Origin of the sequence: Paraburkholderia sp. BCC1886, assembly GCF_900996245.1 — a bacterium.
Lineage (GTDB): Bacteria > Pseudomonadota > Gammaproteobacteria > Burkholderiales > Burkholderiaceae > Paraburkholderia.
The window spans coordinates 115,344-173,014 of sequence record NZ_CAAJGK010000118.1 but is presented as its reverse complement, the minus strand read 5'-3'; the positions used below and the strand labels follow the sequence as shown (position 1 = coordinate 173,014).

General features: G+C 61.2%; 46 protein-coding genes and 1 pseudogene (1 of these 47 only partly in view). 22 read left to right on the top strand and 25 right to left on the bottom strand.

Translation table 11 applies throughout. From position 1 onward, the window contains the following. The 8 genes from FQ746_RS32740 to FQ746_RS35435 all read right to left on the bottom strand — a co-directional run. Positions 1 to 396: the 5' portion of a xanthine dehydrogenase family protein molybdopterin-binding subunit gene (locus tag FQ746_RS32740; protein ID WP_144113937.1), read on the bottom strand. 1,869 nt of this gene lie to the left of the window's left edge; only the first 396 of its 2,265 coding nucleotides appear in the window; it begins with the start codon at positions 394 to 396; its stop codon lies beyond the left edge, outside the window. Beyond that, on the bottom strand, positions 393 to 905 hold the full coding sequence (locus FQ746_RS32735) for a (2Fe-2S)-binding protein (RefSeq protein ID WP_144113936.1): 513 nt from the start codon (positions 903 to 905) through the stop codon (positions 393 to 395). Before FQ746_RS32735 ends, FQ746_RS32740 begins: the two co-directional genes overlap by 4 nt. Further along, positions 902 to 2,185: a c-type cytochrome gene (locus FQ746_RS32730; protein ID WP_144113935.1), complete on the bottom strand. Its 1,284-nt coding sequence runs from the start codon at positions 2,183 to 2,185 to the stop codon at positions 902 to 904. The genes FQ746_RS32735 and FQ746_RS32730 overlap by 4 nt, the downstream gene beginning before the upstream one ends. Before the next feature lie 75 nt (positions 2,186 to 2,260). Beyond that, on the bottom strand, positions 2,261 to 3,403 hold the full coding sequence (locus FQ746_RS32725) for an alkene reductase (RefSeq protein ID WP_144113934.1): 1,143 nt from the start codon (positions 3,401 to 3,403) through the stop codon (positions 2,261 to 2,263). A gap of 149 nt (positions 3,404 to 3,552) precedes the next feature. Then, positions 3,553 to 4,767 (bottom strand): MFS transporter, encoded by a 1,215-nt coding sequence (locus FQ746_RS32720; protein WP_144113933.1) that lies wholly within the window; start codon positions 4,765 to 4,767, stop codon positions 3,553 to 3,555. Between the two features lie 37 nt (positions 4,768 to 4,804). Continuing rightward, on the bottom strand, positions 4,805 to 5,953 hold the full coding sequence (locus FQ746_RS32715) for an FAD binding domain-containing protein (RefSeq protein WP_144113932.1): 1,149 nt from the start codon (positions 5,951 to 5,953) through the stop codon (positions 4,805 to 4,807). Continuing rightward, positions 5,950 to 6,603, bottom strand: coding sequence for a DsbA family oxidoreductase (locus FQ746_RS32710; RefSeq protein ID WP_144113931.1), 654 nt, complete (start codon positions 6,601 to 6,603; stop codon positions 5,950 to 5,952). Before FQ746_RS32710 ends, FQ746_RS32715 begins: the two co-directional genes overlap by 4 nt. A gap of 49 nt (positions 6,604 to 6,652) precedes the next feature. Continuing rightward, on the bottom strand, positions 6,653 to 6,781 hold the full coding sequence (locus FQ746_RS35435; protein ID WP_260854248.1) for a hypothetical protein: 129 nt from the start codon (positions 6,779 to 6,781) through the stop codon (positions 6,653 to 6,655). 485 nt (positions 6,782 to 7,266) lie between these two features. Here FQ746_RS35435 and FQ746_RS32705 point away from each other — a divergent pair, with 485 nt between their 5' ends. Both FQ746_RS32705 and FQ746_RS32700 read left to right on the top strand, forming a co-directional pair. Then, positions 7,267 to 7,908 (top strand): phosphohydrolase, encoded by a 642-nt coding sequence (locus FQ746_RS32705; RefSeq protein WP_144113930.1) that lies wholly within the window; start codon positions 7,267 to 7,269, stop codon positions 7,906 to 7,908. 3 nt (positions 7,909 to 7,911) lie between these two features. Next, a pseudogene (locus FQ746_RS32700) lies at positions 7,912 to 8,148 on the top strand (XapX domain-containing protein); the annotation flags it as partial. Between the two features lie 14 nt (positions 8,149 to 8,162). On the opposite strand, the gene FQ746_RS32695 reads toward FQ746_RS32700, so the two are convergent. After that, a complete protein-coding gene (locus FQ746_RS32695) occupies positions 8,163 to 8,705 on the bottom strand; it encodes a DUF1003 domain-containing protein (protein ID WP_144113928.1) in 543 nt (180 codons plus the stop codon). Between the two features lie 31 nt (positions 8,706 to 8,736). Next, positions 8,737 to 9,789, bottom strand: a complete 1,053-nt coding sequence (moaA, locus tag FQ746_RS32690) for a GTP 3',8-cyclase MoaA (protein WP_144114038.1) — start codon at positions 9,787 to 9,789, stop codon at positions 8,737 to 8,739. 336 nt (positions 9,790 to 10,125) lie between these two features. Between moaA and FQ746_RS32685 the strand changes: the two genes are divergently transcribed. The 5 genes from FQ746_RS32685 to FQ746_RS32665 all read left to right on the top strand — a co-directional run bounded on the left by FQ746_RS32685 (position 10,126) and on the right by FQ746_RS32665 (position 19,899). Continuing rightward, positions 10,126 to 10,500, top strand: coding sequence for a response regulator transcription factor (locus tag FQ746_RS32685; protein WP_144113927.1), 375 nt, complete (start codon positions 10,126 to 10,128; stop codon positions 10,498 to 10,500). Next, complete coding sequence (locus tag FQ746_RS32680; protein WP_186310892.1) at positions 10,497 to 16,082, top strand: ATP-binding sensor histidine kinase; 5,586 nt, start codon at positions 10,497 to 10,499, stop codon at positions 16,080 to 16,082. Before FQ746_RS32685 ends, FQ746_RS32680 begins: the two co-directional genes overlap by 4 nt. A gap of 296 nt (positions 16,083 to 16,378) precedes the next feature. Beyond that, a complete protein-coding gene (locus FQ746_RS32675; protein WP_144113925.1) occupies positions 16,379 to 17,419 on the top strand; it encodes an alpha/beta hydrolase in 1,041 nt (346 codons plus the stop codon). A 12-nt stretch (positions 17,420 to 17,431) separates the two neighbouring features. After that, complete coding sequence (locus tag FQ746_RS32670; protein ID WP_144113924.1) at positions 17,432 to 18,751, top strand: chloride channel protein; 1,320 nt, start codon at positions 17,432 to 17,434, stop codon at positions 18,749 to 18,751. 326 nt (positions 18,752 to 19,077) lie between these two features. Continuing rightward, positions 19,078 to 19,899, top strand: coding sequence for an alpha/beta fold hydrolase (locus FQ746_RS32665; protein ID WP_144113923.1), 822 nt, complete (start codon positions 19,078 to 19,080; stop codon positions 19,897 to 19,899). Here the strand turns inward: FQ746_RS32665 and FQ746_RS32660 are convergent. From FQ746_RS32660 to FQ746_RS32620, 9 genes are all read right to left on the bottom strand, one after another. Next, a complete protein-coding gene (locus tag FQ746_RS32660; RefSeq protein WP_144113922.1) occupies positions 19,889 to 21,715 on the bottom strand; it encodes an ATP-binding protein in 1,827 nt (608 codons plus the stop codon). The two genes, FQ746_RS32665 and FQ746_RS32660, sit on opposite strands and share 11 nt — an antisense overlap. A 206-nt stretch (positions 21,716 to 21,921) precedes the next feature. Continuing rightward, positions 21,922 to 22,836, bottom strand: coding sequence for a helix-turn-helix domain-containing protein (locus FQ746_RS32655; RefSeq protein ID WP_144113921.1), 915 nt, complete (start codon positions 22,834 to 22,836; stop codon positions 21,922 to 21,924). Between the two features lie 187 nt (positions 22,837 to 23,023). Then, positions 23,024 to 23,968 (bottom strand): LysR family transcriptional regulator, encoded by a 945-nt coding sequence (locus FQ746_RS32650; RefSeq protein ID WP_260854256.1) that lies wholly within the window; start codon positions 23,966 to 23,968, stop codon positions 23,024 to 23,026. A 418-nt stretch (positions 23,969 to 24,386) separates the two neighbouring features. Next, positions 24,387 to 25,502, bottom strand: a complete 1,116-nt coding sequence (locus FQ746_RS32645) for an amidohydrolase family protein (RefSeq protein ID WP_144113919.1) — start codon at positions 25,500 to 25,502, stop codon at positions 24,387 to 24,389. Positions 25,503 to 25,551: 49 nt separating this feature from the next. Then, positions 25,552 to 27,231, bottom strand: coding sequence for a cation acetate symporter (locus FQ746_RS32640; RefSeq protein WP_409932457.1), 1,680 nt, complete (start codon positions 27,229 to 27,231; stop codon positions 25,552 to 25,554). Further along, the gene (locus FQ746_RS32635) at positions 27,228 to 27,563 is read right to left on the bottom strand and encodes a DUF485 domain-containing protein (protein ID WP_186310899.1); all 336 of its coding nucleotides are present in this window, start codon (positions 27,561 to 27,563) and stop codon (positions 27,228 to 27,230) included. The genes FQ746_RS32640 and FQ746_RS32635 overlap by 4 nt, the downstream gene beginning before the upstream one ends. Before the next feature lie 114 nt (positions 27,564 to 27,677). After that, positions 27,678 to 28,901: an FAD binding domain-containing protein gene (locus FQ746_RS32630; RefSeq protein WP_144113917.1), complete on the bottom strand. Its 1,224-nt coding sequence runs from the start codon at positions 28,899 to 28,901 to the stop codon at positions 27,678 to 27,680. Then, positions 28,898 to 29,389, bottom strand: coding sequence for a VOC family protein (locus tag FQ746_RS32625; protein WP_144113916.1), 492 nt, complete (start codon positions 29,387 to 29,389; stop codon positions 28,898 to 28,900). The genes FQ746_RS32630 and FQ746_RS32625 overlap by 4 nt, the downstream gene beginning before the upstream one ends. A 246-nt stretch (positions 29,390 to 29,635) precedes the next feature. Further along, positions 29,636 to 30,355 carry a TetR/AcrR family transcriptional regulator gene (locus FQ746_RS32620; RefSeq protein WP_144113915.1) on the bottom strand — a complete coding sequence of 240 codons (720 nt, stop codon included), beginning with the start codon at positions 30,353 to 30,355 and terminating at the stop codon, positions 29,636 to 29,638. A gap of 320 nt (positions 30,356 to 30,675) precedes the next feature. Between FQ746_RS32620 and FQ746_RS32615 the strand changes: the two genes are divergently transcribed. The 11 genes from FQ746_RS32615 (at position 30,676) to FQ746_RS32565 (ending at position 46,188) form a co-directional block, all read left to right on the top strand. Then, positions 30,676 to 33,693, top strand: coding sequence for a winged helix-turn-helix domain-containing protein (locus tag FQ746_RS32615; RefSeq protein ID WP_144113914.1), 3,018 nt, complete (start codon positions 30,676 to 30,678; stop codon positions 33,691 to 33,693). A 242-nt stretch (positions 33,694 to 33,935) separates the two neighbouring features. Further along, a complete protein-coding gene (gene poxB, locus FQ746_RS32610; protein ID WP_144113913.1) occupies positions 33,936 to 35,657 on the top strand; it encodes a ubiquinone-dependent pyruvate dehydrogenase in 1,722 nt (573 codons plus the stop codon). Between the two features lie 228 nt (positions 35,658 to 35,885). Continuing rightward, on the top strand, positions 35,886 to 38,063 hold the full coding sequence (locus tag FQ746_RS32605) for an FUSC family protein (protein ID WP_144113912.1): 2,178 nt from the start codon (positions 35,886 to 35,888) through the stop codon (positions 38,061 to 38,063). After that, positions 38,060 to 39,571 (top strand): efflux transporter outer membrane subunit, encoded by a 1,512-nt coding sequence (locus tag FQ746_RS32600; RefSeq protein ID WP_144113911.1) that lies wholly within the window; start codon positions 38,060 to 38,062, stop codon positions 39,569 to 39,571. The genes FQ746_RS32605 and FQ746_RS32600 overlap by 4 nt, the downstream gene beginning before the upstream one ends. Next, positions 39,555 to 39,755 (top strand): DUF1656 domain-containing protein, encoded by a 201-nt coding sequence (locus FQ746_RS32595; protein ID WP_144113910.1) that lies wholly within the window; start codon positions 39,555 to 39,557, stop codon positions 39,753 to 39,755. Before FQ746_RS32600 ends, FQ746_RS32595 begins: the two co-directional genes overlap by 17 nt. Before the next feature lie 63 nt (positions 39,756 to 39,818). Continuing rightward, entirely contained in the window at positions 39,819 to 40,778 is a 960-nt protein-coding gene (locus FQ746_RS32590) for an HlyD family secretion protein (protein ID WP_186310891.1), read from the top strand. A gap of 190 nt (positions 40,779 to 40,968) precedes the next feature. Further along, positions 40,969 to 41,406, top strand: coding sequence for a PRC-barrel domain-containing protein (locus tag FQ746_RS32585; protein ID WP_144113908.1), 438 nt, complete (start codon positions 40,969 to 40,971; stop codon positions 41,404 to 41,406). Positions 41,407 to 41,696: 290 nt separating this feature from the next. Next, a complete protein-coding gene (locus FQ746_RS32580; protein ID WP_144113907.1) occupies positions 41,697 to 43,520 on the top strand; it encodes a PAS domain S-box protein in 1,824 nt (607 codons plus the stop codon). Next, positions 43,510 to 44,208: a response regulator transcription factor gene (locus tag FQ746_RS32575; protein ID WP_144113906.1), complete on the top strand. Its 699-nt coding sequence runs from the start codon at positions 43,510 to 43,512 to the stop codon at positions 44,206 to 44,208. Before FQ746_RS32580 ends, FQ746_RS32575 begins: the two co-directional genes overlap by 11 nt. A 346-nt stretch (positions 44,209 to 44,554) precedes the next feature. Then, positions 44,555 to 45,511, top strand: coding sequence for a helix-turn-helix domain-containing protein (locus FQ746_RS32570; protein WP_144113905.1), 957 nt, complete (start codon positions 44,555 to 44,557; stop codon positions 45,509 to 45,511). 263 nt (positions 45,512 to 45,774) lie between these two features. After that, the gene (locus FQ746_RS32565) at positions 45,775 to 46,188 is read left to right on the top strand and encodes a DUF3331 domain-containing protein (protein WP_144113904.1); all 414 of its coding nucleotides are present in this window, start codon (positions 45,775 to 45,777) and stop codon (positions 46,186 to 46,188) included. A 418-nt stretch (positions 46,189 to 46,606) separates the two neighbouring features. Here the strand turns inward: FQ746_RS32565 and FQ746_RS32560 are convergent, their stop codons facing one another. The 3 genes from FQ746_RS32560 to FQ746_RS32550 are packed head-to-tail and all read right to left on the bottom strand — an operon-like array spanning position 46,607 to position 51,357. Further along, positions 46,607 to 47,596 carry a cytochrome d ubiquinol oxidase subunit II gene (locus FQ746_RS32560; protein WP_144113903.1) on the bottom strand — a complete coding sequence of 330 codons (990 nt, stop codon included), beginning with the start codon at positions 47,594 to 47,596 and terminating at the stop codon, positions 46,607 to 46,609. 25 nt (positions 47,597 to 47,621) lie between these two features. Then, positions 47,622 to 49,019, bottom strand: a complete 1,398-nt coding sequence (locus tag FQ746_RS32555; protein ID WP_144113902.1) for a cytochrome ubiquinol oxidase subunit I — start codon at positions 49,017 to 49,019, stop codon at positions 47,622 to 47,624. Further along, a complete protein-coding gene (locus tag FQ746_RS32550) occupies positions 49,006 to 51,357 on the bottom strand; it encodes an FdhF/YdeP family oxidoreductase (protein WP_144113901.1) in 2,352 nt (783 codons plus the stop codon). Before FQ746_RS32550 ends, FQ746_RS32555 begins: the two co-directional genes overlap by 14 nt. Before the next feature lie 337 nt (positions 51,358 to 51,694). Here FQ746_RS32550 and FQ746_RS32545 point away from each other — a divergent pair, with 337 nt between their 5' ends. Then, positions 51,695 to 52,162, top strand: a complete 468-nt coding sequence (locus tag FQ746_RS32545; RefSeq protein ID WP_260854247.1) for a hypothetical protein — start codon at positions 51,695 to 51,697, stop codon at positions 52,160 to 52,162. 97 nt (positions 52,163 to 52,259) lie between these two features. On the opposite strand, the gene FQ746_RS32540 is transcribed toward FQ746_RS32545, so the two are convergent. Together FQ746_RS32540 and FQ746_RS32535 are read right to left on the bottom strand one after the other, a co-directional pair. Further along, the gene (locus FQ746_RS32540) at positions 52,260 to 52,535 is read right to left on the bottom strand and encodes a hypothetical protein (RefSeq protein ID WP_144113899.1); all 276 of its coding nucleotides are present in this window, start codon (positions 52,533 to 52,535) and stop codon (positions 52,260 to 52,262) included. A gap of 52 nt (positions 52,536 to 52,587) precedes the next feature. After that, positions 52,588 to 53,067 (bottom strand): hypothetical protein, encoded by a 480-nt coding sequence (locus FQ746_RS32535; RefSeq protein WP_144113898.1) that lies wholly within the window; start codon positions 53,065 to 53,067, stop codon positions 52,588 to 52,590. Positions 53,068 to 53,437: 370 nt separating this feature from the next. Here FQ746_RS32535 and FQ746_RS32530 point away from each other — a divergent pair, with 370 nt between their 5' ends. From FQ746_RS32530 to FQ746_RS32520, 3 genes are all read left to right on the top strand, one after another. After that, the gene (locus FQ746_RS32530; protein ID WP_144113897.1) at positions 53,438 to 54,943 is read left to right on the top strand and encodes an ATP-binding protein; all 1,506 of its coding nucleotides are present in this window, start codon (positions 53,438 to 53,440) and stop codon (positions 54,941 to 54,943) included. Positions 54,944 to 55,040: 97 nt separating this feature from the next. Next, positions 55,041 to 55,667, top strand: a complete 627-nt coding sequence (locus FQ746_RS32525) for a response regulator transcription factor (protein ID WP_144113896.1) — start codon at positions 55,041 to 55,043, stop codon at positions 55,665 to 55,667. Positions 55,668 to 55,743: 76 nt separating this feature from the next. Further along, the gene (locus FQ746_RS32520; protein ID WP_144114036.1) at positions 55,744 to 56,118 is read left to right on the top strand and encodes a response regulator transcription factor; all 375 of its coding nucleotides are present in this window, start codon (positions 55,744 to 55,746) and stop codon (positions 56,116 to 56,118) included. Positions 56,119 to 56,403: 285 nt separating this feature from the next. On the opposite strand, the gene FQ746_RS32515 is transcribed toward FQ746_RS32520, so the two are convergent. Further along, positions 56,404 to 57,519, bottom strand: a complete 1,116-nt coding sequence (locus FQ746_RS32515) for a porin (protein WP_260854246.1) — start codon at positions 57,517 to 57,519, stop codon at positions 56,404 to 56,406. Between the last annotated feature and the right edge of the window lie 152 nt (positions 57,520 to 57,671).

Sequence of the window (57,671 nt, the reverse complement as noted above, 5' to 3'; positions counted from 1 at the left end):
GGCGATGGTATGGCTGCCCGCCGTGAGACCTTCGTCCGGCGAGGCGCCTGTGTCGGCGGTCAGGAACGTAATCAGCGAGGGCGCCATATCCAGCTCTTCGGCGGCGATCTGCAGCAGCGCTGTCCGCACACCCGTGCCGAGTTCCACCTTGCCGGTGTACACGGTCACCTTGCCCGCGCGATCGATCTTGATCCACGAATCGAGGAATGGGTTGGTTTTGAGACTGCCTGCGAGTGCCTGAGTCGCTTTGCCGATATGGACGGCGGCCCCTTCGTCCGCGATCACTTCCTGCGCCATCGCGCTGACCCCGGGCAACATGCTGAAACTTACTACGAGCGCGCCGGACAGCAGGAAGCGTCGACGTCCGTCGTTGATTTCCTTGTCCTCGCCGCTCATCGCGCGTCTCCGTGATTTGCCGCGTTCGGGGTACTGGCCGCGATTGCAGCTTTCGTCGGTAAATGGGCAACCTCGCGAATCGCCGCGAGAATGCGCATGTGCGTGCCGCATCGGCAAAGGTTCGGTTCCATGTGTTCGAGCAATTCGCTTTCGGTGGGCTGCGGATTGCGATCGAGAAGCGCCTGCGCGCGCATGATCATTCCCGCAATGCAGTACCCGCACTGCGCGGCCTGATGCTCGATGAACGACTTCTGGAGTGGACCGGGGTGCTCGATCGTGCCGAGACTTTCGATCGTGCGCACGGGCTTTTTACCAATCGATGAAACCGGAATCAGACACGAGAACACCGGCTCGCCGTCGACGATCACGGTGCAAGCGCCGCATTGTCCAAGGCCGCAGCCGAACTTCGCTCCATGCAGGTGCAGGTCGTTGCGCAGCACGTAGAGCAGAGGGGTCGACGAATCGATATCGAGGGCGTGCTGCACGCCATTCACGGTGAGCGTGATCATCGCGCGTTGTTCTCCTTTCTGAGTCTGGCCGCCATTTCCCCAACATCTGTCCACGGTCCGCGCTGCGAATAGGTCGCGCGAACATAGGACGCGAGATCGGCGATCTGCTGGTCGTCATAGATATGGCTGAAGGCGGGCATGTAGTTCATGCTGTCTTCCCCGTGCCAGCCGTTGCCGCTCAACATCATCTGGATGGCGTTGCGCGGCGTCGCGGCATTCACCGCAGTGCTGAAGGCGAGCGTGGGGCGCTCGCCGATCGACTGCATCGGCGCCTTGGGCCCATGGCATTGCGCACAGGAAGCCGCGAACAGAATCGCCCCGCGCTGCGCTTCGGGCGACGTCGGGCCCGGAGCGTTAGCAGAGACCTCGGCGGCGGCGGGCCGCGGTTTCTGGATCGAAAGAATATAGGCGGCGATCGCTTGCACATCTTCTTCGGGCACGGTGGCCAGATCGCGCGTGACGGGCAGCATCGGACCCGCTGCGGCGCCATGCTCGCTGGCGCGCCCCGAACGCAGGTAGATGACCAGCTGTTCCTGCGTCCACGGCCTCGGCGCCGCGCCGAGCGCGTTGAGCGCGGGCGCTTCCCAACCATCGACGACCCCGCCGTCGAACGCCTGTCCCGACTTCTCCCCGCCGATCAGATTGAGCGGCGAATGACACGATGCGCAGTGACCGAGGCCGTTCACGAGCAACTTGCCGCGATTCCATCGCGCATCTTTCGACGCGTCCGGCTGTTGCGCACCGGGATGGAGGAACAGCAGGTTCCAGAAGGCCAGCAAGGGGCGGAAATTCAGAGGGAAAATCAGGGCGTTCGCGGGGCTGGTGGCGCTGACCGGTTCACGTGTCATCAGATATGCATACGCCGCCGAGATATCGGCGTCAGACATGCGCGTGAAGTGGATATACGGAAACGCCGGATACAACAGATGCCCGTCGCGAGCGACGCCATGACGCACGGCGCGCGTGAAGGCGTCGCGCGACCAGGTGCCGATCCCGGTTCCGGCATCCGGCGTGATGTTGGTTGCGTAGATGGTGCCAAACGGCGTAGCGAGCGGCAGGCCGCCAGCGAACGGTTTGCCGCCCCTGGCCGTATGGCACACGATGCAGTCGCCCAACGCCACGACGCGCGCGCCCGCGAGCCTCGTCTGTGCGTCGAACGAGGCGGGTGCAGGTGGCGCGACCGGCGCGATTGCGGGTTGCCACATCAGAAGAAAGGCGACGATCAGGCCGGCCACCACCAACACACCACCCATCGTCAACATCCTCGACTTGCGAGTCATACGCTCACCTGGCACAGAAGTCTTGTGTGGCAAAAAGCGCAAGCAACGTGCAGTGCGCGTCGACCAGGGAATGGCTCATGGTTGTGCAACCCCTGACTGAACGCTATTGCCGACACTGATTTCGAACGGATAGTCGCTGTAGCCCGCGGAGCCGCCGCCATACCAGCCGGTCGGCTTCGGCACCGCGAGCGGCGCATCGGCCGCAATGCGCCCGACGAGATCGGGATTCGCGATATAAGCCCGAGCAAAGGCCACCAGATCGGCCTGACCGTCGCGAACGAGGGTTTCGGCAGCCTCGACAGAGATGCCGCCGTTGACCATCAGGGTGCCGGAATACACACGGCGCATCCTGTCGACGATGCGCGGCAGGTCCGGTTGGCCGCTCCAACCGTTCGTATCCGCCGCATGAATGTAGGCAACCCCGAATTCGTCAAGCATCTTGCCGACGTAGTCATACGTGCGGTCTGGATCGGCGTCACGCACGTTGTTATAGTGCGCATACGGCGAGACGCGCACGCCGACCCGGTCGAGCGAAATCACCGTGCCGATCTCCGTCAGAATGTCGCGCAGGAAGTTGGCGCGATTCGCTACCGATCCGCCATAACGGTCGTCGCGCGTGTTGGTCGTCGAGGAGAGAAATTGATGCGGCAGATAGCCGTTGGCGGCGTGGATTTCCACACCGTCGAAGCCTGCGTCGATGGCGTTGGCCGCGGCCTGCCGGAAGGCGTCGATGGTGAGCTTCACTTCGCCTGGCGACATGGCGCGCGATGGCGTCGCATGTATCCTGGTGTACTGGCCGTTCAGCAATTGCGCCCATACCTGCAATTGTTCGAGGTCGTCGTTCACGCCAGAAGGCGAAAGCGGTGCCTCGCCGCCGAGCAGCGCAAACGAACTGACCCGCCCGCTGTGCCACAACTGCATGAATATACGGCCACCGGCTGCATGCACCTGGTTCGTGATAAAACGCCAGCCGTCGATCTGTTGGGCCGTGAAGATACCCGGCGTCAGATCGAAAGCGGCCGAGACCGGGCTCACGTTGGTCGCCTCGGTGACGATGAGTCCGGCGGATGCGCGCTGCACGTAGTACTCGGCCATCATCTCGGTTGGACGGCCGTGCAACGGCGCGCGTGAGCGCGTCATGGGCGCCATCACCACACGGTTCGGCAGGCGCAGTTCCGACAGGTCGTAGCCGTCGAGTAGGGGCGATAGTGAGGACATGGTATTTCCTTGGCGAGCTAGTGAGCGTCGTACAGATGAATGACTCTGCTGGCTAGCGTATCGACAAGCCCGCGAGAATTCCTGAAGCCACGCTGAAATATTGTTAAAGCGGACACCCAGCCGTCCGCTGTCCGGTTTATCTGCGTAGGTCAGGCGTTGCGCGCTGCGTGCGGACGGCCGATCGCGAGGTAGTGTGCCAGCGCGATCAGCGGAAACGCAGTAGCAACCGCGGCGACGAGCGGCCAGCCGCCGCGCTCATAGAGCGGGCTTGCGAGCGCCGAACCGAACGCGCCGCCGACGAAAATGCTCGTCATATACAGCGCGTTCAAACGGTTGCGGCTCGCCGCATGCAACGCATAGATCTCGCGTTGACCCAGCACCATGTTCATCTGCACCGCGAAGTCGAGCACGACGCCAGTCGCGACCAGACCAAACACCCCCCACGCCGGATGTATCAGTGCCGGCGCATAAGCGAGCGCACCCACCACTAGCGCAATCAGCGTGGCGCGCACCGTATGGCCAGCGTCGGCAAGACGACCCGCTACCGGCGCCGACGTTGCGCCAATTGCACCGACCAGCGCGAAGATGCCAATCTCGGTTTGCGTGAGTCCGAACTGACGGGTCAGTTCGACAGGAATTGCCGTCCAGAAGAGGCTGAAAGACGCGAACATCAAGCCCTGATAAAACGAGCGATGGCGCAGCACCGGCATCGTGCGGAGCAGGTGGCGCAGCGAGCCGATCAATTGGAAATACGTCGCCTGATGATCCGGTTGACGCTGCGGAATGGTCAGCGCGAGCACCGTGGTGACGATTGCCATCAATACGGCGGCCGCCGCGAACACCGCACGCCAGCCGAAGTGACCGGCCACGACGCTCGAGATCGGACGCGACAACAGAATGCCAAGAAGCAGGCCGCTCATGATGGTGCCGACCACCTTGCCGCGCGATTCGTCCGGTGCGAGGTGAGCAGCAAGCGGAATCAGAATCTGCACCGCGACAGAACTGAAGCCCACCAGCAACGAGATGCCGAGGAACAGGCCCGGTTGATGCACGAACGCCGCGGCCGCGAGACTCGCGATCGACACCAGCGCGGTAGTGATCATCAGCTTGCGGTTTTCCAGCAGGTCGCCGAGCGGCACGAGAAAGAACAGGCCGATCGCGTAGCCGATCTGCGTGAGCGAGACGATCAGGCTCGCCATGCCGCCGGACATGTGAATGTCCGGTGCAATGAGTTCGGTAATCGGTTGGGCGTAGTACAGATTCGCGACGATGGCGCCGCAACAGAACGCGAACAGCGCGATCAGCCCGCGGGTCAGCTTGACGGGACTGCTACCGCCCGTCACGGTGGATGTCAGGATTGACATGACAACTCCGAGAAGTAAATAGAAGGAAACTGAGGACTCAACGTACGATTTTCATCAGGCGGTCGCCGAGTGAAATGCCCAGCTCGGCCATCAGTTTGCCGCGCTGCAACTGCTGGCTTTCCCAGCGCTTGAGGGCTGAATCGATCGTGACTCCGCTTTGCCATGTCGACGACAAAGCGAGCGCCAGTGCATGAGCATTGGCAGCCGCTTTCGCGGTGCTGCCCGCCGTATGAGGGCGCGGTACCGATGCGGCGTCGCCGAGCAGCACTGCGCGGCCGAAAACCATCTTCGGCGAGAGCAGATCCACGATCGGCTGCATGAAGGGGTCGTCGGTCGAATCGACCAGCGCGCGAAACGTTGGGCCGAGCCACTTCGGCGCATCCTCGCGAAGATGATCGATGTCCGCGCCCTTGGTCGAGCCGGGCGGCAGCGAAAACGCGCGTTTCACCCCGTGACGGTCCACCAGCAACTCGTCGAGTCTTGCGGCGCTGTACTTGCGATACCAGACCCAGTTGAAGCGGCGTTGGCCGGATATCGTCGAATCGTTTTCGCCAGGAATCAGATAGCACAGTCCTGAATAGCCTTCGCCGTGCTGAAAGGCGAAACGGTTGCGCAGCCTGTCGGCCGCGACGCCCGCCAGGTCGGGCTCGTCGACAAGTCCGCGCCATGCCACATAGCCCGCGTATTGCGGCACGACTTCAGGCAGCAGGCGTCGCCTGAGCGTCGAACGAATGCCGTCGGCGCCAATCAGCAGATCGGCTTGTTCGCTGCGGCCGCTTTCGAATTGCGCGACGATCTGTTCGCCTTCCATGTGGAAATCGACGAAAGTCTCGCCCGCGTGCAGAGCATAGGCGGGCAGCGCGCTCTTCATCGCGCGGTAGAGCAGGCTCCAGGACGTCTGCATCTGCGGCATGGACAACTGTTCGATGATGTGGTCGTCGCGATCCAGATAGATGCGATCGTACGATTGCACGCCGGGCGGGTTCGGCAATTCAACGCCGGCGTAGGCCAGCGCGTCCAGCACATCGGGCTGAAGCACGACGCCGCCGCCGCGGCTGTCGAGCTGATCCGGCGAAGTCTCGAACACATCGACGTCCCAGCCGGCGGCGCGCAAGGTGTTCGCCGTCAGCAGGCCGCCGAGCGATCCGCCGATCACGACGGCACGCGGTTTTTCGCGAGATTTCATGCTGCTTTCCTTTGCGCGGCCGAGCGCAGTGCATGGGTGAAGACCTCCGGCGGCTGCGCGCCGCTGATGACATCGCCGTCGATCAGGATGGTCGGCACTGCCAGAACGCCACGCCGTTCGGCCCGTGCACGTGCTGCTTCGATCGCGTGAACGCCGGCGTCTGAAAGCAGATAACCGCGCACCTCGTCGTTGTCGAACGCGTGCTCACCGGCGATCCCGACGAGAAGCTCGAGCGAGCCGATGTCGCGGCCTTCGCAGAAGTAGGCCGAGTATAGGGTTTGATACAGCGCAGTCGTCATGTCCGGTTCGTTGCGTTGCTGCGCGAACTGCATAAAACGGTGCGCGAGCCGCGTGTTCGGCGTGCGCAGCACCTTGTCGTAGTTGAATTGCGCGCCGCTCGCGAGACCGGCGGCCGTCACCTGCGCATCCATGGTCTGTGAACGGGCCCAGCTACCAAACTTCTGGCTGCGGTAGGTACGCCGGTCCATTCCTTCCGCGGGCATCGCCGGATTCAATTCGAACGGCAGATAGCAGATCGAAACGGCCGCGCTGCCATCGATTTTCTGCAACGCTGCGGCGAAATTCCGCTGCCCGATCCAGCACCACGGACAAATGAAGTCGTAGTAGACCTCGACCTGAATAGCCTGCATGTCGCACCTCTCGCCAGATAACGTATGCAGCTTATACGTTGCGGTTTGTTCATAGAATGGTCATGAGATGCAACCTCGCGTTGCTTTTTTTGCAACCAACCACTACGCGGCTGCGCGCATCGTTTGAAGGTTCAGCGTTGGGGGCTTCGACAGCGCGGGCATCAAGTACGTTTTCCATGGCCAGATCCTTTGTCCCGATCGATCAGCGTTTCATGAGCGTCGATACAGGCTGACCGTAGTGTAGAAAGGCCTCGCGCACAAAGTCCTGCAGAAAACATGAAACGTTCTGAGCCGGCGCGAGAAATCTTTTTGCGCTGGGCTCGCGCGGGTTCGTGACAAGCTGTTCCGCACGCACTTCAGGACCATGGTTTTTAAGAACTATTAAGGGCTGTCGCCACCGACTCGGCAAACTTCCGTAGATAGAATGAACTCCAGTTTTTCCTATCAGACGAACTCGGCACGTCTTTTCAAACTGCTCATTCAATCGGTACGGGAATCGGTTTAACGGCTTTTAAGAATTCGCCAAAGTCTTTACAGGTTTAGTTCGATACGCTGCGGTGGATAGTCCCGTGCGCTGCCATCGGCTCCCTAGGCCGACCGGCCCGACATCTGGTCGGCATGTAGGTTAGCGCGCTGGTCAAGGGACTGCCACGGAGAATTCAGATGAAGAAGACCATTGCCGGCGTTGAGATTCCTGACGGTGTCATGTCTCAGGCAGCCACCGACCTGATTCGCAGCACGGAGTCCGAATTGATGTATCACCACGCGTTGCGGGCTTTCCTGTTCGGCTCCCTCACGGGCCAGCGCGAGAACGTTCCATTCGACGCCGAACTGCTGTACGTTGGCGCGATGTTTCACAACGTCGGGCTGAACGCACAGTACTGGCGCTCGCCATACCGGTTCGAGGTGGACGGCGCCAACGCGGCGCGCGACTTTCTGCGGCAGTACGGAATCAGCGAGCGCGAGATCGAGGAGGTCTGGATGGGAATCGCGCTGCACACTACACCGGGCATTTCCGAACACCTGTCGGCGCTTGTCGCGCTCATCAGCGCAGGCGTGCAAATGGACGTGCGCGGCGAGCGCTACGACGAATTTACCGCGCACCAGATCGACGAAATCGTACAGATTTATCCGCGCGAATCGGGCTTCAAGAAGAAGCTGATCGACGCCTACGCGCGCGGCATGGAGCAGCGTCCTGAGACGACGTTTGGAACGGTCAACGCCGACGTGCTGGACCGGTCGGACCCGAACTATCGCCGGCTGAATTTTTGCGGACTGGTTCTGGGATCTGACTGGCCGAATTAATGGATGTTTGCAAATACAAACAGTCAGGATGGGCTACCTCATTTCATTGAGGGCGGCTACGGCGCCGGGCTCCTTCACGGGCTGCTCAGGGTGCAGTCGCCAGCGCCGCCGTTGATCGCAGGCATCGCGTCAACCGATGCCGAGACGCTCGTAATCGAACCGGAGCGCTTGAGTGCGTCGATCGCCGCCGATGCGCAACTCGGCGAGCACATCATGCGCGCGTTGATTCTGCTCCGGCTCGTGAAAGCGGCCGCCTAAGACGGCCTGATGTGAGTCAGATTCTCGTGAAGATCGCGCGTCAGGGTCTCGATGCGCTCGGCCAACTGGCGCGTCAGTTCGGTGAGGTCGGTGTTCTGTTTCAGGAGCGCGGCCATCTGTTCATTCTGATGGGCGAGCTCCGCCTCACGGGCCTGGCAGGCAAAGGCGATGTCTTCCCGATGATGCGCGTCGGCTTCGGCGAGCGCCTTGTCGCGATCGGCCTGCCTGGTTTGAGCCAGCAGGATTAGCGGCGCGGCGTAGGCCGCCTGCAGACTGAACGCCAGGTTGAGCAGAATGAACGGATAGGGATCGAAGTGCAAAATGTGCAGCAGATTCGCGGCAATCCAGCCGCCCACCAGTGCCGTTTGCACGACTAGAAAAGTGGGTGTGCCGAAGAAGCGCGCAAAGGCTTCCGCTTTCAGCGCGAACCAATCGTTGCCGAATACCCGTGACAGGTGGAGATGCGGCGTTTGAAAGCGAAGATGGTCGATTAGGCGAGGCTTCGCGCCAGCCGCTGGATACTCGATTCCGTTCGACATGTTCGTCTCGTCGATCATGGGTCGTCGCGGGTCAACCACCTACCAGCGACATACGTACAGTGGGATAGGTTTTGCGGGTGATGCAGGTTCGTTCTAGTTCGCGTAATTCGGAGTAGCGGTCGTCGCGTTGCTGCCATCGCTGCCGTATTACTGCGTTCAATTCCGCGAGAGATGCCGGAGGGGCGAGCCATGGTTTGAGATCCAGAAACTCGTGTGCGAACAGACAGGAATACAGCTTGCCGTCCGCCGACACGCGTGCGCGTGAGCAGGCTTCGCAGAACGGCTTCGACATGCTGGAGATGAAGCCCACCCGGCCTGCCGCGCCCGCGAAGCGGTAATTGCAGGAAGTTTCACCGGCCCTGGATGCAAGCTCCGGAATCAGCGTATAGCGGCTTTGCAAGGTGCGCAGGATCTGCTCCGAGCGCACGATCTTGTCGCCGCGCCACGCATCAGCGCCACCCACGTCCATGTATTCGATGAAACGCAGGTCGACCGGCATACGATGGAAGTACTCAGCTAGCGGCAGGATCTGATCGTCGTTCGCGCCACGCTCGATCACGGCATTGATTTTCAGCGGCGCCAGGCCCGCGGCGAGGGCCTCATCAATGCCCGCGAGCACGCGGGCAACGGGAAAGCCTACGTCGTTCATACGGCGAAACCTGGCATCGTCGATGGCATCGAGACTGACAGTCACGCGCCGGAGGCCGGCGTCACGCAACGCGCGCGCCCTGGCGCCGAGCAGCGAGCCGTTGGAAGTCATGGCGATGTCGACCGGAGCGCCGCTGCTTGTGCGCATGCTCGCCAGGCGCTCGATCAGGTGTTCGATGCCTTTACGCAGCAGCGGCTCGCCGCCGGTCAGACGGATCTTCTCGACACCGAGTTGTGTAAAGGCGTTGCACAGCGCATGCATCTGATCGATCGACAGCCACTCAGAAGACGATAGAAACGGGTAGCCCGGCCTGAAGACCTCTTTCGGCATGCAGTAGGTGCACCGGAAGTTGCACTGATCAATCACCGAGAGGCGCAGGTCCTTGAGCGGCCGTGCCAGCGCATCGACGGGCAGGTCTTCCAGCCGGACGTCCATCCAGGGTAAATTTCGATGCCTTGTCTGTATCCGTTCGATCGTGTCCACTCTGGCTCCATTCGCTGCTATGGTGAAAACGCCTGCCGGCTGGCCGTTGCCTCACGACATGACAGTAAGAGATCTGGCGCAGGCGGACCATCCTACATACGACTCGTCAGGTCTGCCGCACCGCATGACGGCGTTATACCTAAGTGTGATAGTGCGAGGCACGGAGCTGCACCTAACATGCAAAGAAAGTCCGCTGGTGGTTAGATCTGGCCGCTCCGGACGCCGCGAAGAAAGTGGGGCGAAAATCAGGCCGAACCAGCACGTCGGCGCAACGGAGCAATCGTAGAAATGAGCTTTGTCTGTATCGTGGACGACGACGCGTCGATGCGGAGCAGTCTCTCCAACCTCCTGAAATCGTTGGGTTATGCGGCACGGACGTTCGCTTCGGGAGAGGAATTTCTGGCTTCGACGGTTCTTGACGATGCGCTGTGTGTATTGCTAGATCTCAGATTGCAAGGTATGCAAGGACCCGACGTGCAAAGTCAAATGGTCGAGAAGCAGTGCCACATTCCTGTCGTGTTCATGTCCGCGCATGGAGACGACGAAACGGTTCGGCGCGCGATGCAGTGCGGCGCTGTGGCTTTCCTGCGCAAGCCCTTTACAGAAGACGTGTTAGTCGAATCCATCACGCTTGCCATCGCCCGGCATGGAGACGCGAAGTGAGCACAGAGGCATTTATCGAGGGTATTCGCGGGGACTCTCCCGACGCTGGCGCCACGGTGTATTTCGATCAGGTCTGGTTCGATCAGCTTGTGCTCGAAGCACTGCTGGTCGACGGCGACATCGTGCGCTATCGGGCAAGAACGCCTGACGGCGTGCACTCCTGGTTGCTTGCCGTCCCCACCGATTCGCCCTCTGAAGCCGTATTGCGGCGTTTGCAGCAGGAATTTGCCCTGGCCGCCAAACTCGATTCCGCATGGGCCGTGCGGCCGCGTGCGCTCGTGCGGCTCGCGCGCGGCCCGATACTGGTGTATGACGACAACGGCGGCGCGCTGATTCTGCCGCCGGCCCACGGCCTGATCGCACTCGGCCGGTTTCTGCGCATCGCGGTTGGCGCCGCGCACGCTTTGCGGCTCGCCCATGCGCGGGGTGTTCTGCATCGGGATATCAAGCCGTCCAACCTGCTGGAAGGCACCGATGGCATCGTTAGACTGCTGGGCTTTCGCGACGCATTCAGGCTGGCCGCCGATCAGTCGACAGAATCGCCCGATACGCTGTATGGCACGCTCGCCTATATGTCGCCGGAGCAGGCGCGGCGCGCGGATGGTCTGGCCGACGAGCGCAGTGATCTCTACTCGCTCGGCATCACGCTGTACGAACTGCTGACGGGCCGCTTGCCTTTCGAAGCGGCCGACGCCGCGGAGTGGGTCTATTGTCACCTCGCCCGTCAGGCCGCCGATCCGCGTCAATATCGCGCGTCGTTGCCCACGGTGCTTGCTTCGATCGTGCTCAGGCTGCTGGCCAAGAGTCCCGGCGAGCGGTATCAGAGCGCGTCGAGTCTCGAAGCCGATCTGCGGCGCTGTCTCGCCGACTGGAACGAGATGCAGCACATTGTTCCGTTCGAGCCAGCAGCAGAAGACAACGTCAGAAACCTCGCTGTCACGCATCGGCTGTTCGGTCGCGCGGTCGAATATAAGGCGCTACTGGGCGCATTCGAGCGCAACGCGCAGCAAGGCGTGGCTGAACTTATCTTCGTGTCCGGCTATTCGGGCGCGGGGAAATCCGAACTGGTGCGCAGCGTGCACCGCGCCACCGCACAGACCGCCACGCTGTTCGCCTCCGGCAAGCTTGAACAGTACGGCCAGAACGCCCCCTACGCACCGCTGATGCAGGCGATTCGTTCGCTGTTCCAGCGCATTCTCGGCGATAGCGACAGCGATCTGGAGCGTTGGCGCGAAGTGTTGAACGAAGCCATCGGCTTGCAGGGAAAACTCATCGCGGGTTTCATTCCCGAATTGGAACTGGTGCTCGGCGCACAGCCTGACGTGTCAGATCTGCCGCCGGTGGAGGCAAAACTGCGCTTTCAGGCGTTGATCACACGCCTGCTTTCCGTGTTCGCGACGCAGGCGCATCCTCTGATCCTTTTTTTCGACGATGTCCACTGGTTCGACGACGCCACGCTGAATTTCATCGCGAACTTCGTGGCAACTGTCGAGATCCGCCATGTGCTGCTCATCTGCGCTTACCGTGACAACGAGGTCGACCGCTCGCCCAAGTTCAAGGCCTTTCTCAATTCATTACCGAGCGCCGGCGCACACGTCACCACGCTTGCCGTTGGGCCGCTCGATACCGCGAACGTGATGGCCCTGCTCGCCGACGCACTGCATTGCGACGCCGCGCATGTCTACCCGTTGGCGGCTGTCGTCCATGAAAAGACGGGTGGGAATCCGTTTTTCATCAAGCAACTGCTGCTCGCGCTGGCCGACCAGCAACTGATCGTGTACGACGGCGTGGCCGGCAAATGGACGTGGGACATCGATCTCATCGGCGGGTATGAATCGTCCGATAACGTGGCCGACCTGATGGTGACACGCCTGTCGCGCCTCTCCCAGGACGTGCAGGCCATGCTCAAGCTGCTTTCGTTCATCGGCCGCCGGCTGGACGGGTCGACGCTGGCACGGATCGACCGTGCCGGGGGCGTTGACCTGGAGCGGCGTCTGAATCCGGCGATCGACGCGGGTCTGGTCGTGTCTGACCGGATGGGATTTGCTTTCGCGCACGACCGCATTCAGGAAGCGGCGTACGCGCTGACGCCGGCGGACGAGCGCGGCATCGAGCACGCGCGCATCGCCCGCATCCTGATGCAAGACCTTGACGTGCGGGCCGCGCAGAATTCGGCTTTCGACATCGCGCATCACATCGAACGGGCCCTGGCGGCCGGCGCGCTGCGCGATCTGGATTCGCGCGAGACGGAGGCGTTTGCGAGGATCTGTCTGCAGGCGGCGCGGCGTGCGAAGGAAGCCATCGCCATGCAGTCCGCGTTGAGCTACCTCGACGTCGCGCAAAAGCTACTCGACGCAAGCGGCGAAGACTACGCACAATCGCTCGGTTACGAGATCGGTGTGGTGCGGGTGCAATGCTACATTCTGAACGCGGATTTCGACGCGGCTGGCATGGAGATCGCGAAGCTGCTGCGACTGGATCTCTCGCTCGTTGCGCGCGCATCGGTCTACAAGCTGAAAGTCAACATGCAGCAGCATCTGTCGGACTACGAAGCCGCAGTGGAAACCGCGCTCGAAGGCGTCAAGCTGTTCGGCACCTATCTGCCGCGCTATCCGCAAGCGGCCGACGTCGAAGCCGCCTACAGGCGGCTCAACGATTCGCTCGCCTCGCGCACGATCGCCTCGCTCGCGGATTTACCGGTCTTGCGTGACGAGAAGATTGAATCGGAAATGAATCTGCTGGCGAGCGTCTACGCTCCGGCATCGTTCGTGAACGAACGGCTCGGCTTCCTGCACTTGTGCCACATGGTGCAGCTCACGATCGATCACGGCATCACAGCGGCCTCCGCGCATTGTCTTTCGTGGTTCGGCGTGTATGTGGGCGAATTTTTCGGCCGCTACGAAGAAGGCTTCCAATTCTCGCGGCTGGCGCGCACGCTAGTCGAAACCCGGGGCTTCAATGCTGTGGCGACCAGCACGCTGGTCGCGCTCGATACGATCGCTGTCTGGACCCAGCCGCTGCCTTACGTGCTGGAATGCGCGCGTGACGCTTTCGAATCGGCCCGCCCGAGCGGCGATCTGACCATGAGCTGCTACTCGTGCAATCACATCGTCTCCGATCTGCTGACGATTGGTGCGCCGCTGGAGCAGGTCGACAGGGAAATCGATCTCGGGCTTTCGTTCGCCAGGCGCGTGCGCTTCAAGGACGTGGAGGACATACTCGAACTGCAGAAACGCTACGTGCACAGTTTGACAGGTGGCCCCGGGCTACCGGGCAACTTTGGGGTCGTGGTCAACGGGCATATGACGTTCGATTCCGATCTGCTCGATACACAGATGACCACGCTGCGTTTCTGGATCTGGCTGCTGAAAGGCGTTTCCTGCTACTTTCACGGCGATTACCGGAACGCGTTGTATTGCCTTGCCGAGGCTGGCGAGCTGAAGTGGGCGACGCCCGCGCATATTCATCTGCTGGACTATCACTTCTACACGGCGCTGACTATTGCGAAGGTCCATTGCGCCGAAAGCGAGGCGACGCAGGCCGTCGCACGAATCGCACCACACCTTGCAAAACTGAGGGTCTGGGCGCAACTCAATCCGGCCACCTTCGAGGACAAACGCCTGCTGCTTGAAGCCGAAGTCGCACGTCTGAGCGGCACGCCGCTCGCGGCCATGGCGTTGTACGAGCAAGCCGCTTGCGTGGCATCGGAAAATGGTTTCAATCACAGCAACGCATTGGCTCACGAGCTGGCCTCGCTTTGTTGCGAGGCAAATGGACTTGCCAGCGCGGCGCGTCATCATCGCCGTCGCGCCATCGACAGTTACACGCGCTGGGGTGCGCTGGCCAAAGTCGAGCAACTCGAACGTAGCGGCCGCCCCGTGCAATTGCCGGTCGAGCAGCCGGTAGCGTCGCGTCCTTCAATTGAAATCGCCGATGCTCAACAGCGGTTCGACCTCGGCGCAGCATTGAAGTCGTCGCAGGCATTGTCCGAGGAGATCGTGCTCGACAAACTCATCCGGACGCTCGTCACGCTGACCATCGTGCATGCTGGCGCGCAGAGTGGGATGCTGATTCTGTTGAAGGGCAATGTTCCGGTTATCGAGGCAAGCGGGCACGACGCAACGGACGGCGTCGAGGTGACGCTGGGCGGCGACAGGCTCACGCGTGAGGATCTGCCGGCCTCGGTGTTCTACACCGCGCTGCGCACGCGTAAGCCGGTCGTGGTGGACGATGCGCAACGCGATCCGCGCTTTTCATTCGATGTGGCCTTTTCGAAACGCCTGGTTCGCTCGGTTTGCTGCTTGCCGCTCGTCAAACAGGGCAATGCGATCGGCGCGCTGTATCTGGAGAACAATCTGAGCGCGGGCGTGTTCACGGAAAGCCGCACGTCGGTACTCGAATTGCTGGCCTCGCAAGCGGCCATTTCTCTCGAAACGGCGCGCCTTTACGCCGAACTGCTGGAAGAAAACAAGCGACGCCAGGAAACCGAAATGGCCTTGCGCATGAGTGAGGAGGCCCTATCGCTCGGACAGAGAATCAGCCGCTCGGGCAGCTACATCTGGAACACGTTGACGGGTGAACGGTACTGGTCAAAAGAGCTTTACAGCGTGTTCGACCTCCCAATGGACGCCGGTAGCCCCGGCACCCAGATTATCCTCGACCGCATTCATCCAGAAGATGTCGCGATCTATCAGGATATCGTGGAGCGTGCCGCGCGCCATCGCACGCCGTTCCGGCAGAAGTTCCGCATCGTTTGTGCAGACGGCACGCTCAAACATCTGGAAGTGCTTGGCGAGCCGTCGGGTGTGAACAGCTTTGTCGGCGTGGTGACCGATGTGACGGACCGCCATACGACCGAGCTGGCCTTGCAGAACGCCAAGCTCGAACTGGCGAAGGCGTCGCGGGCGATGACGATGGGCGAACTCGCCGCATCCATCGCGCACGAAATCAATCAGCCGTTGGCGTCGATCGTGTCGAATGCGAATGCGGGTGTACGCTGGCTCAATCGGCCGGTCCCGGACATTCCCGAAGCGTTGAACGGCTTGCGCGATATCGTGAAGGACGGCAAGCGGGCAGGGGACATCATCCGCGCGTTGCAGTCCCTAGCGAAGGAAACCAGGCCGAGCTTCGTGCCAACCTATGTCGACAACGTGGTGCGCGAGGTTTTCGAACTGGCCGCCGCGGAAATCGAGCAGCGTGGCCTGGTCGTGCGCGTCGATCTGGGCGCCAACCGTTCGGTGATGGCCGACCGGGTGCAACTGCAGCAGGTGATATTCAACCTGGTAATGAACGCTGCCGATGCGATGGGCCATCTCGACGCGCGGCAGCGTCTTCTCGATGTTTCGTCTCGTGTCGATGATCAGGGTTCGGTGGTCGTGTCCGTGAGGGACAACGGCAGCGGGATCCATGCGGACATCGCTTCGCGCATTTTCGATGCTTTCTTTACGACGAAAAAAACCGGTATGGGGATGGGGCTCGCTATCTGCCGATCGATCGTCGAAGCGCACGGTGGCACATTGACCGCCGCCGCGGGCGAACCACGTGGAACGGTGTTTGTCTTCACGCTGCCGGCAATGACGTAGTTGCATACCTTCGTATAGTCACTCGACGACCGCGCCCGCTCCTGTAGCGGGCGCGGTTTTTTTTAAGTTCCGCGATACGTGCCTCTGCCTGCGGCTCACACGTAGATATGAGCTATCCAAACCATGCGTAGCGTTGGACAAACGCATGTAGGGATACTTGCAGCGATGTCCTTCAGCTAACGTTCAGGCGTGGTTTGCCGGTGTCCGTCTGGTCGTTTGCAACGATTGAATGGCGCGCGCGGCGGGGACGGTTTTTCAATTGACCAGCGACGAGCTGGTACTACGGAGATAGATAAATGAAGAAGCTGGTTTCGTTAATGACAATCGGTTCGGCGCTGCTCGCGGGTTCAATGTCGAGCGCTGCGTCGGCGGAGACTATTCCGCAACTCGAACCCGCCACGCAGGCGTTTATCGACAAACTGACCGCCGCCGGCGGCAGGCCGCTCTACACCTTGACGCCGCAAGCCGCGCGCAAGGTGCTCGACGATATTCAGGCTGACTCGAACGGCGCACTCGCTCCTGCCGAAGAAAAAGAAGTCACGTTGCCGGTAGGTCCGACCGGCAAGACGCAGGTGCGTGTGATCCGTCCTGCGGACGTGAAGGGCGCGACGCCGGTCATCATGTATTTCCATGGCGGCGGCTGGATTCTCGGCAACGCGGCCACGCACGATCGGCTGGTGCGTGAACTCGCGAATCGCGCACACGCCACGGTTGTCTTCGTCGAGTATGAGCCTTCGCCCGAAGCGCAATTCCCGGTGGCGATCGAACAGGATTACGCGGCGACGAAATACGTCGCCGAGCATCCGAAGGAGTTCGATGTCGATGCAAGCCGTCTGGCGATAGCCGGCGACAGCGTGGGCGGCAACATGGTGGCCGTGGTTGCCCAAATGGCGAAGGAACGTCATGGCCCGGCGATCCGCTTCCAGGCGATGTTCTATCCGGTGACCGACTACACGCTCGACGACCCGACCTATGAAGCGTTCCCGAACGGTCCGTGGCTCACCAGGCCCGCGATGAAATGGTTCTGGGATGCCTATCTCCCTAACGCCACCGAAGCGCAGGTCAACGACCCGCATGTCTCGCCGCTGCGCGCGTCGCTCGATGCGCTGAAAGGCTTGCCGCCCGCGCTTGTCATCACCGATGAGAACGACGTACTGCGCCACGAAGGCGAGGCCTACGCGCACAAGCTCGCGCAGGCCGGCGTCAACGTGACGGCAGTCCGCTTCCTCGGCACGATGCACGATTTCATGATGCTGAACCCGCTGCGCAACACGCCTGCTGCGCTGGGCGCGACGGCGCTCGCGGGCAGCATGCTGAGCCAGGCGCTCGCGAAATAGCATCACATCACCATGCCGCCCCGATCCGAATCGCTCCTTGCCGTCAGCCACGCCTTACGTTGGGCGACCGTCGTCGTGTTGACGGGACTGTTCGGCGGCCTCAGTGGGCTCGGCCTTGCGGCCTTGCTGCACGTCATTCAGCACATCGCGTACGGCTACAGTCCGTTGACGTTTTTCAACGGCGAGAGCTTTGTGAATGGTGTAACGGCGGCGAGCCCGGCGCGCAGGGTGGGCGTCCTTACGGTCTGCGGTCTGGTGGCCGGTCTCGGCTGGTGGGCCGTGGCTCGCTGGTGCAAGCCTCTCGTCAGCGTTGCTCGCGCGGTGGATGGCGACGACCCGCGCATGCCGGTTGTCGCCACCGCCTGTCACGCGTTGCTCGAAATCATCACGGTTGCGCTGGGGTCGCCGCTAGGGCGTGAAGTCGCACCGCGTGAAATGGCGGCAATGATCGCAGCGCGCCTGTGCTCATATGCGCGGCTTTCACTCGAAGACTCGAAGGTGCTGGTGGCGTGCGGCGCCGGCGCAGGGTTGGCCGCCGTGTATAACGTCCCGCTGGCCGGGGTGCTATACGTGCTCGAAGGGTTGCTGGCGAGCTTCAGATGGCGGGCTCTTGTGCCCGCCATTGTCACGTCGGTGATTGCCGCGCTGATCGCTCGACTCGGTCTCGGCAATCTGCCGCAATACGATGTGCCGCGCTATGCGGCCACCCCTTTGTTGATGATTTGGTCGGCAATCGCCGGGCCGCTGTTCGGCGTTGCCGCGGTTCTGTTCACGCGTTCTACGAGTTCCGCTCGCGCACACGCGCCTCGTGGTGCGGCGCTGGCCGGTCTGTGTCTGCTGAATTTCGGTTTTATCGGCTTGCTGGCCACGCGATTTCCGATTCTGCTCGGCAATGGCAGAGGTCCCGCGCAGGTGGGATTCGATGGCTCGATCGGCTTCCGACTTGCCGCGACCCTGCTAGGTCTGCGAGTGTTGATTACATGGACGAGTCTTCGGGCTGGCGCCGCCGGCGGGCTCCTGACGCCGGGCTTGTGCAACGGCGCGTTGCTCGCGATCCTGCTGGGTGGCATATGGTCGACAGTGTGGCCAGGCACGCCCTTGGGCGCATATGCAGTGATCGGCGCAACAGCATTTCTGGCTTCATCGATGCGCGCGCCGTTGACGGCGCTTGCGCTGCTGTTCGAATTGACCCATCCGTCGCAGGAGTTTCTGTTGCCGATGCTGATCGCTGTGTCGGGCTCCGTACTCACTGCGGAGTGCGTGCGTGATGCCTGGCCTGTATCGGCGAGCCGCCGCGCGGTGCAAACAGCGGCTGCACAAACCACCACATGAAGGAAACATGAGCACTTCGCGGCTTCCGAACCGCACCGCAAGCTTGGCGGAACGCTGCAAAAATCTTCTTCGCCTGACCGCTGAAATGCTGCTCGCTGCGATTGCGATCATGCGTGGACGAGAGCTGCCCACGATACGGGGTGGGCGTCGTGATTGACTTCGTTGCGCTGCATGGATCGAACAGCCCGCTGCCGAACAACGATTCAACCGTTCGAATTTGAAAAATCCGGGCGATCAGAAACATGCTTGTGGTCGCGATGACGAATACTCCTCTGACGCTGGGCACGCCGGCCTACGCCGGCCAATTACGTTAAGGAGCATTCGCGATGGCATATATCACCACGAAAGACGGCACGCAAATCTATTACAAGGATTGGGGCACGGGCCAACCGGTTACGTTCTCCCATGGCTGGCCGCTTGATGCGGACGCATGGGATGCGCAGATGCTGTTTCTCGCGGAACGCGGCTACCGTGTGATCGCGCATGATCGGCGGGGTCATGGACGTTCGTCGCAGCCGTGGAACGGCAACGAGATGGACACCTATGCTGACGATCTCGCCGAACTGATCGAAGCACTCGATCTGAACAACATCGTGATGGTCGGTCACTCCACCGGCGGGGGTGAGGTCGTTCGCTATATTGGGCGTCACGGAACGAAGCGGGTGGCGAAGGCCGTGCTGGTCTCGGCCGTGCCGCCGATCATGCTGAAGACGGAAGCCAATCCGGGCGGCCTGCCGATGTCGGTGTTCGACGGCATTCGAGACGGTGTACACAATAACCGCTCGCAATTCTTCAAGGATCTGGCCGTGCCGTTCTACGGATTCAATCGTCCGGATGCCACGGTATCGCAAGGCACGATCGACTCGTTCTGGCAGATCGGTATGCTTGGCTCGATCAAGGGCCTGTACGACTGCGTCAAGGCATTCTCGGAAACCGACTTCAACGAAGATCTGAAAAAAGTGACGGTGCCGGCACTCGTACTCCAGGGCGATGCCGATCAAATCGTGCCGCTCGACGATTCGGGCAAACTGTCGTCGAAGATCATGCCGAACGCGAAGCTGAAGATCTACGAAGGGGCGCCACACGGTATGTGCACGACGCACGCGGACCGCGTGAACGCAGACTTGCTGGAATTCATCAAGTCGTAAAGAAGCAGGCCGACGGAGCTGCTGCGGCGGCCGTCGGCGTGTTCGATCCGCATGGTTTCATCGCCCGCTTGTGGGTGGGTTTTGCCGGCCGTTGTGCATCCGGCTCTCGGGTCGCATTCATCAGTGCTGCCCGCAGCCGCGTTTCGCAGACGGCGTCGGCGGTTCCGGCGGGAAGCTTCTCCAGTGCGGCCACGGCTTGGGCGGCGCGCGCTCGGCACTCGTCTTGCAGACCTGCATCGAGCAGCGCGCCGGCCATGTGCGAGGCCAGTTCAACCCCGACGCGCGGGTCGCCCTCTGCGGAAAACGCCCAGTCGAATGCGAAGCGCGCGTCATCGAGCAACTGTTGTGGCTCGGACGAACTGCCTGACTCGTGAGTCAGGCATGCCTTCCCGTCACGCAGTCGCGCCTGCAGGCAGCGTGATAGATAGCGTGCATTGCGTGCGGCGATCTCACGCAACTCGCCCTCGGCGATGAGTTTCTCCATCGCATAGGCCCGCGTCGATTCCGACAGCCGGTATTTCGCCGACGCCCCTTCCAGTTCGACGTTCACCAGCGATTTCGCCACGAGATCGGTAATGGCACCGATCGCATTCGCGGTTGTGTGTTGTTCATCGCAGACCGCTGCGCACATCGACTCGAACGAGAACCTCCCGTTGAACAGTGCGAGCCGCCGGAATGCGGCCTGCGTGACGGGATCGAGAAGTGCGAAGCTCCAGTCGAAGGTGGCGCGCAAGGTTTGATGACGCGGCAGGGCGGTCCGATAGCCGCCTGCGAGTATCGCCATACGGTCGTCCAGCCTGCGGCACACGCCCTCCACGCCTAGCGCGACAACGCGCGCAGCAGCCAGTTCGATCGCAAGCGGAATGCCGTCCAGCCGGCGGCAGATTTCGGCGATCAAACCGATCTCCTCGGTGTCGGTGGCGACAGTTTCCTGCAATGAGCTCGCGCGCAGCAGAAACAGCTTCACTGACGAGCAGCGAAGAATGTCCGAGTCGCTCGAATCCAGCGGCGGCACATCGAGCGGGTCGACCCGAAACACGGTCTCGGCCATAATGCGCAGCGGTTCCCGGCTGGTCACGAGCACGCGGAGGTCGGCGTTGCTCGCCACGAGGGCATCCACGATATGCGCAACGACGCCGACCACGTGCTCCGCGTTATCGAGCAGCAGAAGCCGTGGCTTTCCGGCAAGTGCTGCCGCGATCCGTGCGATGTCGATCTGCTTGCCTGTCAGGGCGATGCCGCAGCTTTCTGCCATGGCGCCCAATACGGCCTCCTCTGTCGTCAGCGCTGCCAGTTCGATGAAGCAGAACGCTTCGACGAACTCTGCTGAGATTGCGTGCGCTGCTTCGATAGCAAGGCGGGTCTTGCCGATGCCTCCGGCGCCGACGAGCGTTACCACATGTGCCTGACGCAGCAGCGAGCGGACCAGGTCGACCTCGGCACCGCGTCCCAGCAGGCCGGACCTGGGTGGAAGAAGGCGTTGCTCGCCGGCGCGCTGCAGGCGGCTAGCGTCGAGCGGGTCGGCTGCTTTTCGCTGGAGAAGTTGATAGCCGCGGCCGGGCACGGTGAGAATCAGATCCCTGTCTGCACCGAGCGCTTTGCGCAGCGCCGAAAGATGCACCTGAATACTGTTTTCTTCGACGATCGTGTTTGGCCACACGGCATTCATCAACTCGTATTTGGTCACGAGGCGTCCACCCGCCAGAGCGACGACCGTCAGGATGTCGAAGGCGCGCGATCCGAGAGGCACGACTTCGCCGTCCCTCAGCAAAGTGCACATTTCCAGATCGAGCCGACAGCTGCCTATTTCCATCATGACGTTGGCTGGGTAGGGAAGGGTGCGAAGAACTGGGAGGCCGGCGGGAATGGCCGAGGTGCGCGCGCGCCGGGTCTGTACGCTGAAGGTACAGAGGGCCGGCCCGTGTGTCTTGCACGTTAGTGCGATGCTTTGTAGGAAAGTCTATCGGTGCAGTCGGCGTCCGCCGTTTGCAAGCCGTCTCGAATGCGAGACGGGTGTGCCACTCAATTGCCGCCTTGCCGGCGCCACTTGCCCGGGGACGTGCCGACCAATTGCGAGAAGGTTCGCGTGAAATGGCTTTGATCGGCGAAGCCGCATGCTATTGCGATCTCCGACAACGACGAATCGGAGCCGCGCAGCAGATGGCGCGCGCGTTCGATGCGCTGCTCCAGCAACCACTGATGCGGCGTGCGCTGAGTGGTTTCGCGGAAGGCGCGAATAAAGTAGCTGCGCGACAGATTGCAGGCGCCGGCGATCTCTTCGAGCGACACGTTGCCGGGTGTCTTCGCTAGCAACATATCTTTCGCGCGCGCCTCGTGCAGGCTCGAGAGCCGCCGGTCCGGTTTGGCCGGCTGAACCGGACCGCTGCCGTACCGGTCGACGAGATGGGTGCCGATGGTCACACCGATCTGTTCGATGAAAAGCGGGCTGGCTTCGCTTTGCCGGTCGAGTGTGAGGGCGAGCACCTGCGCGAGATGGCCGAAGATGGCGTCCTTATGGCCGGGGCGCGTAGAAAAACCGTTGATGCTCGAGCCGTTTCGTTCATAGCCGGTGTTCACGATGAACGCGCGCGAAAACTCCACCAGTACGAAATCGAATGATCCGTGCAGATCAGCACGGTAGTCCTCGTCGAAATTGCGGATGTAGACAGAGTCTTTTTCGAAGTCGTGCAATGCGGAGCGGCTGCCCGAGACGATGCGCCGGCGGTGTCCAGCGGTGAGCGACACACCGATCAGGAAGCCGCGATCGGAGGCGGGCATGACGACTTCGTTGGTCTTTTCCTCGCGGCGGCACTTGCGATAAAACGTGAAATCACCTGCTTCGAGTTCGAGGTCCTTATGTAACTGATTTGAAAGACATCCTAGCGAGTCTTTCTTTCTGGCAGCCGTGCTGGCCGAAATTTCTGTATGGTTGAACATAAGCCGTCACCTCTGTCGTCGCGCTACATTGTCGAGCCCGTTCGCCTTGCCAAAATCAAGAGATGGTAATAACCCGCAGAATAGCGCGATTATCTCGGAAATTATTTACAAGGGATATTAATTTTTTTTCAGGTTCGAACGTTATGATCGATAAACCGCCCGGGCGATTTTCAGAGAGTCTCGGCCCTCAAGGCTGAAGCGCCGGTTGAGCAGGTATGCGCACAGCTATCGGTGCCAGATTTGCAATGCTAAAGTCAATTTTCTGTTTGAGCGCCACTACGAGAAATTCAACGAACGTCCTTATCTTCGCATCGATGAAGTGGCGCGACGGGTACACCACGAACACATTGGTGGCTTGAAGCGGGTACTCCGGAAACAGTTGAACCAGCTTGCCTTCCTTGAGTTCTTCTATAACGGAATACGTCGGCACGGCACCCACGCCCGCGCCCGCCAGCAGGGCGACCCGTAGTGCCTGCATATTGTTGACGACGAAGTGCCCGGCCTGCTCCGCCTCGTCTACGCCATGCCGGGCATATCCGGAGGGCCATTCCGCAGGCGGTTCGAAGGACGAACTGGTCTGCATCAGGGTGTGGTTGGGCATATCAGCGACGGTGCGGATCGGGTGCCGCATGAGGTAGTCCGGTGCGGCGACGAGGATGCGTTCGCACCGGCCGATCAGCCGGCTCACGTTGCCCGAGTCCGGCAGCGACGAAGCGGATACGATCGAGACGTCGAACTCGTCTTCGATCAGATTCGCCATATTCGGCAGCAGTTTCAGATCGACCGACACGGAGGGAAAGGCGTGCCGGTATTCGACGATGGTGGACGTCAGCTGTTTCAGGCCGATGTCGGGTACCGCGTGGACGCGTAATTTGCCGCGCGGCAGTGTATGCGCTTCGCTCGCTTCGGCGTCGGCGTCGTCGATGTCGGCCAGGATCTTCTTGCAGCGCTGGTAGTATCGCTCGCCGCACTCGGTGAGCGATACGCTGCGCGTGGTCCGTTGCAACAGGCGCGTGTGAAGGTGCTCTTCCAGCGACACCACCGCTCGCGAAATATTGCCGGCGCTGCATTCCATATGTTTGGCGACTGCGCTGAAATTGCCGGTTTCCGCGACCCGCGAAAACACGCGCATGCTGAAGATCCTGTCCATAGCCGCTGCGACCTCCTGTTTTGATTCCGACGACATGTCTTGCCCGATGGGGAAACAATACGATTCGCCGCGGCCAGGCGCTATCCCTACATTGGGCTCGCGTAGTCACCCATGGATTCACGCTTCTCATCCGCGCGTATAGGAATTGCCAGAAGCTGGCAGGAGGACGGCGCACGGCGCCGGCGGCTTTCGATGCACCCGAGGTCGTCTGCGGCCACAGCGTGCACGCGACGCCACCCAACATGGTGTCGTACAGGATCTCCCATCAGATGACGGGAGCCGGGTTGACGTATAGCGAAACCCACGCGTGCGAACCACGACCCCGGCGAATGCCGCGGCAGTGATTCTTGCATTCGTGATCGAGCAGATGCCCGCCATGACGAGCGCGGCCAGGCTCGCGTTAGATTTTCAGCAGGTGCGCCGCGTTGCCGCCGAGAATCAGATTCTTCTGTTCGGACGGAAGGTCGAGTCGATCGAGGTACGTGACTGGCTGCTCGTAGCCCATGTCGAAGCAGTAGTCGCTGCCCAGTACGAGGCGGTCGATGCCGACGTTCTGGATCAGGAATTCGAGCACGGGACCGGAATGCGAGACCGTATCGTAGTTGAAACGGCGCAAATAGCTGCTCGGTTTTTGCGCCAGCCTGCGTGTTTCGGGCCGCACCGTCCAGCCCGCGTCGATGCGGCCCATCAGGATCGGCAACGCGCCGCCCGCGTGCGGCAACGTGATGTTCAGCTTTGGATGCCGGTCCATCACGCCGCCGAGTATCAGGTGGGAGCCTGCAATCGCGGTGTCGAACGGATTGCCCAGCAGGTTACTCAGGTAGTAGTCGCCGAGGCGCGCACCGCCGACCGTTTGCTGCGGATGCAGAAACACCGGCAGGTCCAGTTGCTCGATGCGTGCAAAAACCGGCTCGAACAGCGGGTCGTCGAGGTCGCGGTTGTTGACGTTGGTGCCCATGTAGACGCCACGTACGCCGGGTAACTCGGATGCACGTTCGAGCTCGTCGATTGCATCGTGCGGATTCAGCATTGGCAGCGTGGCCAGCACGACGAAGCGGTCCGGATACTGCACATGTATCGCGGACGCCGACGCATTCCACGTTTTCGCGAGTTTTGCGTTAAAGGCGCGGTCGGCCCAGTAGGCCATCGGCACGCTCAACGACAACGCCTGCATGTCGACGCCGGACGCGTCCATGTCGGCGAGCCGCTCGTCGATCCTGATGAACTTGAGCGGCAGCGGCCCGAGGCCACCTGCAGGTGTCTGGAAGCTGAAGCTCGTGGCGTCGCAGGTGAATTTGCCACCGAATTTCGCACCTTCGCTGCCCACCAGCTCGCAATAGCTTTCGGGGTAGTAGTGCGCGTGAATATCGATCGAGCGGCTTTTGCCTGCAACGCCAGCGGCAGTATTCGTTTGGCTTGCGGTGGCGGACACGCCCGAGGCGAGGCCCCCGGCCAGCGCGGCCAGTGTACCGAGTACGCGGCGGCGTTTCGGTGAAATACAACAGCTGCAATCCATGAGTCAGTCTCCCTTGTAGGTATTGAGTGTCGGCTTCGGGAAGCCGACGTTAGCCGTGCTTGACCATGCCGAGCTCGCAGTCGACGAGCTGGTTGCCGTACAGCGCGCGTTCGCGCGCAGCGCGCGTCGATGTGTCCGTGACCGAGAAAAACACCACGCCGGCGAACGCAACGATCATCGAGAACAACGCGGGATATTCGTACGGATAGATCGCGTGCGCGTGACCGAGGACCTGGACCCAGACGGTCGGGCTGAGGATCGTCAAGGCGACGGCTGAGATCAAGCCGAGTGAGCCTCCGATCACCGCGCCGCGCGTGGTCAGTCCGCGCCAGTAGATCGAGAGCAGCAGTACCGGAAAATTCGAACTGGCCGCGATCGAGAAGGTCAGGCTCACGATGAACGCGATGTTCTGCTTTTCAAACGCGATGCCCAGCAGGATCGCGAGCACGCCGAGCACCAGCGTGGTGATGCGCGAGACCCGCATTTCCTCACGGTCCGTCGCGGCGCCGCGGCGAATCACATTCGCGTACAGGTCGTGCGACACCGCTGAGGATCCGGCGAGCGTCAGACCCGCGACCACAGCGAGAATCGTCGAGAACGCAACTGCGCAGATGAAGCCGAGAAAGACGTTCCCGCCCACTGCATGCGCCAGATGAATCGCCACCATATTTACGCCGCCGAGCACCGCACCCGAGGCGGTGTGATATTGCGGATCGGTCGCCACCAGCGCAATCGTGCCAAAGCCGATGATGATGATCAACGCGTAACCAATCCCGACAATGCCCGTCGCGTACAGAATACTTTTGCGGGCGGCTTTGGCGTCGCTCACCGTAAAGAAGCGCATCAGGATGTGCGGCAGGCCCGCCGTGCCGAAGATCAACGCAAGACCGAGCGACACAGCGGAAACCGGATCAGACACGAGACCGCCGGGGCTCATGATCGCCGCGTGTTTCGGGTGGGCGAGGATGGCCTGTGAAAACAGCGCATTCATGCTGAAGCCAAAGCGGCTCATCACCATGAAAGCCATGAATGCGGCGCCCGCCAGCAGAAGTGCTGCCTTGATGATCTGTATCCACGTCGTAGCAAGCATGCCGCCGAAAAACACGTACACCACCATCAACACGCCGACCATCAGCACGGCTGCCGTGTAGTTGAAGCCGAACAGCAATTCAACGAGCTTGCCGGCGCCGACCATCTGCGACACCAGATAAAGCAGCACGATCACAATCGAGCTCGACGCGGCAAAGGCGCGAACCGGACGTTGTTGCAGCCGATACGAGACGACGTCGGCGAGCGTATAGCGGCCCAGATTGCGCAGTGGCTCAGCGATCAGAAAGAGAATGATCGGCCAGCTGGCGAGAAAACCGATCGAATAGATCAGGCCGTCATATCCACTCGTGAAGACAAGCGCGGAAATGCCGAGCAGGGATGCGGCGGACATGTAGTCGCCCGCGATGGCCCAACCGTTCTGGAAAGCGGTGATCTTGCCGCCCGCCGCGTAATGGTCGGACACACTATGGTTCTTCTTCGCCGCCCAGCGCGTAATGAACAGCGTCGACGCGACGAACAGCAGAAACATGCTGATCGCGACCGGGTTGTGCGCGTGCGTCGGCGCTGCGGTTGCGGTTGCGGCTTCGGCGGCGGCCGCCGGCAATGCGGCGAGGGTGCAGCAAGCCCCGACGGACATGACCCTGACAAGCCGACTGCGCGAGAGAGAAAGACGTTTCATTGCCGCACTCCTTGCCGGATTTCATTGACTGTACGGTCATGAAAGGTGTTGGCGCGCGTCACATAAACGGCGACCAGCACGAAGGTAAAGACGAACATGCCGAAGCCGACGGGAATCCCCCATGTCGCGGGATAACCTTCGACAATCGGCCGGCCCAGCAGCGCCGGCGCGAAAGCGAGCGTGAGGATGAAGGCGAAGTACACCGCCAGCATCAGGATGGTGAGGGTCCACGAGAAGGTGCGCCGCTTACGCACGAGCGCGCGAAAGCGCGGATCGTCGAGCAGCGGATTCGCCGCAGGCGGCGCTTCGGTGGCGGCGTACTGCGCGCTCATCGAACAGGTTGGGGCAGCATGTTCCACTTTGTCTCCTTTTGAAACGACTTCTCTTTGATGTTGCAACTCTGGTGCTGCAACGACCGATCGGATCTGCCGTCACCGCACTGAATGTCAGAAGCGGGCCGGTACTGCGGTTTCACGCATGACGGCGTCCGGCGTGCGATAGCGCTCGGCCATTTCACGGTCGACTTCGTTCTTCAATTGCGCCTGCATGTACGCGCCGAGGTGCCGTGCGTGCTGGACGATTGCGGCGCCCGCCTGGGTGCGCTCGTTGCTGTAGTCCGCGAGTGCGTCCTGTACGCCGCCGTGTGCGTTGAGCGCCTTGACTAATGCCATGGCGTCGCTGGCCGCCTTGGTCACGCCCATGCCGCAATGCGGACGCGCGACGAAAGCTGCATCACCGAGCAAGGCAATGCGGCCGAACGCCATCTGTGGTACTTCGAGATCGAAGATGGGCTGGAAAAGCGGCTGCGTGGCTTTGGTCACAACTTCGCTGAATTGCGGAGCGAGCAGCGTGAGCGCTGCGTTTTCCATGTCGGCGAGCACGTCCTCGCGAATCAGTGTGGGGGGAATGCCCCCTTCCCATCGCTTGCCGGCCGCATCGGTGAGCAGGTTCGGCAACTGGATGTCTTCGCTGGTGGCGCGATACCAGACGAAGTTGTAGCGACGCTCGCCAGGCGTCGTGCTATTGCCTTGGCCCGCAACCGGATAGCCGAGAATCTGCTCGCGCGGCGGCAGGCAGAATGCGAATTTTTCGAACAGGGCGTCGCGGGTTTCGCGGGTCAACGATGCTTCGTCGACGAGACCGCGCCATGCGACATAACCGGCGTATTGAAGCCGGACATCGGGCAGAAAACGCTCGCGAATCGCGGACTTGAAGCCGTCTGCCGCAATCACGAGATCTGCATGCAGCACCGTGCCATTGCCGAGCGTCACTACCGCCTGGTCCGGGCCGTCCTGCACCGTGGCAACCGTGCCGCCGGCGTGGTAGTGAATATCGGGCAGCGCAGCACGCAGGACGTGGTACATCTTGCCCCACGCGGTGAGCGTTTGCGGTAGAGCGCGTTCGGACAGCACCTCGCCGTTCTGCGCGAACGTAACGCGCGATTGCACCTTGACGCCGATCGATTCGTCATATTCGATACCGGCTGCCGCGAGCACGTCGAATAGTTCGGGGTGCGTGACAATACCGGCGCCGCGCCCTGCCAGCTCATCCGGTACACGTTCGAATACGTCGACGTTCCAGCCGTTGCGCACCAGCAGGTTGGCTGCGAACAGGCCGCCTAGCGAGCCGCCGACAATGATCGCGCGCTTACTTACAAAGGATTGGCTCATGCTGATTCTCCTGCGCCGACCGCGGGTTGTGCGATGGCGGCTTGCGCTTCGGTCAGGCGTCCGATTTCTTCGGCGGGGAAATTGAGTTCGATGGTCACGCCAGAGGGGTCTTCGATAAACACCTGATGCAAGCCGAGGCTCGGCACCGTGCGGTCGCGCCAGGCGATGCCTTCGGCCTTTAACGTTTCCCACATTGCGTCGACGCCCGTCGCGAGGAATGCGATGTGGTCGACCGTGCCGGTGCCGCTCGTGGGCAAGCTCTTATCGCCGAGATACGCAGTGAGTCCGGCAGGGTTGTTCGGATCCGTACCGATTATGTGTACCGTGCCGAAGTCGGTTTCATCGCCGCCTTTGTAGAGCCAGGCACCCGGAAAATCGAAGGGCGGGCGGTAGCCCCGCGTAAAACCCAAAATCCGTTCGTAGAAGCGGCAGGATTGCTCGAGGTCGGTGGTGCGAATCGAGTAGTGGGCAAGTTTTGTAACGGGCATCTTTGACTCCTGCTATGCTATTTATCGATCGATTAGTGATCGTTGGATAAATTGTAGGCGAATGCGTGAGCGGGAGAAAGCCGCGTATCGCTGGTGTTTACCCTGTAGTACGGAGGCAGTAGGAGTGATGCGATGAACGTGAGAATGGATGGTCAGCGCGCTGCTGGCCGCGGCTGCGTAACGTGTCGCGAAGGGGGGCGTTGCGCCCGCTGCGCATCCCTAAGCGGTGCCTGCGAAGGACTGCATTCAGGTTTTGGAAATGACTTTGGCGCGCGCAAATTCTTTCGACGCATGGGCCAGCGCGGCAGGCACGCCGTTGAGGAAAGCGTCGACCTGACGGGCAATGTGGTCTTCGATGTTATCCGTGACCGGCAGGCCGTAGATCCACTTACGCACGCCGAGATAGAAGATGCTTGCGTGCAGACTCCAGATCAGTTCCAGATCGACTTCGCGTTGTTTCGCACCGGCGGGCGCGGGCAGGTCGTAGGCTGCGCGGATTTCCGCCATCACCGGCAGAAACACGCGCTCACGCAGTCGTGTCAAATATTTGGAGTTGATGCCTTCCCGCGTCAAGCCAGCGAAGATAAAAATCCGGATCCATTCGCGCCGCAGGATCACTTCCGAATACGACGAGTAGAAACTGACCATGCGATCCTGGACAGGGATGGAGCGGTCCTTGATCAGGTGCTCCCAGCTGGAGTCCCATCGGTAGACTTCTTCGTAAACGCGGTCGATCAAAGCTTCCTTGCTCGGAAAGTAGCGGTACAGAAGCGGTTGCGTTACACCGAGTTGGCGCGCCAGTTCGCGGGTGCTCCCGGAAAAGCCATGGGTGGCGAAATGATCGATGGCCTTCAGAACGATCTGACGCTCCCGTACTTCAGGCGCGAGCCTGCGCGTAACGGGCTTATCGTGCTCTTGCGCCTCGCTCTGCGACGCTGTTTCGACCGACCGTACTTTTCTCGGCATCTCTTATTCGGCACCCAATATGTTGGCACGCATCATACAAAGATTAGCCTGGTGTGGCTAGGCGAGGTTCCGGCTTCGTCACCGGGCGCCATGCATGAGAATCACGCATCGCGGCGGGCGGCGCGACGCGCGATTCACGCCTGTGCGGCTTTGCTGCAGTGTGCGCTCAGTCCAAAAATTTCGAACAATAGCTTCGGTTTTTTCCGCGCACGCCGTTTCTGCGGTGTTCTAGAATTCGGGGACGCAACGCTGAGCGCATCTGTCGCCATTCTCTTGAGCCTTCTCACATTCTTCCAACCGCTGCGTCCTGGGTATCTCGCATGATTTGCATCGGCCCGCTTCAGGTGGACATCGACCGTCGGGAAGTATTCCTTGACGGTGAACCTGTACGGCTCGGCAGTCGCGCCTTCGACGTGCTCGCCGTGCTGATCGCCGCGAACGGCGCACTGGTGTCGAAGAACGAGATGCTCAAGCAGGTATGGCCGCATGCGATCGTCGAAGAGAACAGTCTGCAAGTGCATATGTCCGCATTGCGAAAGATGTTGGGCGAAAGCCGTGGGTTGATACAAACGGTTTCTGGACGCGGCTATCGGTTGGTACGGAGCGTCGCCGCTGGCGATGCGGCCGGCACCATGGACACCGAAGGCGTTGCTGCAGAGCTCAGCGGGTTCGAGCGGCTCGGCGATGCCTTGCAGAGTCGCACTGTCCCGAACAATCTGCCGATCCACTTCTCCCCGCTAATCGGGCGCGACAAAGCCATCGACGATATCTCGCTGGCGCTCGCCGCATCGCGTCAGGTCACGCTGGTCGGGTCCGGTGGTATCGGCAAAACGCGTCTCGCTGTGGAGGTCGCGCGTGGCCTGTTAGCACGCTTTCCCGATGGCGTCTTTCTGGTGTCTCTTGCGACCACTTCGGACACTGACAGCGTCCTCGCGGCATTTGCGGCCAGCGTCAGCGTGAATCCGGGGATCGGTCCGCTCACGGTCGCGCGCCTTGGCAAGGAACTCAACCAGCGGCGCGTGCTGTTCGTGCTCGATAACTGCGAGCATGTACTCGGCCCTGCCGCCGAACTGGCGGAGACCTTGCTCGGTGTCGGTCCGGCGATCTTTGTGCTCGCCACCAGCCGCGAGCCGTTGCGCATCATGAACGAACACCTGTACCGGGTGGCCTCGCTGCAGGTGCCCAGTCGGAACGATCAGAGCCAAGACGTTCTGCAATGCAGCGCCGTCGAGTTGTTCATTTCTCGCGCCCGCGCGATCGATGCGCGCTTTTCGTCCGACGAAAAAAGCATTCATCTGACCGGCATGGTATGCGGACGACTCGACGGCATACCACTGGCAATCGAACTTGCGGCGGCGCGCGCGGCGATCCTCGGCATCGAAACGCTTGCCGGGCATCTCGATGATCGCTTCAACACGCTGACAGGCGGCAACCGAACCGCATTGCCGCGTCATCAAACGTTGAAAGCGACGCTCGACTGGAGCCACGCGCTACTCGACGAAGCCGAGCGCGCGACGCTGCGCCGGCTCGGCATTTTCGTGAGCAGCTTTACGTTGGAAGCGGCGATCGCTGTCGCCAGCGACGGCGCGTTGCGGGAACTCGACGTGGTCGCGGCCGTGTCCGGCCTCGTGGAAAAGTCGCTGGTGGTGACACGCATGGAGCGCGGCAGCGCGAGTTATCGTCTGCTGGAAACCACGCGCGCCTATGCAATGCAGAAACTCGACGACAACGGCGAGCGACGCTTCGTCACGCTGCACCACGCACGCTATTTTCTGAGTTTGCTGGAGCGCGCTGCGCCACCACGTGCGGACCCTTCGAGTGCACCCGCGGACGGTTGGCAATATTGGATGCGTGCGCTGCTCGACGACCTGCGCGCGGCGCTCGGTTGGGCCTTGTCATCGAGGGGGGACGACGCGCTCGGCGAAACGCTTGCCGTCAGGTTCGTTTTTCTGCTGTACGAGCTTTCGCTCGTCGACGAGTGCTGTACCTGGGCGCGACGGGCGCTTGACGGTGTGGCCGCGACGCACCATGGCTCGCGTTCTACTCGTCATCTGCGCGTGCGGATGCAATTGCAGGCGGCGCTCGCGGCGGCGCTCGTCTATGTGAACGGACCGAATAGGGAAACGCACGGTATCTGGTCCGAGACGCTGGCCTCGGCCATCGCGCTGGGCGACCATGTGTTCGAAGCGCGTGCGTTGTGGGGCATGTGGAACGCGAGTCAATCGTCCGGCGCGGCGCGCACCGCGCTTGCGTTCGCGCGCCGTTTTGCGTTGCTTGCCTCGGAGGTGGGTGACACGAGCGGGACGATCCTCGGTTACAGGTTGCTGGGCATCGCATCGCATTACACCGGCGATCAGCAGCAGGCGCGGGCCTCGCTTGAACAGTTGTTGCATCACGGCGACGACCTGCAGCACGGCCTGCCGCTCGGACAATCGGTCGATCAGCGCATCGTCGGCACCGCAACCCTTGCGCGGGTGCTCTGGCTGCAGGGGTGGCGCGATCAGGCGCTCAGGCTCGCGGAAGATGCTGTCGTCGCTGCATGCGATCAGCAACAGGCCATCGTGACATGTTATGTGCTGGTCGAGGCCTTAGTGCCGTTGACGCTGTTATCGGGCAAGCGGGAGCGCGCGGCCCAGGCAATCGAATTGCTGCGTGAGGTATCCGAGCGCGCGGGCTTGAGCGTATCGCTCGCGTGCTGCCGCTGCTTCGATGAATACCTCTTCTCGATGCATGACACCGGAGCCGGGCGGCTAAAAGCTTTCCGCGCGGCGCTGAACGAACTGGAGGCGCTCGAATTCGGCGCACCGCGCGCCATGCTGATAGGACAGTACAGCCTGGCGCTCGGCCGCGCGGGTTGGCGGGAAGAGGGCATCGCGACGGTCAGGGGCGCGCTGGTGCAGTGTGACGAAACCGGCGACTACTGGTATGCCGCGGAACTTAGACGCATTCATGGGGAGTTGCTGGTGATGGGGCCGCCCGCTGCACTGGCGTCCGACACGGCAGTGCGAGATGCGGAAGCCTGTCTGATGGCCGCGCTGGAGGAGTCGATGGCACAGGGATGTCGTTCGTTTCAGCTGCACGCGGCGACCAGCCTGGGAGCGCTCTGGCATGGGCAAGGCCGAAGCGCGGAGGCCGCCCAGCTTCTGCAGTCGGTCTGCGCGAGAATGACCGAGGGCATCGAATGGGACGACTATCGGGGCGCCGTGCAGTTGCTGCGCATCGCCAGGGCGGCCAGCGGACAGGACTGGCCCGCTGAGTCGCCATGCGCATCGGAGGCCGCAGAATCGGCCTGCCCGCCCGTCAGCCAGCGGTCACGCAAACTCAAGGCGCGCAGCTAGGCGCCCTCTTCGCGCAACATTCTCTGTTGCGCCTCGTCGTCGATCAGATCCGGCCGATCCAGCTTCATTAAGTTGTTTTCAGATGTAATTCAGGACATTTCGCCGCCACTCTCTTAGCTTGAGAGGGTTGGCAGAACAATGCCGCGACGCGCGCCCGCGACGGTCTTTTCCCGTATTCAAGTACGCGGTTCCGATTCTTCTGCGCCCGATCGATCTTCATTCACCCTGACAAGGAGTCAAGCATGGCCAGCAATACCATTGCCGCCTACCTCGCCGGCACACTCGCCGCAGCGGGTGTTGAACGAATCTGGGGAGTGACGGGCGACAGTCTGAACGGACTCGCCTACAGCCTCGGCGAGCATGGTTCGATCCGCTGGATGCACACCCGCCACGAGGAAGCGGCCGCGTTCGCGGCTGGCGCGGACGCCGCTTCGAGCGGCCGGCTCGCAGTGTGCGCGGGCAGTTGCGGGCCTGGCAACCTGCATCTGATCAACGGTCTGTTCGACTGCCATCGCAATCAGCAGCCGGTGCTCGCGATCGCGGCGCACATTCCGTCGACGGAGATCGGCCTCGGCTACTTTCAGGAGACGCATCCCCAGGAGCTATTCAAGGAGTGCAGCCATTATGTCGAGGTCGTGTCGTCCGCCGCGCAATTCCCACGTGTGCTGGCGCGCGCGATGCGCACCGCGGTGGAGGAGCGCGGCGTGGCAGTGATCGTGTTGCCGGGCGATGTGGCTTTGAGCGAAGGGCCGGCCGAGGCGCCCTCATGGACCGAAAGCGCGCCGCCCAGAATCCTGCCCGCCGAAGTCGACCTGGATCGCCTCGCGGTGATGCTCAACGAGTCCGATGCGGTCACGATCATGTGCGGCAGCGGTGTGCAGGGGGCGCACGACGAAGTAGTGGCGCTCGCCGACACGCTCGGCGCGCCGATCGTACACGCCATGCGCGGCAAACAGTTCATCGAGTACGACAATCCCTATGACGTCGGCATGACCGGATTGATCGGCTTCAGCTCGGGCTATCACGCGATGATGTCGTGTGACACATTGCTGCTCTTGGGCTGCGACTTTCCGTACCGTCCGTTCTACCCGGCCGCTGCGAAGATCATTCAGGTCGACTGGAAGGGCTCGCAACTCGGTCATCGCGCGCCGCTCGCGCTTGGTCTGGTCGGCACGGTGAAGGAGACCGTCGCGGCGACACTGCCCCGGCTGCAAAGGAAGACCGATCGCGGCTTTATCGACAACGCGCGCAAGCACTATGCGTCTGCGCGCAAAGGCCTCGACGATCTCGCGACGCCGGCCGGCCCCGGCCGCCCGATACACCCGCAGTATCTGGCGAAGATGATCGACGAAGCCGCGAGTGACGACGCGATTTTCACCGCGGATGTCGGCACGCCGACCATCTGGTCTGCCCGCTACCTGACAATGAACGGCAAGCGCCAGTTGCACGGCTCGTTCAACCACGGATCGATGGCTAATGCGATGCCGCAGGCGCTCGGCGCACAGGGCGCGAATCCGCAGCGGCAGGTCGTGTCGTTATCGGGCGACGGTGGTCTGTCGATGCTGCTCGGCGATCTGCTCACCGCGCGGCAACTCGCTTTGCCTATCAAGGTGGTGGTGTTCAACAACAGCCTGCTTGGTTTCGTCTCAATGGAACTGAAGGCGGGCGGCTACCTCGACACCAACGTCGATCTCGCCAAAACGGATTTTGCGGCGATTGCGCAGGGCGCGGGCATTTTCAGCATCCGTGTCGAGGAATCGGAAGATGTGGCGGCCGCGCTGAAGCAGGCGTTCGACCATCCTGGCCCGGCGCTAGTGGACGTTGTCACTTCGAGACACGAACTGGCGATGCCGCCGTCTGTCGCACTGGCCCAGGCCAAGGGTTTCAGCCTCTATATGCTGCGCGCGATTCTCAACGGACGCGGTGACGAGATCGTCGAACTGGCGCGGACCAACTTGCGCTAATTGTGCGAGGACTGCTGCGGCAGGTCGGGGCGCCCGCCGGAACGACATTCGCAGGGTGCGCCCGAACAACATCCATCACCCAGCGCATGCGCAAAAAACGTGCGAATCCGCAAAGCCGGCCATTCTGTCCAACGCAAACTGCACATAGTAAATAGCGCGGTAATCGCGAGGCTGGCTAGCCTGCGCGTCCGCATCACGAGTGCATGTCGAGCGACCGATGAGAACCCTATGACCCCGCAAGCGGATGCCAGCAACGCCGCCCTGCCTCGATGGCGGGAGGAGATCAGGACCTACTGGACAGACGACGGCCCGCGCTTTCGCCATATCGCGAAGGTGGCGATTGCCGTGACGCTCGCGATGGGCCTGTGCATGCGCCTCGAACTGCGTACACCGGGCACTGCGATGGTTTCGTGCGTCATCGTAATGATGCATCAGCAGAGCGGCATGGTGATTGCGCGAGGCTTCTATCGTGGGTTGGGCATGGTGTGCGGCAGCATCGCCGGGCTATTGCTCGTCGCGTTTTTTCCTCAACAGCCGCTGCTATTTCTCTTCGCGCTGGCGGTCTGGATCGGTGCGTGTGTGTTCGGCGCGGCGTACTACAGAAATTTCCAGTCGTATGGTTTCGTGCTGACCGGCTACGGCACGGCAATCACGGCGATGCCGGTCTGGGCCAATCCCTACGGTGTCTACGACAATGTTGTGTTCACGGTCAGCGAGGTCGTGATCGGCGTGGCATGTGCATGCGTGATCAGCGCGGTGGTGTTCCCGCGCTCGGTGGTGCCCGAACTGTATGCGTCGAGCCGTAAGAATATGACCGATCTACTGAACGCGATGCACACGATGCTCGACGGCGCGACGAGTGTCGCCGGGTTCGACACCTTTCTCATGCTGATTCGCGAGCGCGTCGGCGTGGAAAGTCTGCGCAGCGGGGCGGTGTTCGAGGACCCGTCGATCCGTCTGCACAACCATGTCTATCTCGACCTCGACCGGAGTTTTCTCGACACCGTTACGTGGATACACGCGTTGCATCAGTTGAAGGTTAAAGTCGCGGCCGAAGCCGATCCACGCGCACGCGCCGCCGCCCAAGAACTGATCGACGGCCTGCTCGCCCTGGTGCCCAAGCAGGTGCTGTCCGGGCTGGTCACGTCGGAACAGGTCAGGACCCTGTCGCGCGAACTGGGTACTTTCGAACGGGACTTACCGGCCGACCTGGGGCGCCTGCTGCAATCCCTGGCGGATCTTTCGCCGCATCAGCGGCAGTTCGTGGCAACCACGGGTGCCGCGCTGTTCTTTTCGATCGCCGATTTGCGCCTGATGTGCCGAAGCTACCTGGATGCGCGCACCGTCGGCCGTTTGCCCTGGCCACAATCCGTGCTTCAGGCGATCAGCCGTATCGGCCGGACACGGGCGACGGCCAACCGCACATCCGCGACGATCGCCGGCGCGCGAGCGGCCGTGGCCGTACTGGTGGTCGGCGCGGCGTGGATCGCGTCGGGGTGGGTGGGCGGCGCGAGCGCGATCGTCGCGGTGGCGATTACAAGCGCGTTGTTCGCGCTCGTGCCCAATCCCGCTGTTGCCAGCTGGCAGATTTTCGGAGGCTGTCTCGGCGGCTGGCTTGCCGGATTCGCATTCAACTTCTTCGTGCTGCCGCGCATCGATACATTCGAATTGCTGGCTGCATCGATGGCGATCGTCGTGATGGTCGGCAGTTATCTGAACACCTTCGCGAAGACGGCAATTCTGGGGCTCGGCTTCAGCATCTATTTCTGTTTCATTGTCGGCATTACCAATCCCACGGTCTACAACCCGAGCGCCTACCTCGACACAGGCTTTGCGCTGCTATGTGGTATCGCGGTGGCCGCCGTCGCGTTCTCGGTTCTGGTGCCGCGCGCCGGCGACTGGATCACGGCCCAATATCTGAAACAGATTCGCGCGCTGATTGCGCACGATGCACGCGAGGCTGACCTCGACGACCTGCTTTACACGTTCGAACTGAGCCTGCGGGATTTTATCCTGCAGATCGCTTCGGCCCCGGTGAATGCACTCGTGAATCGCGATCAACTGATCGGCTGGGCGTTCGCCGCGCTGGAGATCGGCCGCTCGATGATCCAGATTCGCCTCGATACGCAAGAGCTCGGCACGACCTTGCCGCCGGGCTGGTCCGCGGCGCAGGACGCCTGGCTGGCGGCGCTCGCCGAGGTATTTGCAGCGGCCACGCCCCAGGCTGCCGAAGCCGCGCTGGCCGCGACGCGGCGCGCGCTGGACATGTTGCCGCTCGGCGAAAATATCGCCGTCGATGCAATGACGCTCACACGCTACCGGATGCGGGCGCTGCTGCACTTCACCGAATTGACGCTGCGTGACGAGACCCTGGCGCTTTGGCAACAGACGGAGACGGAGCGATGAAAGCCCCCTGTGCCTCGTCGTCGGTGCGCGCCAACCGCCGGGTGCTTTCGCTATTCGCCGCGCTCGCCGGCACGTTGTTGGTCTCGGGCTGCATCACCAGCGGCGGGATTCACATGCACGAATCTATGATCGATCCGGCGACGCTCGATCCAGGCGCGGCGCTGCGCGCCACGCAAGCCGACGCGCAATGGCCGGCGGAGAGCTGGTGGCGCCAATGGAACGACCCGCAACTCGACACGCTGGTGCAGAACGCGACCGAGGGCAATCCAGGCCTGCGCGCCGTCGAAGAGCGGACCGACGCGGCGCGTTTTCAGGCGCAGATCGCCGGCGCGGCCGAGTTGCCGCAACTCGACGCGAGCGGCAGCTTCGAGCGCCGGCGATACGCACGCTATACGAGCCCGGCGCCGCCGGGTGGCACTACGGTGTGGAGCAACAGCGCCCAGGTGGACCTTTCGTATGATCTGGATCTGTGGGGCAAGTCGCGCTCGATTCGTGAAGGTGCGCTGGACAATGTCCACGCGGCGGCTGCGGACGCGCGCTTTGCGGAGCTCGAATTGCAGACCGCCGTGGTGCGCAGCTATGTCCAGTTGTCGTTGCAGTATTCGCTGCTCGATGTCTACGGGGCCGTGCAAATCGAACAGCAGCACACGCTCGACATCGCGACGCGCCGCTGGCGCGCGGGCGTTGGCAGCGGACTCGAAGTCAGCCAGGCGCAGACCCAACTCGCGATCAGTACGACGCGGGTGCGGCAGGCGCAGCAGCAACTCGCCCTCGAGCGCATCAGCCTTGCCGGACTCGCCGGCAAGGGGCCGGGATACGGCGATTCGCTGCGCCGCCCCAGCCTTTCGCTGAGCGTGCCGGTGACCTTGCCGGCATCTTTGCCGGCAGAGCTGATCGGCCATCGTGCAGACGTGGTCGCGGCACGCTGGCGGGTGCTCGAAGCCGACAAAAGCATCGACGCGGCGCACGCCGATTTCTACCCCGACATCAATCTGCTTGCGACCGCCTCGCTCGGGTCGGCAGCAACGTTCGGGGGCTTCTTCAATTTCCTGAATAACGACGGCATGGGCCATGGCGTGGGGGCGGCGATTTCGCTGCCGATCTTCGATGGCGGCCGGCGGCGCGGCAATTACGGCGTAGCGGTGGCCTCCCGCGATGCCGCCGTTGACGCGTACAACCAGAGCGTGGTGAACGCGATGCAAGCGGTCGCGGCGCAGGTGGTGTCGATGCGCTCGCTCGAACAGCAGCAGGCGTCGGTTGAGAACACGCTCGATTCGGCGCGCCAATCGTTCAAGCTCGCCGACACGGGGTATCGCAGCGGCATCACCGAATTTCTGAACGTGCTGGCGGCGCAGAACGAACAGTTGCAGCAGGAAGAAAGCCTCGCGGCGATTCAGGCCAAACGTCTCGACGCATGGGCGCTCCTGATGAAGGAACTGGGCGGTGGCTACGTGTCGGCGCCCCCCCATCCCACAGTGGAAGGAGTGGCCAATGCCGGGGGAAATTGACCTTTTTTCTTTGCTTGTGCCAGGGCTCCTGCCGATTCTCGCGGGTTGCGTGCTGTTCTTTGTCGCTCTCGATCTCGTGTTGGCGAGGCTCGGCTTCTATCGCTTGACGTGGCACCCGAGCCTGTTCCGGGTCGCGCTATTCGCTGCGCTCTTTAGCGGCGCTTCGCTGCTGTTGTGGCGATGAACCCTGACGGATGTCCGAATTTATGAATCCTCCCACTGCTCACGTTCACGCCGGGTCATCGAGATGAAGATGCAATCTATCCTGCGCGCGGCTTTTACGCTCACGCTTCTTGTCGTGGCGGTCCTGCTGGTACGCATGCTGTGGCTAGACTATATGTTCTCGCCGTGGACGCGCGACGGGCGTGTGCGCGCACAGGTCGTGCAGGTCGCCACCGACGTGTCGGGCCTGGTGAGCGAAGTACGAGTCAAGGACAACCAGCTGGTGCGTAAAGGCGACATTCTGTTCGTGCTCGACCCGGCGCGCTTTCACTATGCCGTTGCGCAGGCCGAGGCCGATCTGCTACGTGCGCAGGCGCAAATGGCGCAGGCCAAGGCGCGGATGGCGGCGAGCGAATCCAGCATGGCGATGAAGCGTGCCCAGGCGGCGCGCCGTGCCAGCCTGGCTGGCGACGTGATTTCAGACGAAACGCGGCTGGACTCGGCTTCGGTCGCCAAACAGTCGGCATCCGACTATTCCGCGGACGTCGCCGCCTACAGCGCGGCCGAAGCCGCCGTCAAAGCGACGGTGGTGGCGCAGCAAACGGCCATGCTGAATCTCATGCGCAGCGAAGTGCGGGCGCCGTCCGACGGCTTCATCACCAACCTGAACCTTTATCCCGGCGATTTCGCCACCGCCGGTACAGCGCGTATGGCGCTGATCGACTCGCATTCGTTCTGGGTCTACGGCTATTTTGAAGAAACGAAGCTGCCGCAGGTGCATGTCGGCGACCATGCAGTGGTGCGGCTGCTGTCGGGCGGTGAGGATATTCAGGGGCACGTCGACAGTCTGGCAAGCGGAATCGCCGACCGCGACAACCCGACCAGCAATGGCGATCTGCTAGCGGATGTCAATCCGATCTTCACGTGGGTGCGGCTTGCTCAACGCGTGCCAGTGCGCATTCACCTCGATGAGGTTCCCGACGGCGTCAAGCTCGCGATGGGCATGACCTGCACGGTAACGCTGCGGCCACGGGGCGTCCGGTGAAGTGGGTGTGGCGCGCAATCGAGGGAGCGTGCGCAAAAATCCATGCTGCCATCGTGCGAATTCGAAAACGTGCCGGGCGAAACGGATTCAGAGTATCGGTCAGCGCAAGCGCGGCAGGCAGCACGTCAGATGCAGGCACCGCGTTGCGATCAGTCGTTTTCAATCAACGCATCTCGTGGAGAAAGTCATCATGAAGGCAAAGTGGACACTCGTATTTCTGGCGGCGTCGGCGTTTGGCATGGTGTGCCAGCAGGCGAACGCGCAGGTCGCAGGCGCGCAGCCGATCGGCATCAGCGTCGAGCAGGAGCAGATTTTGATCGAAGGCTGGAGCGTCAAGAAGAGCCTGCTCGGCAAGAGCATCTATAACGACAACGGAGAGAAGGTCGGCGTGCTGCACGACATCATCATCGCGCCGGATAACGCCGTTTCGTTTGGGATCGTGGCGGCTCACCAGTTTCTCGGCGTCTCGCAACACGATGTTGCGATTCCGATGTCGCAGCTAGACTACCTGAACGGCAAGCTTGTATGGGCCAGTGCGACGCGCGACGTGGTCAAGGCGCTGCCCGTGTTCCAGTATGCGAAAGTCCGCACGGTTCCGATTGCCCGTAAGGATTACGGTCACCATTGATTGAAGGGTATTGCGCGGCGGCCAGCGGCCGCCGGCGCCGATATGATTTTGGAAGGTTTCAGGAAAAATAAGTATCGCCATCGATGTGGCTCGCGCAAGATGCCATTCAGATAGAGAGCTACCCCCGCCGGTAGGTCTGAATGTCATCTGCTTCGACAGCCGCTCTGGCTGTGATCCTGACGGACAGGCCGCCGGTATTCATCAACGAATGCCCGCTTTGAACGCCATGTCCATGCTCCCGTTGTTCGCTGCGCTCCACTGCCGTCTGGCGGCCCGCTGATACGGCCGTCATGAAAGCCTATCGCCCTGCCTTCCCAACCGTGTCGCGCGACGCCAATGTCGTGACGATAATGGCCACCCTCATCGCGCTCGTGGTCTTTGCTATCGACGCGCTGACGCCACTCGATATCGCGGTGGCCGTTTTCTACGTGGTGGTCGTGCTGATGGTCGCTTCGACCGGCAAACGCTCGACCACGGTCACGGCGGCGTGGGGCTCCGTGGTGCTGACATTGCTTGGCTTCGTGATGTCGCACGAAGATACCTATTCGATCGGCGCAATAGCACGCTGCTCGGTAAGCCTGCTGGCGATCGCCACGACTTCGATGCTCGTGCTGCGAAACCTGACGGCGACCGCGACCTTGCAGGAGCAGGTGGAATTGCTCAATCTCGCTCACGACGCGATCGTCGTGCATGACATGAACGATCGCATCACCTTCTGGAATCGTGGCGCCGAGGTCCTGTACGGCTGGAGCGCGCAACAGGCGCTCGGGCAATCGCTGCAGGAAATGACGCAGACATCCTTTCCGGTTCCGTACGAACAGGTCCGTGCCGAACTGCTCAGCTCGGACCGTTGGCGTGGCGAGTTACGGCGCGTGCGGCGTGACGGCAGCGTTGTGGTGATATCCAGTCGTGCCGCGTTATGGCGCGATGCGAAGGGCAATCCGCGCGCCGTGCTTGCGACCAACAATGACATCACCGGCCGCAAGCACGCGGAGGTGGCTCTCGAACGCAGCGAAGCATTTCTGCGCGACGCACAGCGGTTGAGCGGCACTGGCAGCATCGCGGTGCGTTTTCCGGACGGCGAGATGTGGTGGTCCGACGAGGCCTACCGCATTTTCGACTACGCGCGCGACACCGTGCCGTCGCCCGAGGCAATTTTTGCGCGCACGCATCCCGACGACCTTGCGCTCGTGCGTGGCGTATTCGAACAGGCTGCTGGCGGCGATCCGCTAGTCGACCTCCAGCATCGGCTCTGCATGCCCGACGGCCGGACCAAGTACGTGCACTTCGTTGCTCATCTCGCGAATACGGATGAAGGTCACACCGAGTATGTCGGCGCGCTGATGGACATTACCGAAACCAGGCGCGCCCAGGAAGCGCTTGCGCGTTCCAACGACGAACTCGCCCACGTGACGCGGATCACCATGCTAGGGGAACTCGCTGCTTCGATCGCGCACGAGGTGACGCAGCCGATTGCGGCAATCGTCACGCGCGGGGGTGCGGCGTTGCGTTGGCTGAATCGCCCAACGCCGGATATCGACGAAGCGGTACAGTCGGTCGCGCAGATGATTCGTGACGCCAAACGCGCTGACGAGGTCATCCAGCGGATCCGTACGATGGCGAGAAAGCGCGAACGTCTGGCTGCGACCGTGGATCTGAACGGCATCGTCAGTGAGTCGATCGAACTGGTACGGCGCGAACTCGAGCGTCATCGCATCGAATTGCGACTCGATCTCGCGGTGCCTTCGCTGAAGGTGTGCTGCGATCGGGTGCAGCTGCAGCAGGTCCTGATCAACCTGATCATGAACGCCATGCAGGCTATGGCGGAGATCGCGGGACCGCGCCGGCTGCGGATGGCCACACGCCATTCAGACGATGGGCAGGCGCAGTTGATCGTGCAGGATTCGGGAACGGGCATCAACGACGAAGATGCAGGACGTCTGTTCGATACGTTCTTTACCACCAAGGTCGACGGCATGGGTATGGGCCTGTCGATCTGCCGCTCGATCGTCGAAGCGCACGGCGGCCGTATCTGGGCAGAGTCGCCGGCCACGGGTGGCGCTTTGCTTCAGTTCGTCCTGCCCACTGATGAAGGGAGTTTTCATGAGCAGTAGTTCGCATAGCGAGGCAAACGCCGATGCTGCCAACAAGGCGAGCACCGCGATGGTGTATGTCGTGGACGACGACGAGTCGATGCGCGATGCCGTCAGCAACCTGCTGCGCTCGGTCGGCCTGAGTGTCGAAACGTTCGGCTCCGCGCAGGAGTTCCTCGCGTTCGACATGCCCGACGTGCCGAGCTGCCTGATCCTCGATGTACGCCTCAAGGGACAAAGCGGGCTCGCTGTGCAGGAGCAGATGTCCACGAGTCAATTGGGTTTGCCAATTGTCTTCATGACCGCGCATGGTGACATTGCCATGACGGTCAAGGCGATGAAGGCAGGCGCGAAAGACTTTCTCGCCAAACCGTTCCGGGATCAGGACATGCTGGACGCCGTCGCGCACGCACTGGCGAGCGATGAGGAGCGGCTTGCCATCAGCCGCTCGGTGGCGGATCTGCGACGTTGCTATGAGTCGTTGACGGCGCGCGAACGTGAGGTCATGGCTTTTGTGGCCGCCGGTCTCATGAACAAGCAAATTGCAGGCGAATTGAGCCTGAGCGAAATCACGGTCAAGATTCACCGCGGCCAGGCGATGCGCAAAATGTGCGCTCGCTCGCTTGCGGATTTTGTGCTGAAAGCGGAAGCCCTCGGCATCAAGGCGCCGCAAGGCACGACAACACCAGTGCGTAATTCACGAGCCTAGACGTGCTCGAAGCTGTGTGAAGTCGTTACCCGATCTCTGCCTGCACAGCCTGGAGCGCTATCGGACCCATACGCAGGTATAGGTCATTCACCGTTTCTGTCAACGCAACGCCGCAGTTCTCCATTCATTTCGATCCGCGCCCGCGCTCACTCCCGCCAGGCGTGGCGCAGCGTCGCCTGCAAGCTTTGCCGCACGACTAAACCTGCATATGAGACGACCCAACCATTGGTCATTTCAGGCAACCGTATGTAGGGCTGGTTGGACACATTGCTGTGCGATACCTTGGAGTCAATGCAGCGCCGCTCTTTAACGGCACTGATACACCACTTACCTGGATGACCAGATCATGATCAGCTCGTCGACGTTATATGCCGAACCCGCAGTGGACGTTGTCCGGAGGACTCGGGTGAATCGGATTGGCATGGAGCATCAATGGCGTTCTCCTTGTCACGAAGATAGCGAGGCACGCGGGCACGGCAACATCCTCGTGTCGCGCTGGACTCGCCACGAGGCGCAGCCACTGGAGGTTGTCAACCCCGGCAGCACCGCGCATCACTGCATTGCGATGAATCTCAAGTGCACGTCCCTCACGTTCTCCCATGCTGGCCGCACGCTCGTGCGTGGCAGAGCGACAGCGGGCGCGGTACAGATCACAGCGCCGAGCGTTGCATGTAGTGCCTTATTCGAATCGGCGGCCGATGTGCTGCACCTGTTCGTCTCGCAGCAGGTGCTCTGTGAATGCTTCGAAGACATGTTCGGCCGGCCACATGCGGGCGATATCCGCATCGATGATCCGAGACTCGTGCGTGACCTCGCGCTGGAACGTCTTGGACAGGCCCTTGCCGTCGCGCAGTCGGACGACGCCGCACTCGGGAAGGTTTTCACCGACAGCGTGAGTCTCGCGATCGTGTCACGCGTGATTGCCCGGCATTTCACCGTAGCCGAGCAGCGGACTCGCGAGGCAAGCGCATTGCCGTCATGGCGTCTTAGCCGAGCGATTGAATTTGTCGATGCGCATCTGTCCGAATCGATCGGACTCGCGGATATCGCCGGCAGCACGGGTCTGACGCGGATGCATTTCGCGTCGCAGTTTCGTCGCGCGACTGGCATGCGTCCGCATGAGTACCTGCTGCGTCGCCGGATCGAGCATGCGCAACATCTTTTGCGCGAGTCCAGACATAACGTGCTCGACGTCGCATTGAGCTGCGGCTTCCGTTCGCAGGCCCACTTTACGACGGTGTTCAAGCGTCTGGTTGGCGAGACGCCGCATTGCTGGAGGATGAAGACGAATGGCGATCGTTAATCAGATTCACGCGTTTCTCGAAGTCAGCGAAAGATTTCTTCGGCAGACAGGGAGCGGCGTGATGAGCGACGGATGGCCGTCGCTCGATGCGTCGGGTGTGGCAGGCAATTTGGGAAATAACGGCACTTGTCATCAGAGCGGCAATGCAGTGCCGGCGTATCGACAGGACGGTGCCTGAACGCAATCTGACGCGTGGATCGCAGCGAACCGTGCTGAGCCTTATTTCCGACGGGTTTGGGTTTATCTGATACAGGAGTGCAATCATGCTGACGAAAGCGAGTTTTACCGATCCGTGGCTGCAGACCCTTGGGTTGTTGTCGGTTCTGTCGGGCGAGGGCGATGCCGGGGCGGTCGATGTGGCCTCCGTTGCGGCGCATGGCGAGCGTAGAGACGCGCACTTGCCCGTGATGGGTGAGCGATTCGAAGTGCAGGTGCATGTTATCGATCGGCCCACGCAGTCCACTGCCACTGTGGTGTGGCGGGATCCCACGCGGTGTTCGTATGGTGATCAGGTCTGGCACGCGACCCACGCGCGTGTGGCCGGGGTATGTGCGATGAGCGGAAGAGCTATTCGGGCTAGCGACGCTATTTATCGGCCCCGGCCTTGCCGGCCTGCTCCGCTTAATGCTGGGGCCATGATTTTGCGGTGCGTTGTCAATCAGGCCGTTTTGTCTTGAAAGTGGATTGCGCGGGCTTTGGCTCGTTGTCGTGACGGCGCGCGCGGCCACTCCATCTGCACCTCTCCCACGAGTATCCGAATTGGCCGAGTTTTGCCGCATGGGCATCGATGTCTGATAGGGCATCGATCCCAACTGCGATGGCAGCGTGACGCGCGGCACGACGGACCGATGCACAGGACCGTCGACGTAGCGTTCCCGTCCACATCCGGCTGGCCGTGCCCGTCTCGCATGTCGGTCTGAATCTTAATCTCCGCAATATCAGTCGTGGTGGCGCTGATGGCGCCTCGCCGATGCGAACGACCCGGTCGGCCGGAAGAAAGCAGGCCGGCTCGCAACTCGCAAACGTCTATGACGAAGGGACGGCCCAAACAAACGACGGGCCGCATGGTACGCGAAAAGTCAGGGAAAATAGCGATCATTCGCCGGGCTGGGACGCGCCAACCACCTTCCCTCGAAAAATATAATACTGATACAAGTTATAGCCGATCATCACGGGGAAGATCAACCCGATCCCGATCAGCATGAAAACAAGAGTCGAAGTATCGGAAGCAGCTTCGACAATGCCCAACTTCCCCGGCACAAAGTCTGGAAAAAGACTCACTGCCAGGCCCAAAAACGATAGCGCGAATAACGCCACCGAAGCCCGAAACGGCCCGCTCGAACTCCCCAGATAGAGCGACGCCATAATGTAGCCGAACGCAAGAGCAGAGGCGAGGCCGAGCGCAATCAGCAAATGAAACACGCCCGGCTGCGTCCACCGATCGCGCCCAACATCGCTGATGAACCAGGTCGCCGCAGTCAGCACAACGGCGGCGCCCACAGTGACAAAGCCGCTCAGCAATGCAAGGCGCCGCGACCATTGTTCGATCGCCCCCACGGTCTTGTTCACCAGGTAAGTTGAGCCGAGAAGCGAATAGCCGGCAACGACACCAATAGCGGATACGGCGACGAACACGCCGCTTAGGTCGCCCGGAAGCAAGCCCGTAATCACCTTGCCAAGTATCACGCCCTGAGCGATGGCGGCGACCAGACTGCCGATACCGAACACCGTGTCCCAGATGGGACCGTGCGACACGCTATGACGGAATTCGATGGCGGCGCCACGCATGATCAACCCCGCAATCAGGAGCATTACCGGCAAATACAGGTCTTGCAAAAGCATCGCGTAGGCAGCCGGGAAAGCGCCGAACAGGGCGCCACCCAACACGACGAGCCATGTTTCGTTGGCATCCCAGACGTGCCCGATCGTCTGAACCATCACGTCGTGATCCTCGCGACGCTTTCGCAGCAGGCTCAAGATGCCGATGCCAAGGTCGAAGCCGTCGGTGACGACATAGAAGACCAGCATCAGGCCAATGAGACCAAACCAGGTGACGGCCAGCATCGTGTGTGTGGAACTGTTCATGAGACTGCCTCGCAACGGGAATAATTTAGTATTCGGTGACGGTTTCGGCCGCCTTGGCTTTCACCGCCGCAGGCGGGTTAAGAGCGAGGTCAGGCCCGCAGCGCAACCAGTTACGCGCCAGGACGAAAAACGTAGCGAGCAACACGACATAGAACGCGCAAAACATCGCCATGCTCAGCGTCACCGATGAAGCGGCTACCGTCGATACGGCATCCTTCGTGCGCAACAGTCCATAAACGACCCACGGCTGGCGTCCAACTTCGCGGACTATCCAGCCTGCTTCGACCGCCACGTAGGGCAGCGGAATGCATAGCACCCATGCGAGAAGCAATTTTCGTTGCTCGAGCAGGCGTTCGAGACTGCCGCGTATTTTGCGCAACACATATGCGGTCCAGAACGCCAGTACCATGAACGCGAAGCCGATGCCCGCCATCACGCGGAACGCGTAATAGAGTAAGGGCAGCGCGGGCGGCTGGTCGGCGGGCGCGAAGTCCTTGAGGCCTTTCACTTCGCCGTGGACCGTATGCGTGGCGAGAATGCTCAGCATGCCGGGTACGTCGAGCGACCAGTCGTTGCGTTGCTCTTTCTGGTTCGGCCATGCGAGTAGCGACCACGACGCGGCAGTTCCGGGCTTGTTGGTGGTCCAGTGTCCTTCGATTGCGGCCCCTTTGGCGGGCTGCGTTGCGAATACGCTGCCACCGCTCGAATCACCGAGCCAGATCTGGATCGGCGCGACGAAGACGAGCACCAGCAGGGCAATTCTGAAAGAGCGGGCGAAGAATTCCGGATTGCGTCGCTTGAACAGATTCCATGCGGAAATGCCGGCGATCACGAACATGCCGGTTTCGATCGCGGCGACCCACATATGCGTGACGCCCCAGACCATGTCCGGATTGAAGATCGCAGCGGCATAGTCGGTTACGACGATCCTGCCGTTTTCGACCGTGACGCCCGCGGGTGTTTGCATCCAGGAGTTAGCGACCATGATCCAGAAAGCGGAGATGCTGGAACCCAGCGCGACCATCGAGGTGGCGAACAGATGCACGCCGCGCGGCACGCGGTCCCAGCCGAGCAGCATCACGCCGATAAAACCCGCTTCGAGCATGAAGGCCATGGCGCCCTCGAAGCCGAGGATATTGCCGAAGAATTGTCCGCTATAACGCGAGAAGCCGGCCCAGTTGGTGCCGAACTGGAACTCCATTGGAATGCCGCTGACCACGCCCACTGCGAAGTTCAGGACCAGCAGCTTGCTCCAGAAGCGCGCGTGGTGGTAATAGCCGACATTGCCGGTGCGCAGCCATAGCACTTCAATCAGAACCAGAAACGCCGACAGGCTGATGGTGAGGATCGGCCACAGAATATGAAAAATGGCCGTCATTGCGAACTGCGCGCGTGACAGATCGAGGACGTCACCGAGATGCATGATGAACTCCCGCGGCGCCGGGCACGGTCGCCTGATGGGTAGAGGGGGCGCCGCCCGATGCTGCGGGCACGATCTTCACCGGAACGGATTTGTACGACGGTGTGCGGCTTTTCTGGTCGAATGCATAGAGCGGCACGAGCGGATTCGCTTCCGGGTAGTAAGCGCCGCAGCAACCGTCGGGCAGCACGTATTCGATCACCATGAAGCTTCGGATCACGCGCTCTATCCCATCGGTGGACAGCGCGTGCACATCAACACGCGCGCCGGCTTCCAGATTGCGCTTCTGTAATTCACGCCGATTCAGGAAGATCACGTCGCGCTGGCCAAACACGCCGCGGTACCGATCCGAATGGGAGTAGAGGGTCGTGTTGTACTGATCGTGACTGCGCATGGTGGTAAGCCAAAGCGCGTCGGGATCGCTCTGGACCGGATCTTCGTCGAGTCCATCGAAAACGAGGAAATTGGCGCGGCCGGTGGACGTGGCCCACACACGTTCGCGTGCGCTCGAGGCCAGATGAAATCCTCCTGGCACGCGAATGCGTTCGTTGTAGGCCTGGAAAATCGGATAGACAATTTCGATCTTGTCGCGAATACGGTCGTAGCTCGCGACGAGATGTTCCCATTCGACATGCGAGTCCGGCCCCAACGTTGCGCGCGCAATCCCCGCGACGATCGCCGGTTCGCTCTTCAGATGCGGCGATGCGGGTTTGTTGCGACCACCCGACGCATGCACCATCGACATCGAATCTTCGACGGTAATCGACTGTGGCCCGTCGGCCTGAATATCGACTTCGGTGCGGCCGAGGCACGGCAAGATCAACGCTTCCTTGCCGTGCACGAGATGACTGCGATTGAGTTTGGTGGCAATGTGCACCGTCAGGTTCAATTTGCGCATCGCGGCCTGTACGCGGACCCAGTCCGGCACGGCGGCGGCGAAATTGCCACCCAGCGCGACAAACACCTTGGCATCGCCGCGCATCATCGAATCGATTGCGGCGATCACGTCATGACCATGCGCTGCGGGCGGGCGGAACCCGAAAGCCCGTTCAATCCCGTCGATCAATGCTGTAGATGGCTTCTCGGTGATGCCGACGGTGCGGTTGCCTTGCACGTTGGAATGTCCACGCACGGGACAGACACCTGCGCCGGGCCGGCCGATATTGCCGCGCAGCAGCGCCAGATTGGCCACTTGCTGAACCGTCCCGGTGCCGCGGTGATGCTGTGTGAGCCCCATGCCGTACACGAGGATCACGTTCTTCGCGTTCATGTAGATGTTGGCCGCGTTCTGAATATCCTCGCGCGACAGGCCGCTGTGCAGCACGATCGCATCCCACGTGGTGGCGCGCAGGTCGGCGAGCAGATCGTCGAGACCGTGCGTATGTCCTTCGATGAACTCGGTGTCGAGCACGCGCGGTTCGTCGTTGGCGAGGGCGGCATCGTCGGCTTCGATCACCGCTTTCATCATGCCCTTGAGCACCGCGACGTCGCCGCCTACACGAAGCTGATAGAAGAACGAGCTGATCTGCGTGAAGCCCAGCGTCGCCATTTCCACCGGGTTCTGCGGCGAAGCGAAGCGTTCCAGCGCGCGTTCGCGAAACGGGTTGAACGACACGATTTGCGCGCCGCGCCGCGACGCGCTGTGCAGATCACTCATCATTCGTGGGCTGTTAGTACCCGGATTTTGGCCGAAGATGAAAATGGCGTCGGCTTCCTCGAAATCGTCGAGCAGCACCGTGCCTTTGCCCACACCGATCGATTCGGGCAGGCCGACGCTCGTCGCCTCGTGGCACATGTTCGAGCAATCGGGGAAGTTGTTCGAGCCGAACTCGCGCACGAAGATCTGGTACAGAAATGCGGCTTCGTTGGAGGCACGTCCCGAAGTATAGAAGTCCGCCTGATCGGGACTGTCGAGGCCCTTGAGATGCTTCGCAACAAGAGCGAAAGCGTCGTCCCAGTCGATCGACAGGTAACGGTCGGTGGCTTTGTCGTATGCCATCGGGTGAGTCAGCCGTCCCGCCATTTCAAGGTCGTAGTCGTCCCAGGCGGTCAGTTCCGAGACGGTGTGTGCGGCAAAGAAATCAGGCGTACAGCGAAAGGCGGTTGCCTCCCAGGCCACGGCTTTGGCGCCGTTCTCGCAGAACTCGAATGAGGACGTGTGCTTCGCATCCGGCCATGCACAGCCGGGACAGTCGAAGCCTTCAGGCTGGTTCATGCGTAGCAACGTCTTGGCGCCCGATACCGCCGCCCCTTGCAGCGCGAGCGCCTCACCCGTCGCCTTCAGCGCACCCCAGCCGCCGGCCGGCTCGCTGTAGATGCGTATCTTTTTTCCTTTGGCCATGACCGTATCCTGGTGTCTCGTTGACGAACATACGGTCCAATGATGACGCGGCGTCGCGAGTGGCATTTGTTCAAATGCCCGTCCGTTTCAGATTCGCACGTTCGATGCGGCGCGCGCCGGCGCAGCGTGACGGCGAATCTGTAGCGCAGTGCATTTATTAAAACTCGAAGGCGTTCTGAAAAGATTGGCGCATCACGGTGGCCAATAATGGCTTCCACCCGGCGATGCCTCGTGAGGGCGACGCGGCGCAGCCGCATTTCTCGCCTCTCACCAGACGCCACTCGCTGAGCACCACCGGAGCTTGACCATGCGATACCTGGACGAATCACACCGCGACATGGACCGCAATCCGGGCTTCATGTCTGCCACCGAGCCCGCCGACGCAGCGGATGTGCGCATTCACGAGACGCTGCTTGATATGCCGGCACAAAGGTTAACTGGATCGCCCGCGCCGGCTGGGTTCGGTCGCTGGACGCGCCGGGTTGTGATTGCAACCGCAGTCTGGTCGGTGTTCGAATTGCCGTTCGAAATCTGGGTCAGCATGTCCACGCGGGACCTGGTGGCCTGCGTCACGGCAAAGGTTTTGTGGGTCGGGCTGATAGGCTTCGTGCTTGCCGGCAGCCGCGTGGCGCGGATCGCTTGCGGGTTCCTTTGCGCGATCGGCATGATGGCTCTGGCTTTCGGATTGCCCGTCGAGTATCGGATGTTTCCGCTCGGATTCGTGCTGTCTTCAGTGGAATGCGTGTTGAAAGCAACTGCATTTGTATGCCTCGTGTCGTCGAGTGTCTATCCCGACGAGGAATGAGCCGAAGGCGTCGCTGGCGCAGCGCCACTTGGCGTTGTATCGGCGATAGTCGTGGTTCAGCGGGCATCTTGTCTGCTCAATTTTCATTGCGAGCGATTCATGCCGCTCGTGCCCTATCCAGCGCCAGCAGCGCGCGCGCCAACAGATAAGCGGCATGCACGGCGACCTCGAACGTGCATTCGTCGGCAAGGCGCCGGCCGTCAACAGCAACGATCCAGCGTGCGCCGTCGTGTTCGCAGACGAGCCGCCGGCCGTCGATCAGATCCGCGTACCAGCGCCAGATTTTTGGGTCCGCGATAGCCGGGGTCGGCGTGGATCTGATCGCCGTCCTGACTTGCGTGAGCGTGCCGGGTTGCTGCGATGGGGTGACCATGGGATACCTCCGACGTTTTCGTTTAAAACTGGCCGAGTAATAAAAGGACGTATTACGTCCAGTTCTTCCAGTCGTGGATCTTCTGGTAATAGCCGTGCGCGCCGCTTTCCCTTTGCAAGGTGTCAGCATTGAAGGTCCGGCCGCGCCGATGCGAACTGACGCGTCGATCGGGCTGCGATCGCTCTGCCGTCTGGCGCGGCTTCTTCCGCTGCGGCCGCGGTGCTATAGAGGATGAGGCGGCGACATGGGCGGCCTCGATCGCAAACCGTTCAAGCGGCAGCTGCGTGTCACGGTCTGTCTGGTTGAGCGCGCGCATGATGCCGAGCGTGGGCGGCGGACTGACGGCACCCCACGCTGCCAGTGCGACACAAACAGTTGCGGCGGCGTAGCCGTAAGCGGGACGAAACCAGGTGGCTTTCACGGCGCGCATGGCAGATTCTCCGGGTGCCGCCCGCGACGGGCGGCGCAGTTCAATCAGGGGGAAGGCATTGATGAACCCAGTATCGTGATCCGGCCAGTCGGGATCTTTCACGGCCGCACGACGGTTTGCCGATTTGCACGCAGCAGACGCACTTGGTGCGAGTCTGCGCTAAGGGCCCCGAAACCGGCCGGGCAGTTATTCAGTCGGGTGCATGAGCTACTTATACTTTGGTGTGATGTCGGCGTATCCATGGGTCGCTTCGAACTCGCCGGAAACCATCATCAACGGGGCGAGGCCTGGTGTTGGCGCTGCTGCGTGATGATCGCGGGGCCGCCCATCGTATCCCTATGGATAATAGTTTCGGATGACATTCCCCATTAGTATGGTTCTAACGACGCAAGCCACGCATAGGCGACGTCAGTGCAATGGGTCCATCGCCGGAACGTGCCCGTCCCGCTAATCAACCAGGCGTGAGAGCAGCATGATCAAGATCGGTCGAGTCGTAGTGTCGCTGGAAATGCGCGAAGTGTACCAGGAGGGTCGGCTGCTTCAGGTCGGCTCGCGCGCGTTCGATATTCTCGAACTGCTGATCCGCGCGGAGGGAAAGACGGTCACGAAAGACGAGATTCTTCAGCACGTCTGGCCGAATTCGGTGGTGGAGGAAAATAATATCCACGTGCAGCTATCCGCGCTGAGGAAGATATTCGGCGCCGGGAGTCAGGTCATTCGCACGATCTCCGGCCGCGGCTACCGCCTGACGATTCCGACCGATGCAGCCGAGTTGCCCCATTTGCGTGGCGCAGTGGCTGCTTCTCATGCAAGTTCTGTGCGGCCAAGCGGTTTGCCGGTTTGCCACACGCCGTTGATCGGCCGTGAAGCGGCAATTGCCGATGTCACCTGCGCGCTAAAAGGTACGCCGATCGTCACCTTGCTCGGATCGGGTGGCATCGGCAAGACGCAACTCGCGATCGCAGTGGCGAGATCGATTGAGGCTGCGTCGGAGTGGGAAGTGTGCTTTATCACCCTGGCATCGGTAAGTGGCGTGCAGAGCGTGATCAATAAGGTCGCGGAAGCACTGGGCGTGGGTCCTGCCGGTGCTGATGTGCCGCTGCAGGCACTGGTCGATGCGACCCGCGAGCGCAAGTTGCTGGTGTTGCTGGACAACTGCGAACATGTCATCGAATCGGCGGCCACCATTTGTGAACTGCTCGTGCAAGCCAGCGCGGATCTGAGGATTCTGGCAACGAGTCGCGAGCCGCTACGTACCCGCGATGAAAAGTTTTATTGGGTCGCGCCGCTCGAAACCCCCGATGTGGGTGCAAGCAGGCAAACCATACTCGACTGCAGCGCAGTACGGATGTTCCTTGCACAGATGACGGCACTCAACACTTCGGTCGAGAATGACCTCGGCAGCATCGAAATGGTGGCGACGATCTGTCGTCGGCTGGACGGCGTGCCGCTCGCTCTCGAACTCGCGGCGTCCCGTGTGGCTGTGTTCGGAATTCGCAAGCTGCTCGCCGAACTCGACAATCGCTTCCAGTTCCTGACCGGTGGCCGCCGCACGGCGCCACCGAGGCAGCAGACTCTCGAGGGTGCGCTCGACTGGAGCTACCAGCTTTTAAGCGCCACGGAACGCACGGTGCTGCATCGGCTCAGCGTGTTTCCTGCCCGATTTTCGGTCGAAGCGGCTTGCGCAGTGGCCGCGTGCGGTCGCCTGACGCGCAACGATGTGACCGATGCGATCGTTGGTCTAGCTTCGAAGTGTTTTCTGATGACAACCTTCGATAGCAAAACAAAGGAATACTTCCTGCTGGAGACGACCAGGGAATATGCGCTGCGCAAGCTGTACGAATCGGATGAAGCAGACCAGGTGCTGACGCGAAAAGCGACCTGTCACGCGCCCGCTTACGAGCAACCTTATGGACGCGTTTTCGGCGCACCGGCGTCTGGTGCCGGCCTCGCGATGGAAGCCGTCGCATCGCGATGAACATGGTGTGGTCCGCAGGGACTGGACAGGAGCTTCCGGCGGAGGGTCTCAGGTACCATGACGGCACTCAAAAACCCAATTTATTCTGGAACCTGGCATGCCTGTCCCTTCGGAACTCGAGCCGTTGGTGTATGTGATTGACGACGAGGAAACAGTGCGCGATTCGCTGGTCCGGCTGTTGCGATCGGCGGGTTTCGACGCCAGGAGTTTTGCGTCGCCTGCGGAAGTGTTGTCCCAGAAGTGGCCGAGTGTGCCGATGTGCATCCTGCTCGATATGAACCTGAAAACGACGAGTGGCTTCGACGTACAAAGCCAGCTTGCGCAAAAGGGCATCGAAGTGCCCGTTATTTTCCTGACCGGCTACGGCTCCATTCCGATGTCGGTGCGTGCGATCAAGGCGGGTGCGCATGAGTTCCTGACCAAGCCGATCGACGACGAGGAACTGATCGAGGCGGTGCGCCGAGCGCTCGCCCAGGACGAGGCCAATCTGGCCGAACGCGCGTTCAACGCAGACGTGCTTCAGCGTGCCGCGTTGCTTACGCCCCGCGAGATGGACGTGTTCGAATTGGCGGTCAAAGGCAGGATGATCAAGCAGATGGCGCATGAACTCGGCACGCAGGAGGTCACGGTCAAGGTTCACAAACGGCGGGTGATGAGCAAGATGCAGGCGAAGACGCTCATCGACCTTGCCCAGATGTGGGAAGTGATACGTCGCACGCGATGAGCTTTCTGATGCGGTAAATATCGCGCCGGATATTTCTCTCTGTTACTACGTCGGCGCAATTGGAGTATTGGCAGCTATGAGCTTTGTTTGCATCGTCGACGATGACGCCTCGGTACGAAGTGGCGTCGGAAACCTGTTGAAGGCCGTGGGTTATGCGATTGTGACGTTTTCGTCGGGAGAGGAATTTCTGGCGTCCCCGGTGGTCGACGAGGCGCTGTGCGTGCTGCTCGACGTGAGAATGCAAGGCATGCAAGGCCTGGAAGTACAACGTCAGTTAAACGCGGGACACAAGGATATACCCGTGGTGTTCATGTCCGCACACGGAGACGAGGGTACCGTCGAACGGGCCATGCAGCACGGCGCGGTGGGCTTTCTGCGAAAGCCCTTCGAGGAAGAATTGCTGCTCGACTCGATCGAACTCGCAATAGGACGCAAGGCCCATCCGGACTGAACCCGAGATAGCGGATCTGCTCAACTATCCGGTATCACAAAGCTCGATCATGCAGAGCACAAAGATGTGGGGCGGCTTAGCCCGCAACATGGTGGGTGGCGGCATCGTGTTCGCGCCAGTGCGTCATGGCGCCTGGGCGCGAACTTTTTTCTCGAGAAGCCACTCGATCTCGATCGCTTGCTCCCAGGAGATCGCTGTGCTGCTTGGGTTGAAAGGGAATGGTTCGATTGTGCTCACCAGTTCTGGCCTCGACCAAACGGTACCTCGCGACCGCCCAGCCGTTCTTCAGAAAGTATGTCGCATACCGAGCGTCGTCACCATCTGGCGATTCGTGGACGACGAGGTATAGCCCTGAATGTCCGCTAGTGCGCCACCGCCCGATTGTTGCAGGTAGATCATCAGCGCAACATCGGTTCGCTTGGAAAGGTAGTAGTCCGCGACGACGTTCAGTTCGTTCCACTTCGGTTTCTTGCCTGTGACGGTGTAGGCGCCAGCCGTATAAACGTAAGCTGCGCCAAGAAGGAAATAAGGACGGACGTAGTAATTTGCGCTCAGACTGAAGTTCTGGATATTCAGATGCTGACCATCAAGGTAGTTAAAGTTGACGTCCGTATAAAGCGCGCCGAGTTTCAACTGACCAACGCTGTAGCCCCCGCCTGTACCGAAAATTCGTTGCTTCTTAGCATAGGCGTGTGTATGCAGGGCGCTACGGTCGAAGGTCAGATAAGTGGGTGAATAGTCGGTATCGATTGCACCGGTTGGGTTGCTCGCGCTATAGGGCGAATCGAATTCGGTGTAGGCGACAGACCAGTTCAGGCTACCGACGTTGTAACTTGCGCCGAAGCCGAAGCTGCGGTTGTCAGCGAAGCCGGTTGTCGAGTTACTAAAACCGTACTGCGCTGTAACCTGCAATCCTTTGAGGTTTTGTGTCGTGTACTTGACCGAGTTGTTGACATGCAAGTTCGCGTAAGTGTTGTCGTTATCGCCGATGGTGCCGTTCCAGTTGTATGCAGTGTTCAGACCAAGCATATCTTCCACGGAGTCGTATTGTCGTCCGAACGTGAGCGTACCCCAGTTCTTGTTGGTCACGCCGATGTACGACTGTCGCCCGAATTCACGTGCGTTGAAAGAGGCATTCCCGTTATAAATGTTGAAACCGTTTTCCAGTGTGAAAATGACGCTGGTGCCGCCACCGATATTCTCGTTTCCCCGCAGCCCCCAACGCGGAGACTGGTTTGTACCGCTGATAGCCTGATATGTATGGTGACCACCTTGGTTCGTAGAAAAAGCCAAACCGCCGGAAATAAGCCCATAGAGCGTTACGCTGCTTTGCGCAGATGCATCTGAACACATCATTGCCATGCTGGAACAAAACGCAATGAGAGAAACTCGTATTTTCATCTCGTTACCTAAAAAAGGATACCTGATTTAAAATATCTGGCCTACGTGAGCAGGTCATCTTTATGCCGGATCTGCCTTTGGCTAGCAGGCTTGCTTTCCAGTACGGTCCCTTGGGCGAAAGCACTTCACGACCAGACGATCGTCGGGCCGTG

Bases quoted from the DNA above. Each gene is read 5' to 3' on its own strand.
- FQ746_RS32735 (WP_144113936.1), bottom strand. From the start codon at position 905: ATGATCACGCTCACCGTGAATGGCGTGCAGCACGCCCTCGATATCGAT.
- FQ746_RS32730 (WP_144113935.1), bottom strand. From the start codon at position 2,185: ATGACTCGCAAGTCGAGGATGTTGACGATGGGTGGTGTGTTGGTGGTG.
- FQ746_RS32725 (WP_144113934.1), bottom strand. From the start codon at position 3,403: ATGTCCTCACTATCGCCCCTACTCGACGGCTACGACCTGTCGGAACTG.
- FQ746_RS32720 (WP_144113933.1), bottom strand. From the start codon at position 4,767: ATGTCAATCCTGACATCCACCGTGACGGGCGGTAGCAGTCCCGTCAAG.
- FQ746_RS32715 (WP_144113932.1), bottom strand. From the start codon at position 5,953: ATGAAATCTCGCGAAAAACCGCGTGCCGTCGTGATCGGCGGATCGCTC.
- FQ746_RS32710 (WP_144113931.1), bottom strand. From the start codon at position 6,603: ATGCAGGCTATTCAGGTCGAGGTCTACTACGACTTCATTTGTCCGTGG.
- FQ746_RS35435 (WP_260854248.1), bottom strand. From the start codon at position 6,781: ATGGAAAACGTACTTGATGCCCGCGCTGTCGAAGCCCCCAACGCTGAA.
- FQ746_RS32705 (WP_144113930.1), top strand. From the start codon at position 7,267: ATGAAGAAGACCATTGCCGGCGTTGAGATTCCTGACGGTGTCATGTCT.
- FQ746_RS32695 (WP_144113928.1), bottom strand. From the start codon at position 8,705: ATGTCGAACGGAATCGAGTATCCAGCGGCTGGCGCGAAGCCTCGCCTA.
- moaA (WP_144114038.1), bottom strand. From the start codon at position 9,789: ATGGACGTCCGGCTGGAAGACCTGCCCGTCGATGCGCTGGCACGGCCG.
- FQ746_RS32685 (WP_144113927.1), top strand. From the start codon at position 10,126: ATGAGCTTTGTCTGTATCGTGGACGACGACGCGTCGATGCGGAGCAGT.
- FQ746_RS32675 (WP_144113925.1), top strand. From the start codon at position 16,379: ATGAAGAAGCTGGTTTCGTTAATGACAATCGGTTCGGCGCTGCTCGCG.
- FQ746_RS32670 (WP_144113924.1), top strand. From the start codon at position 17,432: ATGCCGCCCCGATCCGAATCGCTCCTTGCCGTCAGCCACGCCTTACGT.
- FQ746_RS32665 (WP_144113923.1), top strand. From the start codon at position 19,078: ATGGCATATATCACCACGAAAGACGGCACGCAAATCTATTACAAGGAT.
- FQ746_RS32660 (WP_144113922.1), bottom strand. From the start codon at position 21,715: ATGATGGAAATAGGCAGCTGTCGGCTCGATCTGGAAATGTGCACTTTG.
- FQ746_RS32655 (WP_144113921.1), bottom strand. From the start codon at position 22,836: ATGTTCAACCATACAGAAATTTCGGCCAGCACGGCTGCCAGAAAGAAA.
- FQ746_RS32650 (WP_260854256.1), bottom strand. From the start codon at position 23,968: ATGCGCGTGTTTTCGCGGGTCGCGGAAACCGGCAATTTCAGCGCAGTC.
- FQ746_RS32645 (WP_144113919.1), bottom strand. From the start codon at position 25,502: ATGGATTGCAGCTGTTGTATTTCACCGAAACGCCGCCGCGTACTCGGT.
- FQ746_RS32640 (WP_409932457.1), bottom strand. From the start codon at position 27,231: ATGAAACGTCTTTCTCTCTCGCGCAGTCGGCTTGTCAGGGTCATGTCC.
- FQ746_RS32635 (WP_186310899.1), bottom strand. From the start codon at position 27,563: ATGAGCGCGCAGTACGCCGCCACCGAAGCGCCGCCTGCGGCGAATCCG.
- FQ746_RS32630 (WP_144113917.1), bottom strand. From the start codon at position 28,901: ATGAGCCAATCCTTTGTAAGTAAGCGCGCGATCATTGTCGGCGGCTCG.
- FQ746_RS32625 (WP_144113916.1), bottom strand. From the start codon at position 29,389: ATGCCCGTTACAAAACTTGCCCACTACTCGATTCGCACCACCGACCTC.
- FQ746_RS32620 (WP_144113915.1), bottom strand. From the start codon at position 30,355: ATGCCGAGAAAAGTACGGTCGGTCGAAACAGCGTCGCAGAGCGAGGCG.
- FQ746_RS32615 (WP_144113914.1), top strand. From the start codon at position 30,676: ATGATTTGCATCGGCCCGCTTCAGGTGGACATCGACCGTCGGGAAGTA.
- poxB (WP_144113913.1), top strand. From the start codon at position 33,936: ATGGCCAGCAATACCATTGCCGCCTACCTCGCCGGCACACTCGCCGCA.
- FQ746_RS32605 (WP_144113912.1), top strand. From the start codon at position 35,886: ATGACCCCGCAAGCGGATGCCAGCAACGCCGCCCTGCCTCGATGGCGG.
- FQ746_RS32600 (WP_144113911.1), top strand. From the start codon at position 38,060: ATGAAAGCCCCCTGTGCCTCGTCGTCGGTGCGCGCCAACCGCCGGGTG.
- FQ746_RS32595 (WP_144113910.1), top strand. From the start codon at position 39,555: ATGCCGGGGGAAATTGACCTTTTTTCTTTGCTTGTGCCAGGGCTCCTG.
- FQ746_RS32590 (WP_186310891.1), top strand. From the start codon at position 39,819: ATGAAGATGCAATCTATCCTGCGCGCGGCTTTTACGCTCACGCTTCTT.
- FQ746_RS32585 (WP_144113908.1), top strand. From the start codon at position 40,969: ATGAAGGCAAAGTGGACACTCGTATTTCTGGCGGCGTCGGCGTTTGGC.
- FQ746_RS32580 (WP_144113907.1), top strand. From the start codon at position 41,697: ATGAAAGCCTATCGCCCTGCCTTCCCAACCGTGTCGCGCGACGCCAAT.
- FQ746_RS32575 (WP_144113906.1), top strand. From the start codon at position 43,510: ATGAGCAGTAGTTCGCATAGCGAGGCAAACGCCGATGCTGCCAACAAG.
- FQ746_RS32570 (WP_144113905.1), top strand. From the start codon at position 44,555: ATGATCAGCTCGTCGACGTTATATGCCGAACCCGCAGTGGACGTTGTC.
- FQ746_RS32565 (WP_144113904.1), top strand. From the start codon at position 45,775: ATGCTGACGAAAGCGAGTTTTACCGATCCGTGGCTGCAGACCCTTGGG.
- FQ746_RS32560 (WP_144113903.1), bottom strand. From the start codon at position 47,596: ATGAACAGTTCCACACACACGATGCTGGCCGTCACCTGGTTTGGTCTC.
- FQ746_RS32555 (WP_144113902.1), bottom strand. From the start codon at position 49,019: ATGCATCTCGGTGACGTCCTCGATCTGTCACGCGCGCAGTTCGCAATG.
- FQ746_RS32550 (WP_144113901.1), bottom strand. From the start codon at position 51,357: ATGGCCAAAGGAAAAAAGATACGCATCTACAGCGAGCCGGCCGGCGGC.
- FQ746_RS32545 (WP_260854247.1), top strand. From the start codon at position 51,695: ATGGACCGCAATCCGGGCTTCATGTCTGCCACCGAGCCCGCCGACGCA.
- FQ746_RS32540 (WP_144113899.1), bottom strand. From the start codon at position 52,535: ATGGTCACCCCATCGCAGCAACCCGGCACGCTCACGCAAGTCAGGACG.
- FQ746_RS32530 (WP_144113897.1), top strand. From the start codon at position 53,438: ATGATCAAGATCGGTCGAGTCGTAGTGTCGCTGGAAATGCGCGAAGTG.
- FQ746_RS32525 (WP_144113896.1), top strand. From the start codon at position 55,041: ATGCCTGTCCCTTCGGAACTCGAGCCGTTGGTGTATGTGATTGACGAC.
- FQ746_RS32520 (WP_144114036.1), top strand. From the start codon at position 55,744: ATGAGCTTTGTTTGCATCGTCGACGATGACGCCTCGGTACGAAGTGGC.
- FQ746_RS32515 (WP_260854246.1), bottom strand. From the start codon at position 57,519: ATGAAAATACGAGTTTCTCTCATTGCGTTTTGTTCCAGCATGGCAATG.